Origin of the sequence: Accumulibacter sp. (assembly GCF_036625275.1) — a bacterium.
Taxonomy (GTDB): domain Bacteria; phylum Pseudomonadota; class Gammaproteobacteria; order Burkholderiales; family Rhodocyclaceae; genus Accumulibacter.
In genome coordinates this window covers 1-56,623 of sequence record NZ_JAZKUD010000008.1, presented here as the reverse complement: position 1 = coordinate 56,623, position 56,623 = coordinate 1, and the positions used below count along the sequence as shown (strand labels likewise).

55 protein-coding genes and 1 pseudogene (1 of these 56 cut by a window edge) are annotated in these 56,623 nt (G+C 60.4%); 35 read left to right on the top strand and 21 right to left on the bottom strand.

Going from position 1 to position 56,623, the window contains the following annotated elements:
- The 4 genes in view from V5B39_RS05755 to V5B39_RS05740 are tightly spaced (at most 39 nt apart) and all read left to right on the top strand, a layout consistent with a single transcriptional unit that may run on beyond the window.
- Positions 1-168 carry the 3' end of a hypothetical protein gene (locus tag V5B39_RS05755; protein ID WP_332341964.1) on the top strand. It extends 999 nt beyond the left edge of the window, so the window shows 168 of its 1,167 coding nt (coding positions 1,000-1,167); its start codon lies beyond the left edge, outside the window; its stop codon occupies positions 166-168.
- On the top strand, positions 165-1,826 hold the full coding sequence (locus V5B39_RS05750) for a vWA domain-containing protein (RefSeq protein WP_332341963.1): 1,662 nt from the start codon (positions 165-167) through the stop codon (positions 1,824-1,826). The genes V5B39_RS05755 and V5B39_RS05750 overlap by 4 nt, the downstream gene beginning before the upstream one ends.
- Complete coding sequence (locus tag V5B39_RS05745; RefSeq protein ID WP_332341962.1) at positions 1,823-2,518, top strand: hypothetical protein; 696 nt, start codon at positions 1,823-1,825, stop codon at positions 2,516-2,518. Before V5B39_RS05750 ends, V5B39_RS05745 begins: the two co-directional genes overlap by 4 nt.
- A gap of 39 nt (positions 2,519-2,557) precedes the next feature.
- The gene (locus V5B39_RS05740; RefSeq protein ID WP_332341961.1) at positions 2,558-3,754 is read left to right on the top strand and encodes a toxic anion resistance protein; all 1,197 of its coding nucleotides are present in this window, start codon (positions 2,558-2,560) and stop codon (positions 3,752-3,754) included.
- A gap of 133 nt (positions 3,755-3,887) precedes the next feature.
- Here the strand turns inward: V5B39_RS05740 and V5B39_RS05735 are convergent, their stop codons facing one another.
- Positions 3,888-4,361, bottom strand: a complete 474-nt coding sequence (locus V5B39_RS05735) for an Lrp/AsnC family transcriptional regulator (protein WP_034949055.1) — start codon at positions 4,359-4,361, stop codon at positions 3,888-3,890.
- Between the two features lie 165 nt (positions 4,362-4,526).
- Here V5B39_RS05735 and leuA point away from each other — a divergent pair, with 165 nt between their 5' ends.
- On the top strand, positions 4,527-6,218 hold the full coding sequence (gene leuA / locus V5B39_RS05730; protein ID WP_332341960.1) for a 2-isopropylmalate synthase: 1,692 nt from the start codon (positions 4,527-4,529) through the stop codon (positions 6,216-6,218).
- A gap of 137 nt (positions 6,219-6,355) precedes the next feature.
- On the opposite strand, the gene V5B39_RS05725 is transcribed toward leuA, so the two are convergent.
- A complete protein-coding gene (locus tag V5B39_RS05725; protein WP_332341959.1) occupies positions 6,356-8,596 on the bottom strand; it encodes a GGDEF/EAL domain-containing response regulator in 2,241 nt (746 codons plus the stop codon).
- Between the two features lie 268 nt (positions 8,597-8,864).
- Here V5B39_RS05725 and cls point away from each other — a divergent pair, with 268 nt between their 5' ends.
- The 9 genes from cls to V5B39_RS05675 all read left to right on the top strand — a co-directional run bounded on the left by cls (position 8,865) and on the right by V5B39_RS05675 (position 22,283).
- The gene (cls, locus tag V5B39_RS05715) at positions 8,865-10,295 is read left to right on the top strand and encodes a cardiolipin synthase (RefSeq protein ID WP_332341958.1); all 1,431 of its coding nucleotides are present in this window, start codon (positions 8,865-8,867) and stop codon (positions 10,293-10,295) included.
- A gap of 144 nt (positions 10,296-10,439) precedes the next feature.
- Positions 10,440-11,051, top strand: a complete 612-nt coding sequence (gene lexA / locus V5B39_RS05710) for a transcriptional repressor LexA (RefSeq protein WP_332341957.1) — start codon at positions 10,440-10,442, stop codon at positions 11,049-11,051.
- 120 nt (positions 11,052-11,171) lie between these two features.
- Entirely contained in the window at positions 11,172-11,612 is a 441-nt protein-coding gene (locus V5B39_RS05705; protein WP_332341956.1) for a bacteriohemerythrin, read from the top strand.
- A gap of 282 nt (positions 11,613-11,894) precedes the next feature.
- Positions 11,895-13,529 (top strand): glucose-6-phosphate isomerase, encoded by a 1,635-nt coding sequence (gene pgi / locus V5B39_RS05700; protein WP_332341955.1) that lies wholly within the window; start codon positions 11,895-11,897, stop codon positions 13,527-13,529.
- 68 nt (positions 13,530-13,597) lie between these two features.
- Entirely contained in the window at positions 13,598-15,235 is a 1,638-nt protein-coding gene (locus V5B39_RS05695; protein WP_332341999.1) for an alpha-D-glucose phosphate-specific phosphoglucomutase, read from the top strand.
- 199 nt (positions 15,236-15,434) lie between these two features.
- On the top strand, positions 15,435-16,703 hold the full coding sequence (gene glgC, locus V5B39_RS05690) for a glucose-1-phosphate adenylyltransferase (RefSeq protein WP_332341954.1): 1,269 nt from the start codon (positions 15,435-15,437) through the stop codon (positions 16,701-16,703).
- A gap of 19 nt (positions 16,704-16,722) precedes the next feature.
- Complete coding sequence (gene glgA, locus V5B39_RS05685; protein WP_332341953.1) at positions 16,723-18,168, top strand: glycogen synthase GlgA; 1,446 nt, start codon at positions 16,723-16,725, stop codon at positions 18,166-18,168.
- 98 nt (positions 18,169-18,266) lie between these two features.
- A complete protein-coding gene (locus V5B39_RS05680; RefSeq protein WP_332341952.1) occupies positions 18,267-19,517 on the top strand; it encodes a DUF1015 domain-containing protein in 1,251 nt (416 codons plus the stop codon).
- A 72-nt stretch (positions 19,518-19,589) separates the two neighbouring features.
- Positions 19,590-22,283 (top strand): bifunctional acetate--CoA ligase family protein/GNAT family N-acetyltransferase, encoded by a 2,694-nt coding sequence (locus V5B39_RS05675; protein ID WP_332341951.1) that lies wholly within the window; start codon positions 19,590-19,592, stop codon positions 22,281-22,283.
- 465 nt (positions 22,284-22,748) lie between these two features.
- On the opposite strand, the gene V5B39_RS05670 is transcribed toward V5B39_RS05675, so the two are convergent.
- A complete protein-coding gene (locus tag V5B39_RS05670; protein ID WP_332341950.1) occupies positions 22,749-22,928 on the bottom strand; it encodes a hypothetical protein in 180 nt (59 codons plus the stop codon).
- 114 nt (positions 22,929-23,042) lie between these two features.
- On the opposite strand from V5B39_RS05670, the gene gcvA reads away from it, so the two are divergent.
- On the top strand, positions 23,043-23,999 hold the full coding sequence (gcvA, locus tag V5B39_RS05665; RefSeq protein WP_332341949.1) for a transcriptional regulator GcvA: 957 nt from the start codon (positions 23,043-23,045) through the stop codon (positions 23,997-23,999).
- 186 nt (positions 24,000-24,185) lie between these two features.
- Here gcvA and V5B39_RS05660 read toward each other — a convergent pair whose 3' ends face one another.
- On the bottom strand, positions 24,186-24,629 hold the full coding sequence (locus V5B39_RS05660) for a phasin family protein (protein WP_332341948.1): 444 nt from the start codon (positions 24,627-24,629) through the stop codon (positions 24,186-24,188).
- A 300-nt stretch (positions 24,630-24,929) separates the two neighbouring features.
- Here V5B39_RS05660 and V5B39_RS05655 point away from each other — a divergent pair.
- Positions 24,930-25,756, top strand: a pseudogene (locus V5B39_RS05655) (IS5 family transposase).
- A 65-nt stretch (positions 25,757-25,821) separates the two neighbouring features.
- On the opposite strand, the gene V5B39_RS05650 reads toward V5B39_RS05655, so the two are convergent.
- Genes V5B39_RS05650 through V5B39_RS05635 form a run of 4 tightly spaced genes read right to left on the bottom strand, consistent with a single transcriptional unit; the run spans position 25,822 to position 32,477 of the window.
- On the bottom strand, positions 25,822-27,849 hold the full coding sequence (locus V5B39_RS05650; protein ID WP_434735655.1) for an ABC transporter ATP-binding protein: 2,028 nt from the start codon (positions 27,847-27,849) through the stop codon (positions 25,822-25,824).
- Positions 27,846-29,288 (bottom strand): ABC transporter permease, encoded by a 1,443-nt coding sequence (locus tag V5B39_RS05645; protein ID WP_332341947.1) that lies wholly within the window; start codon positions 29,286-29,288, stop codon positions 27,846-27,848. The genes V5B39_RS05650 and V5B39_RS05645 overlap by 4 nt, the downstream gene beginning before the upstream one ends.
- Positions 29,288-30,265, bottom strand: a complete 978-nt coding sequence (locus V5B39_RS05640) for an ABC transporter permease (RefSeq protein WP_332341946.1) — start codon at positions 30,263-30,265, stop codon at positions 29,288-29,290. Before V5B39_RS05640 ends, V5B39_RS05645 begins: the two co-directional genes overlap by 1 nt.
- Positions 30,266-30,308: 43 nt before the next feature.
- Positions 30,309-32,477, bottom strand: a complete 2,169-nt coding sequence (locus tag V5B39_RS05635; RefSeq protein WP_332341945.1) for an ABC transporter substrate-binding protein — start codon at positions 32,475-32,477, stop codon at positions 30,309-30,311.
- A gap of 44 nt (positions 32,478-32,521) precedes the next feature.
- Between V5B39_RS05635 and V5B39_RS05630 the strand changes: the two genes are divergently transcribed.
- From V5B39_RS05630 to nudB, 7 genes are read left to right on the top strand one after another with little or no spacing between them, the layout of a single operon-like run.
- On the top strand, positions 32,522-32,812 hold the full coding sequence (locus V5B39_RS05630; RefSeq protein ID WP_332341944.1) for a hypothetical protein: 291 nt from the start codon (positions 32,522-32,524) through the stop codon (positions 32,810-32,812).
- A complete protein-coding gene (locus tag V5B39_RS05625; protein ID WP_332341943.1) occupies positions 32,749-33,054 on the top strand; it encodes an FmdB family zinc ribbon protein in 306 nt (101 codons plus the stop codon). Before V5B39_RS05630 ends, V5B39_RS05625 begins: the two co-directional genes overlap by 64 nt.
- Complete coding sequence (locus V5B39_RS05620) at positions 33,039-33,677, top strand: DUF502 domain-containing protein (RefSeq protein ID WP_332341942.1); 639 nt, start codon at positions 33,039-33,041, stop codon at positions 33,675-33,677. The genes V5B39_RS05625 and V5B39_RS05620 overlap by 16 nt, the downstream gene beginning before the upstream one ends.
- 27 nt (positions 33,678-33,704) lie before the next feature.
- Complete coding sequence (gene aspS, locus V5B39_RS05615; protein ID WP_332341941.1) at positions 33,705-35,507, top strand: aspartate--tRNA ligase; 1,803 nt, start codon at positions 33,705-33,707, stop codon at positions 35,505-35,507.
- Between the two features lie 6 nt (positions 35,508-35,513).
- Positions 35,514-35,909, top strand: coding sequence for a ribonuclease domain-containing protein (locus tag V5B39_RS05610; RefSeq protein WP_434735654.1), 396 nt, complete (start codon positions 35,514-35,516; stop codon positions 35,907-35,909).
- Between the two features lie 2 nt (positions 35,910-35,911).
- Entirely contained in the window at positions 35,912-36,355 is a 444-nt protein-coding gene (locus tag V5B39_RS05605; RefSeq protein WP_332341940.1) for a barstar family protein, read from the top strand.
- The gene (gene nudB / locus V5B39_RS05600; protein WP_332341939.1) at positions 36,352-36,801 is read left to right on the top strand and encodes a dihydroneopterin triphosphate diphosphatase; all 450 of its coding nucleotides are present in this window, start codon (positions 36,352-36,354) and stop codon (positions 36,799-36,801) included. Before V5B39_RS05605 ends, nudB begins: the two co-directional genes overlap by 4 nt.
- Here nudB and V5B39_RS05595 read toward each other — a convergent pair.
- The 4 genes from V5B39_RS05595 to bufA2 form a co-directional block, all read right to left on the bottom strand.
- Positions 36,770-36,955: a cysteine-rich CWC family protein gene (locus tag V5B39_RS05595; RefSeq protein WP_332341938.1), complete on the bottom strand. Its 186-nt coding sequence runs from the start codon at positions 36,953-36,955 to the stop codon at positions 36,770-36,772. The genes nudB and V5B39_RS05595 overlap by 32 nt on opposite strands.
- Before the next feature lie 31 nt (positions 36,956-36,986).
- Positions 36,987-37,751 (bottom strand): DNA-binding domain-containing protein, encoded by a 765-nt coding sequence (locus V5B39_RS05590; protein ID WP_332341937.1) that lies wholly within the window; start codon positions 37,749-37,751, stop codon positions 36,987-36,989.
- A complete protein-coding gene (bufB, locus tag V5B39_RS05585; protein ID WP_332341936.1) occupies positions 37,748-38,581 on the bottom strand; it encodes an MNIO family bufferin maturase in 834 nt (277 codons plus the stop codon). Before bufB ends, V5B39_RS05590 begins: the two co-directional genes overlap by 4 nt.
- A gap of 75 nt (positions 38,582-38,656) precedes the next feature.
- Positions 38,657-38,917 (bottom strand): BufA2 family periplasmic bufferin-type metallophore, encoded by a 261-nt coding sequence (gene bufA2, locus V5B39_RS05580; RefSeq protein WP_332341935.1) that lies wholly within the window; start codon positions 38,915-38,917, stop codon positions 38,657-38,659.
- Positions 38,918-39,150: 233 nt separating this feature from the next.
- Here bufA2 and rpoH point away from each other — a divergent pair, with 233 nt between their 5' ends.
- A complete protein-coding gene (gene rpoH / locus V5B39_RS05575) occupies positions 39,151-40,011 on the top strand; it encodes an RNA polymerase sigma factor RpoH (RefSeq protein WP_332341934.1) in 861 nt (286 codons plus the stop codon).
- A gap of 3 nt (positions 40,012-40,014) precedes the next feature.
- Here the strand turns inward: rpoH and V5B39_RS05570 are convergent, their stop codons facing one another.
- Positions 40,015-40,632 (bottom strand): hypothetical protein, encoded by a 618-nt coding sequence (locus V5B39_RS05570; protein WP_332341933.1) that lies wholly within the window; start codon positions 40,630-40,632, stop codon positions 40,015-40,017.
- Positions 40,629-41,327, bottom strand: a complete 699-nt coding sequence (locus V5B39_RS05565) for an SURF1 family protein (protein ID WP_332341932.1) — start codon at positions 41,325-41,327, stop codon at positions 40,629-40,631. The genes V5B39_RS05570 and V5B39_RS05565 overlap by 4 nt, the downstream gene beginning before the upstream one ends.
- 89 nt (positions 41,328-41,416) lie before the next feature.
- Between V5B39_RS05565 and V5B39_RS05560 the strand changes: the two genes are divergently transcribed.
- Positions 41,417-41,614, top strand: a complete 198-nt coding sequence (locus V5B39_RS05560; RefSeq protein ID WP_332341931.1) for a twin transmembrane helix small protein — start codon at positions 41,417-41,419, stop codon at positions 41,612-41,614.
- A 74-nt stretch (positions 41,615-41,688) separates the two neighbouring features.
- On the opposite strand, the gene V5B39_RS05555 is transcribed toward V5B39_RS05560, so the two are convergent.
- The 5 genes from V5B39_RS05555 to coxB form a co-directional block, all read right to left on the bottom strand.
- Positions 41,689-42,543: a cytochrome c oxidase subunit 3 gene (locus V5B39_RS05555; protein ID WP_332341930.1), complete on the bottom strand. Its 855-nt coding sequence runs from the start codon at positions 42,541-42,543 to the stop codon at positions 41,689-41,691.
- A gap of 60 nt (positions 42,544-42,603) precedes the next feature.
- Complete coding sequence (locus V5B39_RS05550) at positions 42,604-42,822, bottom strand: DUF2970 domain-containing protein (protein WP_332341929.1); 219 nt, start codon at positions 42,820-42,822, stop codon at positions 42,604-42,606.
- Positions 42,819-43,442 carry a cytochrome c oxidase assembly protein gene (locus V5B39_RS05545; RefSeq protein WP_332341928.1) on the bottom strand — a complete coding sequence of 208 codons (624 nt, stop codon included), beginning with the start codon at positions 43,440-43,442 and terminating at the stop codon, positions 42,819-42,821. The genes V5B39_RS05550 and V5B39_RS05545 overlap by 4 nt, the downstream gene beginning before the upstream one ends.
- A gap of 97 nt (positions 43,443-43,539) precedes the next feature.
- Positions 43,540-45,153: a cytochrome c oxidase subunit I gene (gene ctaD / locus V5B39_RS05540; RefSeq protein ID WP_332341927.1), complete on the bottom strand. Its 1,614-nt coding sequence runs from the start codon at positions 45,151-45,153 to the stop codon at positions 43,540-43,542.
- Between the two features lie 31 nt (positions 45,154-45,184).
- Positions 45,185-46,351, bottom strand: coding sequence for a cytochrome c oxidase subunit II (gene coxB / locus V5B39_RS05535; protein WP_332341926.1), 1,167 nt, complete (start codon positions 46,349-46,351; stop codon positions 45,185-45,187).
- Positions 46,352-46,681: 330 nt separating this feature from the next.
- On the opposite strand from coxB, the gene V5B39_RS05530 reads away from it, so the two are divergent.
- Together V5B39_RS05530 and cyoE are read left to right on the top strand one after the other, a co-directional pair.
- The gene (locus V5B39_RS05530) at positions 46,682-47,185 is read left to right on the top strand and encodes a DUF2244 domain-containing protein (RefSeq protein ID WP_332341925.1); all 504 of its coding nucleotides are present in this window, start codon (positions 46,682-46,684) and stop codon (positions 47,183-47,185) included.
- Between the two features lie 152 nt (positions 47,186-47,337).
- Complete coding sequence (gene cyoE / locus V5B39_RS05525) at positions 47,338-48,234, top strand: heme o synthase (protein WP_332341924.1); 897 nt, start codon at positions 47,338-47,340, stop codon at positions 48,232-48,234.
- On the opposite strand, the gene mpl is transcribed toward cyoE, so the two are convergent.
- A complete protein-coding gene (gene mpl, locus V5B39_RS05520) occupies positions 48,179-49,597 on the bottom strand; it encodes a UDP-N-acetylmuramate:L-alanyl-gamma-D-glutamyl-meso-diaminopimelate ligase (RefSeq protein ID WP_332341923.1) in 1,419 nt (472 codons plus the stop codon). The genes cyoE and mpl overlap by 56 nt on opposite strands.
- Positions 49,598-49,708: 111 nt before the next feature.
- Here mpl and V5B39_RS05515 point away from each other — a divergent pair, with 111 nt between their 5' ends.
- The 8 genes from V5B39_RS05515 to V5B39_RS05480 all read left to right on the top strand — a co-directional run bounded on the left by V5B39_RS05515 (position 49,709) and on the right by V5B39_RS05480 (position 56,344).
- On the top strand, positions 49,709-50,332 hold the full coding sequence (locus V5B39_RS05515) for a hypothetical protein (RefSeq protein ID WP_332341922.1): 624 nt from the start codon (positions 49,709-49,711) through the stop codon (positions 50,330-50,332).
- A complete protein-coding gene (locus V5B39_RS05510) occupies positions 50,329-50,868 on the top strand; it encodes a TlpA family protein disulfide reductase (RefSeq protein WP_332341921.1) in 540 nt (179 codons plus the stop codon). The genes V5B39_RS05515 and V5B39_RS05510 overlap by 4 nt, the downstream gene beginning before the upstream one ends.
- Positions 50,869-50,916: 48 nt before the next feature.
- On the top strand, positions 50,917-51,411 hold the full coding sequence (gene aroQ, locus V5B39_RS05505; RefSeq protein WP_332341920.1) for a type II 3-dehydroquinate dehydratase: 495 nt from the start codon (positions 50,917-50,919) through the stop codon (positions 51,409-51,411).
- Between the two features lie 72 nt (positions 51,412-51,483).
- The gene (accB, locus tag V5B39_RS05500; protein WP_332341919.1) at positions 51,484-51,927 is read left to right on the top strand and encodes an acetyl-CoA carboxylase biotin carboxyl carrier protein; all 444 of its coding nucleotides are present in this window, start codon (positions 51,484-51,486) and stop codon (positions 51,925-51,927) included.
- A 136-nt stretch (positions 51,928-52,063) separates the two neighbouring features.
- Entirely contained in the window at positions 52,064-53,428 is a 1,365-nt protein-coding gene (accC, locus tag V5B39_RS05495) for an acetyl-CoA carboxylase biotin carboxylase subunit (RefSeq protein ID WP_332341918.1), read from the top strand.
- A 16-nt stretch (positions 53,429-53,444) separates the two neighbouring features.
- On the top strand, positions 53,445-54,335 hold the full coding sequence (gene prmA, locus V5B39_RS05490) for a 50S ribosomal protein L11 methyltransferase (RefSeq protein WP_332341917.1): 891 nt from the start codon (positions 53,445-53,447) through the stop codon (positions 54,333-54,335).
- Position 54,336: 1 nt separating this feature from the next.
- Complete coding sequence (locus V5B39_RS05485) at positions 54,337-55,305, top strand: DUF3426 domain-containing protein (protein WP_332341916.1); 969 nt, start codon at positions 54,337-54,339, stop codon at positions 55,303-55,305.
- Positions 55,306-55,408: 103 nt separating this feature from the next.
- Positions 55,409-56,344, top strand: a complete 936-nt coding sequence (locus V5B39_RS05480; protein WP_332341915.1) for a carbohydrate kinase family protein — start codon at positions 55,409-55,411, stop codon at positions 56,342-56,344.
- A 7-nt stretch (positions 56,345-56,351) separates the two neighbouring features.
- Here the strand turns inward: V5B39_RS05480 and V5B39_RS05475 are convergent.
- The coding region (locus V5B39_RS05475; protein ID WP_332341914.1) for a transcriptional repressor at positions 56,352-56,623 on the bottom strand (272 nt) is incomplete at its 5' end.

The window sequence follows — 56,623 nt, the reverse complement described above, 5'->3', positions numbered from 1 at the left end:
ATTGCGGTCGAATACGGCTTGCGCGTCGCCGACCTCGGGCTGTTCACGGCCGCCGTCAAACCCTCGGGACTGGCGGTGCAGGAGCGCCTCAACCAGGTCATCGACCCGCCGGCCTACGAGTTGATGTCGGAGATGGTGGAGGTACTGACCAGGGAGATGGCGAAATGAAGATCTGCTTGAAGATGACTTTACTGGCCGGCTTGCTCGCCATTCTGACCGCTTGCGGTCGGCAGGAACCGTCCGCTCCGGCCTCGACGTCCACCAGCCACGCGGCGCCGGTGTTCGAGGTGCTCGCCACCAGTGACCTCAAGGATGCCCAGGCGCTGGAGAAAATGGCCCTGCAGGCTACCGGCGTGAATCTGAAATTCCGCTACGGTGGCACGATGGAGAGTACCGAAGCGGTACTGACCGGGCGTGCCGATGCCGCCGCTGCCTGGTTTGCCAATGCCAAATACCTGCTCAGCGACAGCCAGGGTCAGAGCCGCGTCAAGCTGCAGGAAAAAATCATGCTTTCACCGATTGCGGTGGGAGTCAGTGAATCGGCTGCCCGGGCGCTCGGCTGGGACCGGCCCGAGGTCGCCGCCAAGGTGAGCTGGAAGACCATCACCGAGGCCGCTGGCGCGGGCAAGCTGTTCTATGCCCTCTCCAACCCTGCCACCTCGAACCAGGGGTTCATGGCCCTGATGGGCGTCGTGGCGGCGGCGGCCGGCAAGGCCGAAGCGCTGGCGCCGGAGGATGTGAATCGCCAGGCCATCGCCACCTTCCTGAAGGGTTACAAACTGATCGGCGACAACTCCAGCTATTTGTCGGAGAAGTTCATCGAAGGCCAGGGGCCGCGCCTGAACGCTTTCATCAACTACGAGAACTGGCTCCTGAGTCTCAACGCCAGCGGCAGGCTGCGCGAAAAGCTGCTCTTGGTCTATCCGCGCGAGGGCGTGGCCACGGCCGATTATCCCTTGATGCTGCTCGACGAGGCGCGGCGCGAGGACTATCTCAAGCTGGTCGATTGGCTGAAGGGCAAGGAAGCCCAGACCTGGCTGGCGCAGCAGACCCTGCGCCGGCCGGTCAACAGTGAAGTGGCGGCGTCATTGGCGGGCCGCTTCACCCACCCCGGCCTGCTCGTGGAACTGCCCTTCTCACCCGACCGGCAATTGGCCGACGGGCTGATCTCGGCCTATCTGAACGAGTTTCGCAAGCCGGTGGCGTCGACCTTCGTGCTCGACGTGAGCGGCAGCATGGGCAAGGAGAAGCGGCTGGAGCGCCTGGTCGAGGTGATTCACTATGTGGCCGGCGATGACGCTTCGCTGACCGGGCGCATTGCCCGCCTGAACGAGCGCGAAAAGGTCTGGCTGCTGCCGTTCTCGACCAGGCCAGGCCAGCCCGAGCTGTTCGAAATTCCAGCCGGCAAGCGTACCGGCAAGGGTCTTGCCGCCAGCCCCGATTCAGCCGCCAAGCTCAAGGTCATGGCCGCAGTGCGTGCCTATGCCGACACCTTGCGGGCTGCCGGCGGCACCGCGCTGTACGACAGCGTGTTGCAAGCCCTCCAGATGATGGCCGAACAGAAGAAGCTGCACCCCGATTACCAGTACTCGGTGATCGGTTTCACCGATGGCGAGAACTCGCATGGCCGCGGTTTCGAGGCTTTCCAACAGGACTATGCGCAATTGCCCGAAGACGCCAGGGCGATTCCGGTGTTCATGATCCTGTTCGGTGATGCCAGGGAATCCGAATTGAAAGCTCTGGTCAAGGTCACCGGCGGACTCGTTTTTGATGCCCGCCATACGCCGCTCTACCGTGTTTTCAAGGACATTCGGGCCTACCAGTGAGCAGCCGATGGCCAGACTGGACCAGCCGCGCCCTGCGTGGCCTGAGCAGTGTGCCCAACGGTTGCGGGCTGGTCCTGGCTGCGCTACCGCTGTTGTTGAAGGGCGCGGGCATGCTCGGCCCCGAGGCCTACCTGATTGCGCCTGGCGGCTATCTGGCCGGTTTTATCGCGGGCGGACTGCTTTTCGGCTTTCCCGTGCTGGGCAAAAAGCCCTGGGAGGCCGAACTGAGCGAACTGGGTTTTGACGACAATGGCGATGCCCGGCAGGTGATAGACACCGCTTTGCGTGGCATTCGCAGCCTGGTGATGCACAATCCCGATCAGCGCCTCTCGAATATCCTGCAGCAGCGAGTGCTGGGCCTTTGTGATCAACTGGAGGGTCTGCTGATCCAGTGGGAGGGCAGCAAGGGGACGCTGTCGCTGGAAGAAGAATTTCATGCGCGCCATCTGGCCGGCGCCTATCTGCCGCAGGCCCTGAAAACCTATCTGTCGATCCCGAAGAACTTCGCCAGCGAGCGTCTGCTCGAAAATGGCCGTACCGCCCACGACACCCTGGTGCTGGCGCTGGATGACTTGTCCGCCAAGGTCGGGCAGTTGGCCGACGATCTGGCTGGCCAGGACGCGCAGGCTTTTCTGACACATTCGCGCTTTCTGGATGAAAAGTTCGGTACGCGCAAACAGGCGCTGCGTTGAAGTGCCGGGATTTTCTGCAACCTACAGGAGGATTGGGCCATGAGCATTGACCGGCAATCCGGCACTGCCGCTGAACCTGCGTTTCAACTGACCCCGCCCGAGGTGATGGCACCGGTGCATCAGGACCAGGCCGTGGAGTTGGTCACCGTCAAACCCGAGCGCCTGAGCGAAATCGAACTCCAGGTGGAGAGCTTTCTTGGTGTGCTGATGTCGGCAGACCTGCATTCGCAGGACTTCAAGGACAAGCTCGATCAGACGTTTGCGCTGGGCCGACAGGAAGTGTCGGTATCGGCCGCGCTGCTGCAAAGCCGCCTGCTCGAAAAGAACTTCGTCAGCGCCAAGGACACGCCCGCCTTTCAGGCCATCTCCGAGTTGCGCGGCGAACTCGACAAGCTCAACCCCGGCAACCAGGGCAATCTGCTGGAACCCAGGCGGCTCCTGGGTCTGATTCCCTGGGGCAATAAACTGCAGTCCTATTTCCGCCGCTACCAGACGGCGGCGACGCAGATCAAGGTGATCATGGGCCAGCTCTATGCTGCGCGCGACGAAGTGCAGAAAGACCTGCTTGCGCTGGAGTCACAGCGCAGCCGGATCTGGGATGGCATGCAGAAAATGGCCGAGGCAATCCGTTTCGCCGAAATGCTGGATACCCGCCTGGCACAGCAGGTCGAGGTGCTCAGGACCACCGATCCGCTGCGCGCCAAGGCGCTCGAGCAGGAAGTGCAGTTCTACGCCCGCCAGAATCTGCAGGACATGTTGACCCAGCAGGCGGTCAGCATCAATGGCTATCTGGCGCTGGACGTGATCAAGAAAACCGGCCGCGAACTGATCAATGGCTGCACCCGTGTGGCCACCACCGGCATGAGCGCCCTGGCCGTGGCGCAAACGGTGGCACGCGCCACCGGCAACCAGGTCGAGGTGATGGACATGCTGCAAGGCGTCAGCGGCACCATCGGTCGCCTGATTCAGCAAACGGGCGAGCAACTCAACGCGCATGTGTCGGAGACCACCCGGTTCGCCGAAAACCCGCTATTGGGCATTGAACAGATCAAGCAGATGTTTACCCAGACCTATCAGGCGATGGACGCGATCGACAACTTCCGCAGCCAGGCGATCACGGTGATGGGCCGCAACAACGAGATCCTGCAAAGCGAACTCGCGCGCAGCCGCGAATACCTCGACCGCGTGCGGCGTGAACGCGCCGGGCAGGCGATCGGGGAGGCAGCAGCGAGCTGAGCCGTACAGGGAAGAGGGTGCCCCGTCAATGACCGTGTCGACGGTTGCGCAGCCATGGCCAGAAGCTTCGACCGATGCGTCTGAGGCGATCCCCTGACACAGTGCCAACCGCGTTTCCAGGCAATGCTTGGCCTCACGGTTTGCCGCCAACCGGCAAGGCGGTCTTGTCCACCACCCGGCGCAACACGAAGCTCGAATGCACGCCGGTCACCCCCTGAATGCCGGTAATGCGATTGAGCAGCAGGTCCTGGTAGGCATCCATGTCCTTGACCACCACCTTGAGCTGATAATCGGCGGCCTGGCCGGTAATCAGCAGGCATTCCATGACCTCGGGAATTTCGCGGATGGCCGCTTCGAGGTGACTGAAACGCTCGGGCGTGTGTTGGTCCATCGAAATGTGGATCAGCGCCATCAGTGACAACCCGAGAGCCCTGGCATCGAGCAGCGCACGGTAGCCGGTGATCAGGCCGGCTTCTTCGAGGGCACGGACGCGACGCAGACAGGGTGATGGCGAAAGGCCGATCCGGTCGGCGAGTTCCTGATTGCTGATGCGCCCCTCCTGCTGCAGGACCTGCAGAATCTGCCGGTCAAAGCGATCAAGGACCATGAAGTCTCCTGTGCGGACGATTGACCACAGAACCTGCTTCTATAACTAGATTTTAAGCAATAATCTGCCATATGTGCAGGGAAATGCGCACAAAAACGCAAACACCTGCCGGGCAATCCTGCGTAGCATCTTGTCCTGTCAGCCAACACTCAGGAGCCCACGATCATGTTGAACAATCCTTCACTCAAGTACAGTCCTTTCCCGGCGGTCAAACTCACTGATCGTCAATGGCCGGGTCGGACCCTCAGCGCGGCACCGATCTGGATGAGCACCGATCTGCGCGACGGCAACCAGGCCCTTTTCGAGCCGATGAACGCGGAACGCAAGATGCGCCTGTTCCGCACCCTCTGCAAGATCGGTTTCAAGGAAATCGAGGTGGCCTTCCCTTCCGCCTCACAGACCGATTTCGACTTCGTTCGCGAGTTGATCGAAGGCGGCCATGTGCCCGACGATGTCAGCATCGAAGTGCTCACGCAGGCTCGCGAGCACCTGATCCGTCGCAGCATTGAATCGCTCAGAGGAGCGCGGCGGGCCATCGTGCATGTCTATAATGCCACCTCGAAACCGTTCCGGGAGAATGTCTTTGCGCTGAGCAAGAGCGAGGTCGTGGAGATGGCGGTCGCCGCCGTACGCCTGATCAGGGAACTCACCGACGCACAGCCGGAGACTGAATGGGTGCTCGAATACAGCCCGGAAACCTTCACCGCCACCGAGCTCGATTTTGCCCTCGAAATCTGCGACGCGGTGACCGCCGCCTGGGGCGCGACTCCAAAGGACCAGGTGATCCTCAATCTGCCGACCACGGTCGAGGTGACGACGCCCAACGTCTACGCCGATCAGATCGAGTGGATGCACCGCCACCTCGCGCGCCGTGACAGCATCATCCTCAGCGTGCATCCGCACAACGACCGCGGTACGGCGGTGGCGGCTGCCGAGTTGGCGATGATGGCCGGCGCCGAGCGCGTCGAGGGTTGCCTTTTCGGCAATGGCGAACGTACCGGCAACGTCGACCTCGTCACCCTGGCGCTCAATCTGTACACCCAAGGCGTGCCGCCGGGTCTCGATTTCTCGGACATCAACGCCGTCGCGCGTACCGTCGAGCACTGCAACCGCCTGCCGATCCACCCGCGCCATCCCTACGTCGGCGACCTGGTGTTCACGGCTTTTTCCGGATCGCACCAGGATGCGATCCGGAAAGGTTTTGCCGTGCAGCAGCCCGATGCCGCGTGGAGCATTCCCTATCTGCCGATCGACCCGGCCGACGTCGGCCGCAGCTACGATTCAGTGATCCGGGTCAATAGCCAGTCCGGAAAAGGCGGCATCGCCTATCTGCTCGAGGCCGAATACGGTGTGGTTCTGCCGCGTCGCCTGCAGGTCGAGTTTTCGCGGGTGGTGCAGGCGCATACCGATAGCCATGGTGGAGAAATGAGCGCCGCCGACATCTGGAAATTGTTCTCCGGGACCTATCTCGGCGTCGATCATCCCGTGCGCTACCTCGAACACCACCTTTTCGAGCATGGCAGCGCCCAGGGCATCCGCCTCAGCGTCGAGATCGACGGGCGGGCGCACCTGCTGGCCGGCGAAGGCAATGGTCCGATCGATGCAGCGGTGCAGGCACTGCGCGGCGCCGGTCTGGTCGTGCAGGTGCGCAGCTATGAAGAACGCTCGATGAGCAGCGGCGGCAGCGATGCCAGTGCCTGTGCATTCATGGAACTGACGCGCGCCGGCAGCGCTGGCGAATGTTACGGTGTGGGCATCGATGCGAACATCGTGACCGCGTCGATCCGGGCCCTGGTGAATGGCGTCAATCGACTGACCGCAAGCGCTGGCGTTGGCTGCAAGACACGGGCTGCCTGAATGGCTCCGGGCAGGGGTAATCAGGCGGCAGCCGGCATGGCCGGTGCGACGAGTGGCAGGCTGATCGTAAAGGGGGTACTGGCACCGGCTACGCTGTCGACCTGGAGCCTCGAGCCATCAGTCGAGAGCCGAGCGTTTCAAGCATGTTCTCCTTTATACCGGGCATGCCAGGCAATGAATTCGCTTTCCTGCATCGGGTAGCCATAATGGTAGCCTTGGGTCTCGTTGCAACCCAGTGCCATGACCAGTTCCTCCAGTTTCTGGTTCTCGACGCCTTCGGCAATGACCTGCAAACCCAGTTCCCGGCCGAGAACGATGATCATGCGGGCGATGCGCGTACCGTTGTCGTCGCGTTCAAGGGCGCGGACGAAGCTGCGGTCGAGCTTGAGACGGTCGGCCGGCAGCTTGTCGAGGTAGGACAGGGACGAGTAGCCGGTACCGAAATCGTCGATGGCCACCGTGACTCCCATGGCACGCAGGCGTTTGAGCAGGGCAATGACGGGTTCGAGGCCGCCGACGGCAACCGATTCGGTGATTTCCAGTTCCAGATCGGCGGGTCTGCTCCGGGTCAGGAGCAGAGACTCGCTGACCGATTCGACGAAACCCGGTTGGCGAAGCTGTACCGGCGAGATGTTCACTGCCATCCGCAAGTCCGTACAGCCAGCGACGCGAAAACGCTGCAGGGCCTGGAGGGCCGTCTGCAGCAGCCAATGACCCATATCAACGATCAGACCCGATTGCTCGGCAATGGGAATGAAGCTTTCCGGTGGCACCAGAGCACCATCTTCGCGGCGCCAGCGCATCAGGGCCTCGACGCCGATGATGCGGCCGGAACTCAGTTCGATCTGGGGCTGATAGGTGAGGAACAATTGCTTCTGCTCGAAGGACAGGCGAAGGTCGCGCAGCAGATGCGCGCGCTCCCGAACTGCGCTGCCGAGTTCCTGGGAGAAGAGCACCGTCTGCCCCAGGCCAGCGGTTTTTGCCTGTTTCAGAGCCAGGTAGCTGTCTCTGATGTACTCGATCCCGGAACGGCCACCGCCCTCCAACAGCGTGATGCCGACACAGACGGATACTGGCTGGTGCACTCCCTCGATCACGAACGGAGTCTGAAAACAGGCCTGGAGAATTTCCCCGTTGACCGCGATTTTCGGACCCATGACCGCGAAGGCATCGCCGGCGAGGCGGGCGATGAAGACGTTGGCTGGGAGGTGTTCCCCCAGGCGCTGGGCGGTCGCCTTGAGCAGGGCGTCGCCGTAGTCGTGACCAAGCAAATCGTTGGCCAAAGCAAACTGGTCGATGTCGACGATGGCCAGGGCGCAGCCGCTCTCCTGTTGCATCATCATGCACTGGTCGAGTTCGCAAATCAGTGCCGTGCGGTTGGGCAGGCCCAACTGCCGGTCGAAGAGGGCATCACGGCGCAATTTCGTCACCAGCTCGATGTTTTTCGCACAGAGTGCGATGTTCGTGCAGAAGACCTTGAGCAGTTCCTGATCCACGTCACTGATGGGCCGGGCCGAATCGATAAAGGCCGCGAAACCCTCTGCAGAGGTCTTGGCGAAATAGAGCGTGATGTTGTCAGGCTCGATGAGGCTGCGGCGTTCCTTCAGCGCCATCATCAGTTGACCGAGAATGCGTGGGTCGTCGATCTCGCACAGGCGCCGCTGGATGAGCGTGCGGAAATGGCCGGCAGCGGCAATGATGTAAAACTCGCGGCGACCATTGACCGCGGAGTGGTCCTGGGCGGCAGCGCAGCAGACCAGACCCTCCGGCTCGATGCCGAGCAGGCCAGCAATCTGGGTAATGACGCCGTCGGCAAAGCTTTGCAATCCCTGCGCGGCGATGAACTGGTTACTGGCAGCGACGATCTTTTCCAGACCCCGGCGGGTGGCATCCAGGCGCAGCAACTGGTCGTAGGAACGGATCGCCGTGGTGAGGGTGATGAACAGCCTGTTCTGGGTCAGTTCGCTCTTGGTCTTGTAGTCGTTGATGTCGTAGCGGGTGATCGTCTCGGCCTCGGGCGCCTGGCCCGGCTGGCCGGTGCGCAGGATGATGCGACAGTTGGCAAGTTTGAGCTCGTTGCGAATGGTGTCGACCATGCGCAGGCCGGCATCGTCAGTTTCCATGACCACGTCGAGGAGAACCACCGCGATTTTCTCCGTCACCCGCAGCAGGGCCACGGCCTCGGCTCCCGAACTGGCATGAAACAGCGCCAGAGGACGATCAAGAATGATGATGTTGGCAAGAGCAAAGCGGGTCGCCTCATGCACGCCCGGATCGTCGTCCACCACCAGAATTCGCCACGGACAGGCCGCTCCGTCGTTATCGCGCCCAGGCCCGTCGTCTTCGACGAAGACCAGGTCATCATTCAAATCGGGCATTGCTCTCTCCTCACTGTGGCAAAGGGTCTGGTGACCGATGGCCAGGTACGCTCAACAGGTCGGGTGAGCGCAGCATCATTTGCTATTGTCACCAAATCCCAGGTCCGGCTCAAGTCAAGAGTTCCGTCTTTTGGGCAGCGAACTCCTCGGCGCTGAGGATGCCCTTGGCGTGCGAGCCGGCAAGTCGCCCGATCAGAGCGAAAACGTCGCGAACTGCCGTGCTGCATCACGTTGACCCATGCGGTGCAACAGTCTCATACTGCCCTACATGGTTTTCAGTCTTCTTTCTTTCGTCTATCTGGCACTGGCACTGGCGGTTTCGCTGCGCATCTTTTCGCGGCGAAGTTCACACGGCACGGCGCTGGCGTGGCTGCTACTGGTCATTCTTCTGCCGGCCATCGGCGCACTGGCGTATCTGCTGATCGGCGAACGCCGTCTCGGCAGGACCTGGATGCAGCGGGCCATTACCCTGCAACCACAGATCCTGCGCTGGGCCGGGAATATGCCGGTAAAAGACGTGGTTGCGCCCGCCACCCTCGCCAGCGGAGCGGAGAGTATCAGCCGGCTCGCAACCGGTCTTGCCGGCCTGCCGCTGATGGGTGGCCATCGACTGCAACTGCTCGTCGACAGTGAGTCGATCATGCGCACGCTGATTGCCGACATCGACGCCGCCTGCAGTACGGTGCACCTGGAGTTCTACATCTGGAGTGCCGGCGGCTTCGTCGATGATCTGGTCACCGCGCTGGTCAATGCCGCAGGCCGCGGCGTCTTCTGCCGCGCACTGATGGATTCGCTTGGCAGTCGCTCCTTTTTTCGCAGTACAGCGATCGAACGGCTGCGGACCGCCGGCGTCGAGATCGTCGAAGTCCTGCCGGTCAATCCCCTGCGCGTTCTGTTCGTCCGCCTCGACCTGCGTGATCATCGCAAAATCGCCGTCATCGACCGCCGCCTTGCCTATACTGGCAGCATGAATATCGCCGACCCACGCTTCTTCAAGCAGAGCGCCGGTGTCGGCGAATGGGTCGATGCGATGGTCCGGATCGAAGGTCCGGCGGCCTGGGCTCTCGAAGCAGTGTCGCTATCGCTGACCGTCCTGCAGTCCGGTGGTGATTTCGCACCGCCGCAGGCACCCGCACTGTCGCTCGCCGGTAACAGCCAGGTGCAGATCTTCCCGTCTGGCCCGCAGGCCTCGACCCGCCACATCGAGGCGCTGCTGCTCACGGCAATCTACGCGGCCAGGCGCGAGATCGTTCTGACCACACCCTATTTCGTTCCCAGTGAAATGCTGCTGGTTGCGCTTCGCTCGGCGGCTGCACGTGGCGTACGTGTCATTCTGATCGTTCCCCAGAAAATCGATTCCTGGCTCGTCCGCTACGCCAGCGACGCCTACAACGATGACCTGCTGGCCGTCGGCATCATCATCCTGCATTTCACAGACGGTCTGCTGCATACCAAAAGCATGGTCATTGATGAGCAGGTGACGATCTTTGGCACCGTCAATCTTGATCTGCGCAGCTTCGAACTCAACTTCGAAGTTTCGCTGATCGTCTACGACCAGCAATTCTCGGCCGAAGTCCGCGAACTGCAACGCCATTACGAATCGCGCTCACGACCCCTGCTGCTGGGACAATGGCGTGCGCGCCCACACTGGCGTCGCGTGCTCGAAAATGCCGTGCAAGTGATGAGTCCGCTGCTCTGACCGGAACAGCAATCCCCGGCAGGAATGACGATCGCTCGAAGAGAAGAAATTTACCCTGTCCGGACCCCCAAGCCTACTGTCACCACTTGCCTTTACGTGATAATCTGTATGGAGATACAGCCTTGACGATGGAAGGCCACGGCCATGCTCAAAGTGATACCGCTTACCCCGCGACAGAGGGAAATACTCGACTTTATCCGCGACACCCTGGAGAACCTTGGCGCGCCACCGACGCGGGCCGAGATTGCCCATGCCTTTGGCTTTGCCTCGCATAATGCGGCTGAAGAACACCTCAGAGCGCTCGCCAGGAAAGGCACCATCATCCTTGAACCGGGCTCGGCGCGGGGAATTCGGCTGGTCGAACAACTTGGACTGCCATTGATCGGCAACGTGGCTGCCGGCAGTCCAATACTGGCCGTGGAAAACATTCAACGTCGTTATACCCTTGATCCCGGCCTGTTCAGCCCGCGTGCCGATTTCCTGTTGCGCGTGCACGGCATGTCGATGCATGACGCCGGAATTCTGGAGGGTGACCTGCTCGCCGTGCACCGCAGCAGCGAAGCGCACCATGGCCAGATTGTCGTGGCCAGGCTGGATGACGAGGTGACGGTCAAGCGTTTTCACCAGCAGGGCGACATGATCCAACTGATCGCCGAGCATCCCGATTTTGCGCCGATCACCGTCAACACGGGCACCCGTACACTGGCCATCGAAGGCGTGGTGGTCGGCCTGATCCGCGGTCGTGAGTCGATGTGAGTGCGCTCTCGACTGACTGCCGTCTGCTTAAGAAAATGCTGATTTTTGTGGAATTGTTCACGCTCTTTTTTTATACTGTATCAAGAGAATGGTTGAACCTTTCCTGGAGAGCCTATTGTGATGGAGATCAATTCTACCGGTTTGCTGCCGGAGGCCTTAGTGATCGATCTCCCGGAAATTGATGCGCAGCACGAAGAGATCTTTCAGCGAATTGAGTCGCTCAAGGGGGCGTGCTTTGGAAGCGAACCGATCTCTTTTTCTGCGTTCGACCGCCTGCTCGATTATCTGGAGCACCATTTCAACACCGAAAAGCGCATTGCCCGGGAAGTCGGCATCGACTTCCTTGATCACGATGCCGTGCACCGAGAAAATCTGCAGTCGCTGCGCAAGGCGTTCGACGAAGTGCGCAATGGTGCGCGCGATGTCCATTCCTTTCTGCGTTATGCCGAGTACTGGTTTGAACGCCATATCTCCGAGGAAGACAAGCCCTTCGCAGCCAGCGTGCGTGGCCGCAAGGCGAGACCTGCCAACAGCATGCCTGCCGCAGCGTCGATCATCTGATTCCATCTTGGCCGTTCCCCCTCTTGGCCGTTCCCAGTGCACGCCGATGACCCGGCCAGCATCCCGTCAACAGCGCCCATCGTGACCCGCGAGGATCGGATTTCGCCGGGAAAAATTTCGCCAGGTGCTTTGCAATGTCCTGCCATCATTCTTTTTTGCGTTCTTCCGAGCATTCTGGCAAGCTGATAACCGGAACGGCATATCCTGTCATATTTCGTCACACCCCCCTCCACAGGCCGTCTGCAACCGGCCTGATCACTCATCCATGAGCTTCCATCGACCATGAACATCACCGCCTCAGCCTCCTGGAAGGCTATCGAAGCGCACCGGCTATCGCTCGCGCCGGTGCATCTCAGACAATTTTTTGCCAACGATCCTGGGCGTGTAGCATCGCTCTCGCTAAGCTACGACGGCATCTATTACGACTTCTCGAAGCAACGCATCGATTCGACAACACTTGCCCTGCTGGCCGCATTGGCCCGTGAGGCCCGACTGGACGAGTTGACCTCCCGCATGTTCAGCGGGGAGAAAATCAATGCCAGCGAAGATCGGTCGGTTCTGCATGTTGCCCTGCGGCGATCGAGCAGTCCCTTCCCCAGTGCCGATCTGGACGTGATGCCCGAAGTTATCACCACGCGTCAGCGGATGGCGGCCTTTGCCGACAGGATTCGCTCCGGGCAAGCGCTGGGTTTCACCGGCATGCCGATTCGTCATGTCGTCAATATCGGCATCGGCGGTTCTGACCTGGGGCCAAAAATGCTTGATTACGCCTTGCGTTCAATCTCGCATCCGGCACTTGGCGTACATTACGTCTCCAACCTCGATGGCGCTCAACTGGCGCCACTCCTGCAAACGCTCGACCCACGCACGACCTTGTTCCTGGTTGCCAGCAAGACTTTCACCACGCAGGAAACCATGCTCAATGCACAAACGGCACGCGACTGGCTGGTGGCCAACCTCGGCGACACCGCTGCCGTGTCCCGCCACTTTGCAGCACTAACGGCCAAACCCGAGCGTGCGGTCAAGTTCGGCATCAGGGCAGAGGCCGTCTTTCCCCTCTGGGACTGGGTAGGCGGACGTTTCTCGTTGTGGTCGGCGGTTGGACTGGCACTGATGATCGCCATTGGTCCGCACGCTTTCGCTGATCTTCTGGCCGGTGCCGAACGTATGGATGAACATTTTTTCAGCACACCTTACGAGCGCAACCTGCCGGTGGTGATGGCCCTGATCGGCATCTGGAACACCAATTTCCTGGGTGCAACGAACAATGCGGTGTTGCCCTACAACGAGTCGCTGAAATATTTCCCGTCGTTCCTGCAGCAGCTCGAAATGGAAAGCAATGGCAAGTCGGTCGGCAGCGACGGGCAGCCACTGGCCTGTGCATCCAATCCCATCGTCTGGGGCGAACTTGGCAATAATGGCCAGCATGCCTTCTTTCAGCTGCTTCACCAGGGCGGGCGACTGGTACCCTGTGATTTCATCGCTGCCGTACGCTCTGACTATCCTCTCCCCGGTCATCAGGAGGCTTTGCTCGCCAACTGTTTTGCACAAAGCGCGGCCCTGGCGTTCGGCAAGACAGCCGAAGAGGCACGTCGCGAATTGCACGGCACGATGCCGGCTACGGCGCTTGAATCCCTCTTGCCGCACAAGGTGTTTGCCGGCAATCAGCCATCATCGACACTGCTGCTTTCCCGCCTTGATCCGCAAACACTCGGTGCGCTGATTGCACTGTACGAGCACAAGGTATTTGTGCAGGGCGCCATCTGGGGGCTCAACTCTTTCGACCAGTGGGGCGTCGAGCTTGGCAAGGCCGTTGCCAGCAGCATCCTGCCGGCAATTGCCAATCCGCCCCTGGCAGAAAAATTCGACGCATCGACACAGGGACTGCTGGCGTTCAGCCGGCAGCATCTGGCATGAATCCGAGTCTCTCCAGCAGTGATTCAGGGTTCTCATCTTAGTGACTAGTGACGAGGCATGACATGACTATGCAGGTGATCAGCGTTCCCAGTACGCCTTTCTCCGGTCAGAAGCCGGGGACATCCGGGTTGCGGAAGAAAGTGACCGTATTTCGGCAGGCGCGGTATCTTGAGAATTTCGTACAAGCCATCTTCGATACCTTGTCTGGTCAGCAGGGCCAGACGCTGGTCCTGGGTGGCGATGGCCGCTATTACAACGATGTCGCCATTCAAACCATCCTGCGCATGGCGGCGGCGACCGGTTTTGGTCGCGTACTGGTTGGTCGCAACGGCATTCTGTCCACCCCGGCGGCCAGCGCCGTCATCCGCAAATGGCAGGCTTTTGGCGGTATCATCCTGTCGGCCAGCCACAACTCGGGCGGTCCGGACGGGGATTTCGGCATCAAGTACAACCTTGGCAATGGCGGACCAGCCAACGAAAGCTTTACCGATGCCGTTTATTTGCGCACCCAGGAAATCAGTTCCTATGATACCGTCGAGTCCCCGGATATCGACCTGAGCAAGGAGGGCGAGACGCGCATCGGTGACATGGTGGTCAGCATCATCGATCCGGTTGCCGACTACGCCGAACTCCTCGAATCCCTGTTCGACTTCGACCGCATTGCCCGTCTGCTGGCTCGCCCGGACTTTCGCATGCGTTTCGATGCGATGCACGCAGTCACTGGCCCCTATGCGCTGGAAATTCTCGAGAATCGTCTCGGTGCCCCCCCCGGTACGGTCGTCAACGGTATCCCGCTGCCCGATTTCGCAGGTGGCCACCCCGATCCCAACCCGGTATACGCGGCTGATCTGGTGGCGGCACTGGCTGACAGCCGTTCGGGCCTCTCCTTTGGTGCCGCCTCTGATGGGGACGGCGACCGCAATATGATCGTCGGCCGTAATTTCGTGGTGAGTCCGAGCGATAGTCTGGCCGTTCTCGCCGCCAACCATGCGCTGATTCCGGCTTACGCGAGCGGCCTGGCGGGTGTCGCACGTTCAATGCCGACGAGTTGTGCAGTCGACCGCGTCGCTGCTGCACTCGGCATTCCTTGCTATGAAACACCGACCGGCTGGAAGTATTTTGGGTCGCTGCTGGATGCCGGCCGGTGCACCCTGTGTGGCGAAGAAAGCGCGGGTACCGGTTCCAATCATGTGCGCGAGAAGGATGGCCTGTGGGCAGTACTCTACTGGCTCAACATTCTGGCCGTGCGCGACCTGCCTGCCGACGTGATCGTTCGTGAACACTGGCGGCGCTTCGGGCGCAATGTCTACTCCCGCCACGATTACGAAGGCATCGAGATTGCGCAAGGTGATCGCCTGATGAATGAATTGCGGGCTCGTCTTGCGCAGCTGCCGGGCTCGGAGTACGAGGGCCTGCGCATTGCGGCCGCCGATGATTTCGCCTATGTTGATCCGGTTGATGGCTCACGTTCGGAGCGTCAGGGGATCCGCATCCTGCTCGACGATGGTTCGCGGGCGGTATTTCGCTTGTCGGGTACAGGCACCGAGGGAGCCACCTTGCGCGTCTATCTCGAACGTTTTATCGCCGACCCCGGCGAACACGAAATTCCTACTCAAGAGGCATTGGCGCCACTGGTCGGCCTGGCCGACGCGGTGGCACGGATTGCCGCGATCACGGGCAGAAAAGAGCCGGATGTGATCAGTTAGTTGATGTGAAAGTCGCGTCAGCGACTCACGAATCTCCCCTCCCCTTGCAGTGGAGAGGTCGGGAAGAAGGAAATGGTCATGACTTTCATGATTGGGGTGTACCCGGAGAAGTCATGGCCGTCAGAACCGGCTACGCAGCAAAGAATGGGTGACGAGCGCCACCTGATGCGATGAATCAATTTCAGAAGGGGATAGCAAAATGGTTGACAGAAAGACATTCCAGTTGCCACGCAAGGCGATTGCCCTGGTCCTTGCTGGTGGACGCGGCAGCCGGTTGCACGAACTGACGGATCGCCGTGCCAAGCCGGCGGTCCATTTCGGCGGCAAGTTCCGGATCATCGACTTCGCCTTGTCCAACTGCGTCAACTCGCAGATCAGGCGAATTGGCGTGGTCACCCAATACAAGTCACACAGCCTCTTGCGCCACCTGCAGCGCGGCTGGAACTTCCTGCATGGTGAGGTTAACGAGTTCGTCGACCTGCTTCCGGCACAGCAGCGTATCGACGAAGAATCCTGGTATCGGGGTACCGCCGACGCGGTGTACCAGAACATCGACATCCTCGAGACCTATCGGCCCAAACCCGAGTTCGTCGTGATCCTGGCGGGCGACCATGTTTACAAAATGAACTACGCCGTGATGCTGGTTGACCATGTCGAGAGCGGTGCCGAGTGTACGGTGGCCTGTATCGAAGTCCCGCGTCACGAAGCCAGTGGCTTCGGGGTCATGGACGTCGATGAAAACGGCATGATCACCGACTTTGTCGAGAAACCTGCCAACCCACCGGCGATGCCGGGCAAGCCCGATATGTCGTTGTGCAGCATGGGGGTTTACGTATTCAATGCTCAATACCTGTATGCCGAACTGGCGCGCGACATCAACGACCCAGCCTCTGACCATGATTTCGGCAAGAACATCATTCCGCATGCCGTGAAGAACCGCGTGGCCGCAGCGCACTCCTTCTCACGCAGTTGCATCGTCGCCCCGGACGAGCAGTTCAGAGAGTATTATTGGCGTGACGCAGGGACGATCGATTCCTACTGGGATGCGAACATCGATCTCACTGCGACGGTGCCGGCGCTGAATCTCTACGACCGCAACTGGCCAGTGTGGACTTATCAACAACAATTCCCCCCCGCCAAGTTCGTGCACAACCATCTCGACCGGCGCGGTAATGCCATCGAGTCTTCGGTCTCCAGCGGCTGTATCGTTTCCGGAGAAGTCAACCGATCGCTGCTGTTCTCCGGTTGCCGTGTTCATTCCTATTCACGGGTCAATCTATCGGTTATCCTTCCCGATTCGACGATCGGCAGCCGGGCCCGCCTCAGCCACTGCGTCGTGGACAGCGATTGCAATATCCCGGCGAACATGGTGATCGGAGAAGACCCGGTTGAAGATGCGCGTCGCTTCCGCCGTACCGAGAACGGCATCACGCTGATTACCCGGAAAATGCTCGAACAGCTCACCTGATCAGGAAATCAAGTCTCTCTTGCGCATCCTGCACGTTGCCGCCGAAATCTATCCGCTGGTCAAGACCGGCGGCCTTGCTGACGTCGTCGCTGCCTTGCCCGTCGCGCTTGCAGCACGCGGTCTGGATGTCCGCGTGCTGTTGCCCGGAATGCCGGCGATTCTCAACGGCGTCAGCGACCAGAAGCCGCTGATCCGCCTCGGACCAGCGTTCGGGGCGGCGGTCATCACGCTGCGACTGGGTCGTCTTCCGGACAGTGGCTTGCTGGCATACGTCATCGACGCCCCCTTCCTTTACCGGCGTGATGGCGATCCGTATCTCGGACCAGACGGTCGCGACTGGAATGACAATCATCGGCGCTATGCTCTCCTCGGCTGGATTGCAGCGCATCTGGCTGCCGGCGAGCTGGACGAATCCTGGCAGCCGGAGGTGGTTCATGCGCACGACTGGCACGCGGGTCTGGCGCCGGCCTATATTGCGCAGAACCCGGCGCTGAATACCGCAACGGTGTTCACGATTCACAACCTTGCATTCCGTGGGCTATTTCCTCTCGACCACCATACGGACCTCGGCTTGCTGATTACCGGTGCTGATCAAAGCGCACTCGAATTTTATGGACACCTGTCGTTCATGAAATCGGCACTCGTGCACGCCAAGCGAGTGAACACGGTCAGCCCGACCTATGCCCATGAGATCTGTACGCCAAAGCACGGTTGGGGTCTGGATGGGCTACTACGTGATCGTGGCGGGCATCTGTCGGGTATTCTCAACGGGGTGGATTATTCGGTATGGGATCCGACCAAAGACCCGGCGCTACCCAAGGGCTACAGTGCCGACAAGCTGCGAGGCAAAAAGGTTTGCAAACTCAAGCTGCAAGCTGAAATGGGCTTTGCGGTTCGGGGGAAAACGCCTTTATTCGCCGTAGTCAGTCGACTGACATCGCAGAAAGGCATGGATCTGGTCCTCGCGTGCCTGCACGAACTGCGAACCGAGGGCGGACAACTGGTCGTGATCGGCAGTGGCGAAGCGGAAATTGAAGCAGGTTTCAGGACCGCAGCGGCGGCACATCCCCATACCGTATCGGTACATCTCGGCTATGATGAAGCGCTGGCGCATCGCATCATCGCCGCGGCCGACGTTCTCCTGGTTCCATCGCGTTTCGAGCCGTGCGGCCTGACCCAGTTGTATGCCCTGCGCTATGGCACCCTGCCGCTGGTGCGGCGAGTTGGCGGCCTGGCCGATACCGTCACGGATGCCACGCCGGGCAACCTCAAGGACGGCACAGCCAACGGTTTCGTCTTTGACGATCCCAGCAGTCGCGCCTTGGCCAATTGCCTGAGCGAGGCCTGTGCGCTCTACCGCGACCACCCGTCGACGTGGCACCAGTTGCAACGGCGCGGCATGGCGCAGGATTTCTCCTGGGCCGATTCGGCTGCACGCTATGAGGCGCTGTACCGGAGTATCTGAACAACCGGGTATCCGAGCGTCTTCAACTGACCGGCGCCATGCCCTGCGTGATGGGCATGCCGGTCGCTTCCGGAAACAAGCTCCCACAGGAGAATCTCGTGTCCCTTGATCATTGCCTGATTCGACCCTTCGCCGGCCTGCGTCCGCGCCGCGCAGACGCTGCCGCAGTCGCTGCACCACCTTACGATGTTCTCTCCAGCACCGAGGCCCGGCAAGCGGTAATCGGCAAGCCGCTGTCCTTTCTGCATGTCTCCAGAGCGGAAATCGATCTGCCACCGGAGGTCGATCACTATTCACCGGAGGTGTATGCCAGGTCGGCCGAGAATTTTCAGCGGATGATCGATGATGGGGTGCTTTGCCGTGATCCACGCACCTGTTATTACGCCTATCGGCTGATCATGGGCGAGCACGTCCAGACCGGGCTGGTCGCCACCGCGTCGGTCGCCGCCTACGACAGCCACCGTATCCGCAGACACGAGTTTACGAGGCCGGACAAGGAAGATGACCGGGTACGCCAGATCGAGGCGCTGAATGCGCAGACCGGACCAGTGCTGCTCGCTCACCCGGACAGCGTCAAGGCAGAGCAACTGCTCGCGCTCGCGACCGACAGCCCACCGATTGCCGATTTGACCGCTGACGATGGCATCAGGCATACGCTGTGGGCGATTGACGACCTTGCCAGCATTGCACGCATCGGCGCGGTGTTTGGCGCCATGCCCAATCTCTACATCGCCGATGGTCACCATCGCTCGGCGGCGGCCGCGCGGGTTGCGGCAATTCGGCGTCACCAGAACCATGCATCCGACAGTGCCGAGTTCTTTCTCTCGGTGATCTTTCCGGCTTCACAGATGCTGATCATGGATTACAACCGGGTGGTACGGGACCTCAACGGTTTGACTGAGGAAGCCTTTCTGGTAGCGGTCAGCAAATGCTACGCTGTCAGCGCGTCCAGAACGCCGGTCAAACCCGAACGTCGCGGCGTTTGCGGCATGTACCTCGGTGGCCGGTGGTATCGGCTGGAGATTCGATCCGGGCTGATTCCCGTCTCGGACCCGGTGCGCCAGCTCGACGTCTCGGTACTTGCCGAGCAAATTCTCGATCCCTTGCTCGGGATCACCGATCTGCGCCGAGACACCCGTATCGACTTTGTCGGCGGCATGCGTGGCCTGTCCGAACTCGAACGGCGGGTGAACAGCGGCGAAATGGCCGTCGCCTTTGCCATGTATCCGACGCAGATGGCCGATCTGATGGCCGTTGCCGACGCCGGCCAGGTCATGCCACCCAAGTCGACCTGGTTTGAACCGAAGCTTGCTGACGGACTGGTATCGTATCTACTCGATCCGGATTAGGCCAACCGGCAATGCCTTAATCTTGCGTCCGAAGAATGTATCGCTCCTGCTGAAATCCGGGAAGGCTCCACCATGTTGATGCAGCACTATCTGACCTCACTGTTCGAACCCAAATCGGTCGCCGTGATCGGCGCGTCAGATCGGGAGAAATCGGTCGGCAACATCATTTTCAAGAATATCCTGCATTCGCGCTACCGGGGACAGGTCTACGCGGTCAATCCCCAGCACGAAACGATTCAGGGCCAACCCGCGTACAAATCGGTCGAACGGATCGGCGGCCGCATCGATCTGGCGATCATCGCCACCCGACCACAGACCGTCCCCCGCATCATGGAGCAATGTGGGCGTTGTGGCGTGCGTAATACGATCGTCATCGCTTCCGGCTTTTCCGAGGCCGGCAGCAGCGGTGCGGCATTGGAGCGCAAGGTGGTGGAAATCGCACGTAGCTACAACGTGCGGATTCTGGGACCGAACTGCCTGGGAGTCATTCGCCCTGACATCGGTCTGAACGCAACCTTTACCAGGGTGAGCGCCGAGCCTGGTGATCTGGCTCTGGTTGCACAGTCCGGCGCCATGTGTTCAGCAGTCCTGGATTGGGCCGAGACGAGTCGGATCGGATTCTCTTCGGTGATTTCCCTGGGCGTGACCGTGGACGTCGATTTCGGCGAGATTCTCGATTATCTGATCTATGACGACAAAACGCGTTACATCCTGATGTACGTCGAAGGTATCCGCAACGCCCGACGTTTCATGAGCGCTCTACGCTCGGCGGCCCGGATCAAGCCGATCATCCTCCTGAAAGCGGGGCGGCACGAACTGGGAGCGCAGGCTGCGGTCGCGCATTCCGGCATGGCCGCGGTTCCTGACGCCGTATTCGACGCTGCGCTGCGCCGTACCGGGGCGGTGCGCGTACAGAATATCGGACAGTTGTTCTATGCGGCCAAGGCCCTGTCGTCGAAGTTCCATCCTCGCGGCGACCGTCTGGCGATCGTCACCAACGGCGGCGGTCCGGGCGCTGTCGCGGCCGACCGTGCCGGCGATCTGGGCATTCCGCTCGCCAGCCTGTCGCCTGAAACCTGCAACAAGCTGAAACAGATCCTGCCTGCTGATTGCTCTTATCTCAACCCGATCGACATCGGTGGCGACGCCACACCCGAGCGCTATCGTGAAACAATTCTGGCGGTGGCCGTCGACGAGAATGTGGACAGCACGCTGGTGATGCTCTCGCCACAGGCGATGACCGAGCCGATGGAAGTCGCCCAGGCGATCATCGATGTTGCCGAGGAGGTCAGCCTGACCATCTCCTGCTGCTGGATGGGTGGTCGGCAGGTTGCCGAGGCCCGCCGACTGCTGGAAGAGGCAGGGATTCCAGTGTTCCGTACGCCCGAAACGGTGATTGAACTGTTCCACACGATTTCCAAGTACTTCCGTAACCAGAAACTGCTCTTGCAGACGCCTGGCCCGACCCGCCAGTCCGGGCTGACCGGCGAGCGCGGCGGCCGCATGCTGATCGAGACCCTGTTGGGCGAGCGCCGCAAGGTCTTGTCGGAGATGGAATCGAAGGCCATTCTGCGCACTTTCAACGTCCCCGTCGCACAAACGATGATGGCACGCAGCGCCAGTGAAGCGCTCTTTGTCGCCGAGCAAATCGGCTTTCCGGTCGCCATGAAGGTCGATTCTCCGGATCTGACGCGCAAGTCGGAAGCCGGCGGTGTGCGCCTGAACATTGCCAATACCCAAGCCGTGTGGAACGCGTACCACGACATCATCAACACGGTGCAACTGCGTTACCCGGAGGCAGTGGTGAATGGGGTCTCGATCGAACCTTACCTTTCGCGGCCGCATGGTCGCGAATTGATGATCGGGGTATTTCGTGATCCGCTTTTCGGTCCGCTGATCTGTTTTGGCGCGGGTGGCTTCGACGCCGAGATCTTCAACGAGCGTTCGCTGGCGATTCCACCCTTGAACCGCTTCCTCGCCAGGGATCTGATCGAGTCGAATGGCGCATCGAGGATGCTCGGAAAGTTCCACAGCCATCCGGCGGTCAAGTACGATGCGCTGGAGGAGGTACTGGTGTGCATTTCCGAGTTGGTCTGCGACCTGCCATGGATCAAGGAGCTTGATCTGAATCCACTGATCGTCGATGAACACGGGGCCATCGTGGTCGATGCCCGGATCGTCATCGACCACGCCCTCGGTACCGGTGGCGAGCGCTATGCGCACATGGCGATTCATCCTTACCCGGTGCACCTGATACAGAAGTGGCAGATGCCCAACGGCAGCACCGTCACCATTCGTCCGGTTCGCCCCGAAGATGCCGACCTGGAACGTGAATTCGTCAGGAACCTGTCCGAAGAATCACGATACTTCCGCTTCATGGAATCGATCCTCGAACTGCCGCTGCCGGTAATCGTACGCTTTACGCAGATCGACTACGATCGTGAGCTCGCGATGATCGCCACGACCATCGACGACACGGGTCGCGAGACGCAGATCGGCAGTGCCCGCTACGTCCTGACTCCGGACGGGGAGTCGGTGGAGTTTGCCGTCGCCATCGACGACCAATGGCAGCAGTTCGGGCTGGGCCGCCGCCTGATCGCGGTATTGATCGACTGTGCCCGAAGCAAGGGCTATCGAGCCCTGGTCGGCGATCTGCTGGGGACCAACCACAAGATGTTGCGCATGATGCGAAAACTTGGCTTCACGATCCATCCACATCCGGAACTTCCGGGAGTGAAGCGCGCCATCAAGCCCTTGCACGGCTGAGACGACCCGCCCGGCCAGCGCTTTGCGGACTGGCATCAAATCTCTCGGTGATCAGCTTCCTCGCTGGCCGTCCCGAGTTCAAACACTTCGCTTTTGCTGGCCTGCGCATCCACCACCCAGTGCAGCAAGGTATAGCCGGCCCCGCCATTTCTGACCTCCGAAGGCCAGAGTCACCGTCTTGTCGTTGAGCCGAATGGCCTTGCCACTGCGTTGTTGCGGATCAGTGAGGTGGGTGTTTGCACCCCCCGAGCAAGCGCCACACGTGACTTTCACATTAACGGTCATGACTTTTCCAGGTACCTCGATTATAAAAGTCATGACCGTTTTCCTCTCCCTCAACCCCTCCCACGGCCCGCGCTGCATCGTGGGCCGGCTACGGCGGCGCGGAGCAGTGCTCCGCGAAACCCCGCCTTCGCCCTCGCGAGGGGGAGGGGAGGTTCGTGAGTCGCATACGCGACTTTCACATTAACGGTGCGCCATCGGCGACATCAGCAGGAGATGCAGGAATCTGTCGATCCCTCTGGCCAGCCAGACAAGCGATTGGTGGGTGATGGCGGCGTAGAGCTTGCCGGTGGCGATGCTGCGCTGAGCGCGTGCGCGCTCGACAATCATCATGATCTGTTCGCGGTTGAGGTCGGTTGTCATGGGTTTCTTCCTTGAGTTTTCTCGGTCCCCGAGAGTGCGACGCTACTGTAATTGTTTGCCGATATGCCGGCAAACGATCAATAATCAGCCAATGAATGAGAATATCTCTTCCATATGACTTACCGATTACCCCCTCTGAACTCGCTGCGTGCCTTCGAAGCGGCGGCTCGCCATCTCAGTTTCAAGGATGCCAGCGAGGAATTGGCGGTGACGCCCACCGCCATCAGCCACCAGATCAGGGGTCTTGAGGAATACCTCGGTTTTCCGCTCTTTCACCGCTTGACGCGCGCACTGGATCTGACGAGCCAAGGTCGGGCGATGCTGCCGAAGGTGCGTGAAGGCCTGGAATGCTTTGCCGCCGCGATCGAAAGCACGCGGCCGCATGAAGCCGCCGGGCGCCTGCTGATCACGACTCCGCCGGCTTTCGCCAGTCGATGGCTGATTCGCCATTTGCCCGCTTTCACTGCCGAGCACCCGGAGATCCAGTTGCACATGGCCGCGTCGGTCGAGACGATCGATGCCCATGACGCCTTGGGCGTTTCGGGACTGGCCGGAGTCGATGTACGCGATGACGAAACCGAATTATTCATCCGTTTCGGGCGCGGTCATTACGACGGTTGCCGCGTCGACCGACTGTTCGTTCCAGCCTATGCGCTGGTATGCAGTCCGCGCTTGCTGTTCGGAATGCGGCCCTTGGGCGTGCCCTCCGATCTGCGGCGCCACAATCTTCTCCATGACGAGTCGATCATGGAACTGATGGACCGCCCGACCTGGGCCGAATGGCTGCAGGTTGCCGGAGTCAGTGGTGTCGATCCGAATGCCGGCACCCATTTCAGCGACTCGGGACTGGTTCATGCGGCGGTGATCGATGGCGTTGGTGTGGCCATCGCCTCTATTCCGTTGGTCGAAGCCGAGGTCGCTGCCGGGCGTCTGGTGATGCCCTTCGACATCATCATTCGCCGCACCCAGGCCTATTATCTGGTAGTGCCGGAAGCTGTTGCCGATCGCCCGATCGTTGATGTTTTTCGCAAGTGGTTGCTCAGCGAAGCCGCACAGGTTGCCCAGAAATAGCCGGACGGCCGTTCGAGCGGTACTCGAACGGCCGTCTGCCGGCAATGCTGGCGCGACAATTGCCGGCCGCCTGAATGTGAAAGTCGTGTCGGTGACTCAAGAATCTCTCCTTGCGGGAGAGAGAGACGGTCATGATCGCCATGATCGGGACTGGAAAGACATGACCGTTAGCTGTCGCCGGCGGCCCTACGCAGTGCCGGTCATCATCGGCGAATCGTCACTCTGGGCAAGCCTGGCTGCGGACATCGCTTGGCCGGTTGCCAATTGGTGTACCTCGGCGCTCAACTCGATGACTCGTAGCGAGAGCTGCTCGATGTCGCGCCGGGTTGCCAGGAGAACGAAATCGAGAGGCCGGAGAAAGCGTTCCCTGACGACCTGTTCGCTGCGCTGAATGGCGGTATTGGCAGTGCTCATCAGTTCGGCCGATTTTTCCTCGATCTGTTGGCAGGCCTTCGGGGGCATGGCCTTGCTTTCACGAAGAAGCGTCTCGACGGCCCGGACACTGCTCCTGGCGGCCAGCGAATAAGCGCCCAGGCCGCCAAGCCATAGCTTGCGTGTCGCCTCCAGGGCCTTCAGCAGGACTTGCTGATTGCTGACCCGATCGGCCCATGCGCTAACTGTCTTGCTCATTTATTTCTCCTTTGTCTGACTGCATTTGAAAGTTCCTGCAGTTGCCTTTGCAACCACTGCCGGTAAGTCTATCGGGAAGGTCTAGAGGAAACACACTAAAGGTTTGGGCATGCTGGGTGCGAACGAAAGTGTTGGGCGAGTCCCGCTCTGATCATTGTCAGCGACGTGAGCAAACGTAAGAAATTAGCGGAGAGTTGCGATAGAGTAGGGAACCCATCCCCGGAGAGAAGCCATGCCTAAGAACCTATCCCGGTAGGCCGACTGTCTAAGTATCCAGAATATTAGACGGAGGACCAGGAGATGGGACTGCTATGCAAGGATGATGGCTGGCGGATGCCGGACGAGTTATGGGAAAAGATGGAAAAGTGGCTGCCGCCGCGCAAGGCGCCCCCTCGGATGTCATTGTTCCCGGGTTCCGGATCGGGTGGCGATGAATGCCATCCTGCTGGTGCTGCGCACGGGGATGCCATGGAACGCGCTCAATGTTACCGGGATTGGTTCAAGCAGTTCGGCGCACCGGCGTTTTTCGGAGTGGCGGGATGCCGGGGTCTTCGAAGCCTTCTGGCGTGAGGCGCTGCCTGAATACGATCGGCTCAAGGGGATCGACGGGGATTGGCTGTCCCGGGATGGCGCGATGACCAAGGCCCCGCTGGGTGGGGAAAAGACGGGGCCCCAACCCGACGGATCGCAGCAAAAGCGGTGTCAAGCGTCGCTTGCTGACCAAAGCGAGTGGCGTTCCGTTGGCCATTGCGATGGATGGCGCCAACTGGAACGACATGAAGCGGGTGGCAGCTACCCTGGACAAACTGATGGTCAAATGGCCCCAGCCCACTGAGGAAAAGCCGCAGGGCCTGTGCAGGGACAAAGCCGATGACTTTGACGAGGTGCGGGAACGGGTGGAGGGATTGGGATTTACCGCTCCTCTCCGTGCCCACGGAGAGGAGCAGCGCGACATCCGTGAACTCGGTTATCGCGCCCGCCGTTGGGTGGTCGAGCGGACACACGGCTGGATCAATCGCTTTCGCGGATTGCTCGTGCGTTGGGAAAAGAAAGGCGAGTCCTATTGGGCAATATTGCACTTTGCCTGCGGCATTATCACCTGGCGAGCCGCAGACCTATTGGGATAAATTCTTAGTTTAGCCGTTCTCCGACCAGGCGCCGCCGCGAGGCGGCGTCTGGCTGTGCACCCTGGCTATCGATACAGGTGACAGCGCACCGTATGCGTGGCCGACAGCGTGCTCGTCCCAGGATAGCGTTCGCGACAGGTAGCACTGGCCTGCCGGCAACGTGGATGGAAATGGCAACCCTCTGGTGGATGGGCCGGCGAGGGGATTTCTCCCGGCAAGCGGATGAACTGCGGCTGCGCATCCAGGTGCGGACTCGGCACGGCGGACAACAGGGCGCGCGTGTAAGGGTGCTGCGGCGATCGCAGCACTTCATCGACCGTTCCCTGCTCGACGATACGGCCCAGGTACATCACCGCCACGGCGTGCGCCAGATGATCGACGACGGCGAAGTTGTGGGTGATGAACAGGTAGGCGAGCCCGAGATCGGCCTGCAAGTCGGCGAGCAGATTGAGAATCTGCGCCTGCACCGAAACGTCGAGCGCCGAGGTCGGCTCGTCGCAGATCACCAGGTCGGGCTGCACGGCCAGCGCGCGGGCAATCGCGATACGCTGCCGCTGCCCGCCCGAGAACTCGTGCGGGTAACGTCCGGCGGCGGCTGGATCGAGGCCCACCTGTTGCAGGACGGCAGCGATCGCCGCCGCGCGCTCCGGCCGCTGCGGGTGGGTTCCCGGCATCGCCAGTGCGCGCATGCCCTCGCCGATGATCTCGCCGACGGCCAGGCGCGGATTCAGCGAAGCGAAGGGGTCCTGGAAAATCATCTGCAGGCGCCGGCGCAGTGGCCGCAGCTCGCGGCGCGACTGGCCGACGAGTTCCTGTCCCAGCAAGCGCACGCTGCCGCCGCTGGCCGGCAGCAGTTGCAGGATCGCCTTGCCGACCGTCGTCTTGCCACAACCGGATTCGCCGACCAGCGCCAGCGTGCGGCCGCGCGCCAGTTCGAGTGAGACCCCGTCGACGGCGCGAACGTAGCCGACGGGACGCTGCAGAATGCCGCGCCGGATCGGGAAATGCACGCACAGATCGGCGACCACGAGCAGTGCGGGTGCGGCCAGAGGACCGGTCGCGCGGGTGCTCACCGCCTCGCTGCCGGGGCTGCGCGCGCGATCGGGTTCGTCATCGAGGTGGCAGCGGACGCGGTGATCCGGGCCCACCTCCCGCCACCGCGGGGCTTCCTGGCGGCACCGATCCCAGGCATGCGCACAGCGCGCGGCGAAGCGGCAGCCGCCGGGCATCGCCGACAGGGGCGGCACCTGCCCGGGAATCGTTTCCAGGCGGCGGCCGCGCCGCGCCAGGTCGGGCAGGGCGGCGAACAGCTTTTGCGTATAGGGATGGCGTGGCGAGGCAAAGAAGGCCGCGCGTGGTGCCTCTTCGACGATCTCGCCGGCGTACATGACGCCGACACGGGTCGCCATCTGCGCGACGACGCCGAGGTCGTGGGTGATCAGCAGCATCCCCATCGCCCGTTCGGTCTGCAAACGTTGCAGCAGCTCGAGGATCTGCGCCTGAATGGTGACGTCGAGCGCCGTCGTCGGCTCGTCGGCGATCAACAGGCGCGGCTGGCCGGCCAGCGCAACCGCGATCATCACCCGCTGTTTCATGCCGCCCGAGAGCTGGAAGGGATATTCTCCAAGGCGGCGCTCGGGGTCGGCAATGCCGACCGCGGTCAGCAGTTCGAGCGAACGCGCGCGTATCGCCTGCCCGGCCAGCCCGAGGTGACGTTCGAGCACCTCGGCCAACTGGCGACCGACGGTCAACACCGGGTTGAGGCTGGTTGCCGGCTCCTGGAAGATCATCGCCATGCCGCCACCGCGAACGCCGCGCATCTCGGCTTCCGGCAGCCGCAGCAGGTCACGGCCGGCGAATGAGACTTCGCCGCCGAGGATTCGCCCGGCAGTCGGCAGCAGCCGCAGCAATGCCAGCGCCGTTGCCGACTTGCCGCAACCGGACTCGCCGAGCAGCGCCAGCGTCTCGCCGGCGGCGACCGCGAAGCCGATGTCATCGACCGCCGCCAGCAGTGATCGCCCGTTGGCAAAAGCGATCGAGAGATCGCGCACTTCGAGCAAGCGTTCTTGGTTCACGGTGGTTTCCTGGCTCATGCCGACCCCGTCAGGCGGGGGTCGAAAGCGTCGCGCACGGCGTCGGCCAGCAGGTTGGCTGCGAGCACCAGCGTGAACATGAAAACGAAGGCGGCCGCCAGCGACCACCACACCATCGGTTCGCGGGCCAGCTCCAGGCGGGCATTGTTGATCATCGTTCCGAAGCTGATCATCGTCGGATCGACGCCGATGCCGACGTAGGAAAGCACCGCTTCGGCGAGTACCAGGCTCGAAAAATCCATCACCAGTGCGATGATCACGATGTGCATCAGGTTGGGGAGGATGTGACGCGCGATGATGCGCAGGTCGGAAACACCAAAGGCCTGCGCCGCCTGGATGTACTCGAGTTCGCGCAGCTTCAGCGTTTCGCCGCGCAGCAGCCGGCACAGGCCGGTCCAACTGGTCACCCCGAGAATGAAGCAGAGTGCCAGCAGACGCAGGTCGGCGCGCTCGGCGGCGGTGGCGAACCATTGCGGATGCGTGTCGATCAGCACCTGCATCATCAGCACCGCGGCGGCGATCAGCAGCACGCCGGGAATCGAACTCAAGGTCGTGTACAGGTACTGGATCAGGTCATCGACCCAGCCGCGGAAGTAGCCGGCGACGACGCCGAGGAAGATTGCCACCGGCAGCATCACCAGTGTCGTCACCAGGCCGATGACCAGCGCCGTGCGAACGCTCTTGAGTACCTGATAGAGCACGTCCTGGCCAACCTTGTCGGTGCCGAAGACATGGTAATCGGTGGCCAGCATCGCCAGCGGCAGGCCGCACAGCAGCAATACGGCGATCGTGGCGAGCACCGCATTGCAGGCCAGATCGCTCTCCTTGTGCCAGATGCGCCGCCACGCTTGCCGATGCGAGCAGTTCTGGCGGCGCGCCAGGAGAGCCGCGGTCGCGGCCGCGAGAGCCGACCAGACGAGCATCGCGAGGCCGAGCGCGCGCAGGAGGCGTGCAGCGACGTCGGCATCGCGGCCAGCCTCGTCGGCGCCCAGATGCGCGCCGCCATGCTTCAGCCGCGGGTATTCGCGACTCTGCCGAAGCTGGCCGTCGGCATCGCGGACCTTGATCGACTCCTTGGCGTGCGCACGCGTCGCCAGAGGTTCCGAATAGGTTTTCTCGGTACGCGTGCGCAGCGGTGTCAGGAGGAAGTCGAGCAGCGACAGCACTTCGACCGAATAAACCGCAGTCTTCTCGTTGCTGCTGCCGGCACCGCGGCCGGCACCCTCTTCGAGGCGCGGCCGATAGTGCAGCGAATCGAGCAGACCGATGCAGACGAAGACCAGCAACACCGTTGCCGACGCCATTCCTGCCCGGTTCCGGCCGACTCGCTGCCAGGCGGCGCGCAACAGCGGATTGCGCCGGGACAGCCAGCCGAGCACGCTCGCCGCCAGCACCAGCAGCCAGATCAGCGCATCCGACCAGAGTACGACAGGGGCCATCAATGGAAGCGAATCCGTGGGTCGACGAGAGTGTAGGAGAGATCGGTGAGGATCAGTCCGACGATGTATAACACTGAGCCGATGAACACCATCGCGCGCACGACGGCGAAGTCCTGCGCGTTGATCGCGTCGATGGTGTAGCTGCCGAGGCCGGGGATGCCGAAGAACGATTCGGTGAGCAGCGAGCCCATGAACAACAGTGGAATCACCACCACCACGCCGGTCAGGATCGGAATCAGGGCGTTCTGCAGGACATGCCGGAAGAGCACGGCCGCTTCGGCAAGCCCCTTGGCACGCGCGGTGCGGACGTAGTCCTTGGCGATTTCCTCGAGGAAGATCGTGCGGTACCAGCGCGTCGAGGAACCGATACCGGAGAGGACGCCGATCAGCACCGGCAGGATCAGGAACTTCCAGGCGTCGAGGCCGCCACCATAACCCGAGATCGGCACCAGTCGCCAGATCTTGCTGACCAGATACTGGCCGCCGATGATGTAGAAGAGGCCCGAGATCGACATCATTGCGACGCACAGGACGACGCCCCAGAAATCGAGATAACTGGCACGGAAAAAGGTCAGCAGCAGGGCAAACGAGACCGTCACCAGCAGTCCGAGAATGAAGGTCGGCAGGGCGATGGCCAGCGATGGACCCATTCGCGAGACGATTTCCCTGGCAATGTCGCGACCGTCCTCGGCGCGCCCGAAATCGGCGGCGAACATGCGCGCCGACTTGGCGAAGAAGATGGTATCGGTGAACACCGCACTGCCGGTCGCCGCCGGGTTGATGAATAGCGGCTTGTCGTAGCCGCGTTCGGCTTTCCAGCGCTCGATGGCTTCCGGCGTCACGCGCTTGACGCCAAGCTGCATGCGTGCCATGTCGTCGGGCGTGTTGACCACGAAGAACAGCGCGAAGGTGATCAGGTTGACGCCGATCAGGATCGGCACCGCGTAGAGCAGACGGCGAATGAGATAGGCAAGCATGGTGATCGTGAAAGGGGCGGTAGCGGGTCGGTCATCAAGGGATTCATCCGCGCGCCGTACTGCGCTCGCGGCGGCGATAGCCGAGCGCCGCCGGCAGAAGCATGGCCAGGAGCAGAACGGCGATTGCCGCCAGCGGCCAGAGTACCGGCCGATTCCATTCCTGCCGCAGGCGCTGCCGCTCAGCGACGTCGATGCGCTGGTATTTCAGCGTATTGTGGCCGACTTCGGTCGGCTTGCGATTCTTGAGCCAGACATGGCTCAGCGTATAGCTCGTCGGGTGAAAACCATAGATCCACGGTGCATCGTGCTGCAGCAGCGCCACCGCCTGGCGGATGATCGCCAGCCGCTCGACGCCGCGCGGTCCCTCGCTCTCCAGGTTCTTCATCCGTTCGAAGAGCTGGTCGAACGCCGGGTTGGCGTAGTTGGAAGCGTTCTCGCCGCCCTTGGCGACCTTGCCTTCGCGGCTGGCGAGCAGGAACAGGAAGTTCTCGGGGTCGGGATAATCGGCGTTCCAGCCCAGGTAGTAGAGCTGCACCGCCCCCTTGCGAACCTTCTCCTGAAAGCGGTTGAAGTCGGTCGAGCGAACCACGAGCTGAATGTCGAGCTTGGCGAACTGGCGCGTCAGCCAGTCGAGTCGCGACTTGTCGCCCATGCCCCCGCCCGTGGTGTCGAGATTCAACACCAGCGGCTCGCCGGTGCTGGCCTGGCGACCATTCGGCCAGCCAGCCTCGGTGAGCAGTTTCTTCGCCACTTCGAGCGGTTTGCGCCGCACTTGCCCATCTACCCAGTCGTAGACCACCGGGTTGATGCCCGCTTCACCTTCGACATAGCCGAAAATTCCCGGCGGCAGCGGGCCATGCGCGGCAATCCCCCGGCCGTTCATGAAGATCGAGATGAATTCCTCCTGGTCGATGGCGATCGACAGCGCCTGGCGCAGCTTCGTCTGCGCTTCTGCAAGGCTACCGACGACCGGGTCGAGCATGTTGAAACCCATGTAGAAGATCGAAGCGCGCACGCTGGTCAGCAAGCGAATCCCCTTGCCGCGCATCTCGTCACTCAATTGCACGTCGCCGCCGACACCGAGCCGAACCGCCTGATCAAAGCTGTCGGACGAAATCCCCGAAGCGTCGTAATAGCCCTGCAGAAACTTGTTCCAGTAGGGAATGCTCTCCTTTTCGCGCGAGAAGACCGCCTGGTCGATGAACGGCAGCGTCTTGCCGCAATCGGCCAGCAGCCCGTCGGCCTGGTCTTCGGGGTCGCCCAGGCAGGGATAGGTCTCGCCGTGGAAGTTCGGGTTGCGTTCGAGGACCATGCGGCTGTTCGGATTGTTCTGCGTCAGCATGAACGGGCCGGTGCCGACCGGATACCAGTCGAGCGTCAGATTCTTCGCGGCCATGCCGGGCTGGTGGTAGAAACGGTCGACCTCACGCGGCACCGGCGCGAAGAAGGGCATCGCCAGCCAGTACACGAACTGTGGGTACTTGCCGCGCAGGGTGATGCGATAGGTATGGCGGTCGACCCGCGTGACGCCGCTGAGCGCAAAGCGGTCGAGATCGATCCAGGCGTCGGCTGGCAGCCTCTTGGCCTCCGTCTGCAGCGCGGCGCCGAGTTCGCGCAGGCCGACGATGCGCTCGGCCATCATCCCGAAGATTGGCGAATGCAGGCGCGGATGCGCCAGGCGTTTGATCTCGTAGATGTAATCGTCGGCGACCAGCTCGCGGCTGGCCGTGGCGCGGAAATCGGCAATCTTCTCGATGCCGCGCAGTTGTTCGCGGTCGAGGTTCCGATACAAGGGCTGGCCGGCGGCATCGCTGGCAAAGGCCGGATGCGGTTGATAGCGGATGCCGGGGCGAAGGCGAATCTCGTAAACACTGTGCGCAATGGCTTCTGCCGGCGCCGTGGCCGGCAGTTCGCGACCGCGATCGTCGTAATAACGTGGTGTCGGCACGGCATCGCTGGTCAGGGGAATCAGCGTGTACGGTCGCTTCAGGTAATGGTATTGCAGCGGCGGCTCGTAGATCTGTGCGGTGAAGGTGATTTCGTCCTCGGTGTAGGACTGTACCGGGTCGAGATGCTTGGGCCGCTCGGTGAATGCCGAGTAGAGGATATTCTGGCCGCGCTCGGCGCGCGGATAGGGGTCGTTCTGCTCACTCCCGCAGGCCGTGAGCAGAAGCAGCAGCGACACAAGAAAGGTGAAGCGAAAAAAAGGCATGGGCCGAAGTGTAGCGCGAAGTGGGCGGCTCTGCTGCCGAACCGATGGCTGCTGGCCGTCTGGTCGACCTCGTGATGCGCCACCCCAAGGTGATCATCGCGGTTTTTTCCGTCGGCATGGCCAACCATGACCGTGGCGACAAGTTTCTTGCCTACTGCAAGCTGCCTGGCCTGGCGGAATACGCGCTGAGCGACTCCGCGTCACGCAGCAGCCTGACCTTCCGCAGTTCGCGTATAATCACAGGTTTTCAAGCGTTTTCTGAGGGTTATTCATGCCGATCTACGCCTATCGTTGCGGTTCCTGTGGCTTCGAGAAAGATCATTTACAAAAACTGAGCGACGCGGCATTGCACATCTGTCCCCAATGTGGTCAGGCCACCTATACCAAGCAACTGACCGCTGCCGGTTTCCAGTTGAAAGGCAGTGGCTGGTACGTAACTGACTTCAAGGGCGGCAAAGCGCCCACACCGGCCGAAAAGCCGGAAAGCAACGAAAAATCCAGCGAAACAAGCACCCAGACATCCCACGAAAAAGCGCCTACCTGCGCGACCGGAGCGAAGGCGTGCGCCGACCACTGATCAAGCGTTATTTCATCACCGGTTTGCTGATCTGGGTCCCCCTGGCAATCACCGCCTGGGTGCTGGTACTGATTGTTGGGACCATGGATCAGTCCTTGCGCCTGTTGCCGGAAGCGATACATCCGCGCACGGTGCTGGGTTTCGACATCCCAGGCGTCGGGGCAATCCTGACCTTGCTAATCATCTTTCTCACCGGGCTCCTCGCTGCCAATTTCATCGGGCAGCGGCTGGTCGCCTGGTGGGAGTTGTTGCTGGCACGCATTCCGGTCGTCAATTCGATCTATCACAGCGTCAAGCAGGTTTCAGACACGCTGTTTTCATCATCCGGAAACGCTTTTCGCAAAGCTTTGCTGATCGAATATCCACGGCGCGGCTCCTGGACAATTGCTTTTCTCACCGGTCAGCCGGGCGGTGAAGTGCTTCGGCATCTTGATGGCGAGCATGTCAGCGTCTACGTGCCGACGACGCCGAATCCGACTTCGGGCTTCTTTCTGATGCTGCCAAGAACGGAAGTCATCGAACTCGACATGAGCGTGGACACCGCACTCAAGTACGTGATCTCGATGGGCGTTGTGGCTCCGCCGTTACGGCCGCAGACCGCAAGAGCTTCCAGCCGACCATAACCTCCAACAAGTCACCCGGAAAACAGCATGCGTACTCATTATTGTGGGCAAGTCGATTCACAGCTTATTGGCCAGGAGGTCACGCTCTGTGGCTGGGCGCATCGGCGCCGCGACCATGGTGGTGTGATCTTCGTCGATCTTCGCGACCGTGAGGGTCTGGCGCAGATCGTATGCGACCCCGATCGTCCGCTGATGTTCAAGACCGCCGAGTCGGTTCGCAACGAGTTCTGCCTGCGGATTACCGGAAAAGTCCGCGCCCGACCCGAGGGCACGGTCAACCCCAACATCGCCAGCGGCGCGATCGAGATTCTTTGTCACGAGATGGAAGTCCTTAATCCGTCGGTGACGCCGCCGTTTCAGCTCGACGAAGAAAATCTGTCGGAGAACATTCGTCTGCTGCACCGGGTGCTTGACCTGCGGCGTCCGCAGATGCAGAACAACATGCAACTTCGTTACCGTACGGCGCGGGCCTTCCGCCGCTTCCTGGACGATGCCGGTTTCATCGACATCGAAACTCCGATGCTCACCAAGAGCACTCCCGAGGGCGCGCGCGACTATCTGGTTCCTTCACGGGTGCATCCCGGCCAGTTCTTCGCCCTTCCCCAGTCACCGCAACTTTTCAAGCAGTTACTGATGATTGCCGGGTTTGACCGTTACTATCAGATCACCAAGTGCTTCCGCGATGAGGATCTTCGCGCCGACCGTCAACCGGAATTCACTCAGATCGATATCGAGACTTCGTTCATGAGCGAGGGCGAAATCATCGATCTGATGGAAGAACTGATCCGGGTGGTGTTCAAGGAAGCGATCGCTGCCGATCTGCCCAATCCCTTCCCGCGTCTGAGCCATGCTGAAGCGATACATCGCTATGGCTCAGACAAGCCCGATCTGCGTGTGACTCTCGAACTCGTCGAAGTCGCCGACGCGCTGAAGGATGTCCCCTTCAAGGTCTTTGCCAGTGTCGCCAACAGCGAGGGAGGGCGTATCGCTGCCTTGCGCATTCCCGGTGGGGCCAGCCTGACTCGTGGCGAGATCGATGCCTACACCCAGTTTGTCGGCATCTATGGCGCCAGAGGGCTGGCCTACATCAAGGTCAACGATGTCACGCAACTCAACGAGGCGGGTCTGCAATCACCGATCGTCAAGAACCTGCACGCGCGCGCGCTGCAGACGATCGTCGAGCGAACCGGCGCACAGTCGGGAGATCTGATTTTTTTTGGCGCCGACAGATGCAAGGTGGTCAACGACGCGCTCGGTGCCCTGCGCACCAGAATCGGGCACGAAAAAGGCTTCGTCAATGGCCATGCCTGGGAGCCGGTATGGGTTGTCGACTTTCCGATGTTCGACTATGACCCAGAAGAGAAGCGCTGGACGGCTTGCCACCATCCCTTCACCAGTCCGAAGGACGAGCATCTGTCGCTGCTCGAGAGCGATCCGGGACGCTGCCTGGCCAAAGCCTACGACCTGGCACTCAACGGTTCCGAGCTCGGTGGTGGATCGGTGCGGATTCACCGTGCGGCAATCCAGGAAAAGGTTTTCAGGGCGCTCGGCATCGGCAGGGAAGAGGCGCAGCTCAAATTCGGCTTTCTGCTCGATGCCCTCAAGTACGGTGCACCTCCCCACGGCGGTCTGGCTTTTGGTCTGGATCGGATCGTGACGATGATGGCTGGAGCCGAGTCGATCCGTGACGTGATCGCTTTCCCGAAAACCCAGCGTGCGCAGTGCTTGCTCACCGACGCACCGAGCGGCGTGGACGAAAAACAACTCAGGGAACTGCACATCCGCCTGCGCCAGAGAGTCGAAACGCAGGTCGAGATTGGCAAAGGGTAATTACCGGTGCTGAAAATCGTGACCCTTCTGCGGCTGTTGCTGCTGGCTGCGCTGTTCAGTAGTCTGCTTGGCGTGGTCCAGGCACGTGAACACAGGTCACTGGCGAGCGTCGCGTTGGCCGATTTGCCACCCGAGGCATTGCAGACCCTGCGTCTGATTCGGCAGGGCGGACCCTTTCCCTACCCGCGCAAGGATGGCAGCATCTTTGGCAATTTCGAGAAACACTTGCCCTGGCAGCCACGCGGCTATTATCGAGAGTACACGGTGCCGACGCCGGGTAGTCGTGACCGTGGAGCGCGACGAATCATCGCTGGAGAGGGGCGCGACGGTGATGTCGCCAACTCCGGCGAGTATTATTACTCTCATGACCATTACCGTAGCTTCCGTCGCATACGCGAATAGCCATGAGCCAGAACGACTTGCAGAACCTGCTTGAGGATGCCACACAGGCCGGTATTTACCATCTGCCTTTGACTGCTCACGGGGTCGTCAAAGCGGCTGCGGAAGCGGCCGGCCTTGCCTGTTTTGACGTCAGTTTTGACGACTCTGACCGCATCGACATCGTACTTTCGACACTCGGACGGGATCTCGATCTGCCCGAGTGGTACGGATACAACCTTGATGCCCTCAAGGATTGTCTGACCGATTTTTCGTGGTTTGAAGCCGCTGGTTATGTCCTGATCATTACCCGGGCTGAAATTCTGCAAGCCCAGGATCCGGTGTCTTTTCACGCGGTAAACGAGGTGTTTGCCGCGGCCATTGCCGAATGGCGCTTGCAGGACTTACCGATGTGGGTTTTTTACGATCTTCGTGCTGACGGACTGGCGGCTCTCCCGACTCTGGCATGAAGCAATACAAGCGGCCGGTGTCGGTGCTGGTCGTGATCCATACTCGGGACTTGCAGGTGCTGCTGCTCGAACGCGCTGCCCATGCAGGTTACTGGCAGTCCGTGACTGGCAGCCAGGAAGAGGGCGAGCCATTGCTGACAACTGCCGTCCGTGAAGTCGGGGAGGAAACCGGGATCAAGGTGCTCGCCGAGGGCCTTGTGGATTGGCAGCTCAGCAATCGCTACGAGATTTTTGCCGAATGGCGACATCGTTACGCTCCGGGTATCCTGCACAATACCGAGCATGTCTTCTCTTTGCTGCTTCCGGCAGCACAGCCGGTCACCATTGCTGCCGAAGAGCACTTGCGTTACTGCTGGCTGCCGTGGCGCGAAGCGGCTGCGAAGTGTTTTTCGTGGAGCAACCGCGACGCGATTCTCATGCTTCCGGAGCGGATGTCTGAGCGCTGAGCCGTTGTTCCAGACAGGCCGGGCAGTAACAACCGGTGGCCGCCGCGCTCGCTTCGAGGGAGAGCGTCGGTTTTCTCATGCACCAGCAACTGGGGAGACCGGCCACCGCACCGCAGACAAAGGCCGTGCCGCAGTCCGTACACCTCGTCGTCATGGGGTTTCCGGGGAGTATTGGCATGTTCCTCTCAATCCTTAGCGAGAAGGCCTTCGGCGACCCAACGCTGAAGGAAACCGGCCGCCGTCCGTGCTGGTTCCGGTACCCCGGATTCGGCAATCACCGTGCAACAGTCGGCGAAACTGGCCCCCAGGGTCAAGGCTCGCAGGGCCGCTGCTTCGCAGGGATCGGCAGACCGCCAGCAGCAATCGAGTGTCGGCCGCCAGATCAGCAGTACATGTGCCAATAGTTGTGGTTCCTCGCTAGTGGCTGCGGCGTCCGCATCGAGTGCTTTCCAGATCGGCTCGACACACCATGCCAGATCGATCATCTGTAAGGAGGGACGGGGGGTGAATCGCCGTTGGGGCCAGTCCTGAAGGGGCAACGCAGCGAGATCGTCGGCGGTGAGGGCGGCGGCATCTGCAGCATCGAAGGCCGTACGCATTGCCCAGTCCATCCGTGCCAGGTCGAGCAGCGCCGGATGTGGCAAGCGCTCTGGGGCAGCAGCAAGAAACTCCACCAGCCTGTGGCCGAACCAGCGAATCGAACGGAAATGCGATGGATGCGCGTCGATATACGCATGCGCCAGAACAGCAAAGGCGTCATCACCGAGCGCCCGCTGCAGAACCAGGAAATTGTCTGCCAGAGCCGCCGTCAGGCGGGCACGATAAGCCTGCAGGTAAACGCTCATTCCCCCTGCCAGCAGCGCTCCCTCCGCAGCAAATAAACCCGGAGTGGGATGGTCAAGCAGAATGCTCTGCTGGAAGCGCTGCTGCAAATCGGCCAGGGTGCTCATGCTGCCTGTTTGGTCTGGATGCGCTGTGCCAGCGCACGAACGCAGTCGAGTTCGGCGATGAGGTCCGCGAGCGGGGGAATGTTGTCGTCGCGTTCGATCATCGTTGGTATCGAACCAAGTCGTCCAACGGTATAGGCGTATAGATCCCAGACGGCTGCACAAATTGGTTGATCGTGGGTATCGATGAGGTAACTGCCATGCTTCTCGTGTCCGGCGAGATGGATCTGGCGAACTGCAGTCAGCGGCATGGCATCAATGAAGGTGTGCGGATTGAAATGGTGATTGACGCTGCTCACGTAAACATTATTCACGTCGAGCAGCAACTCACAGCCGGTACGCTTGACCAATTCGCCGATGAACTCCCATTCGCTCATCTCGTCGGCGCGGTAGCGCACATAGCTGGAAACGTTTTCCAGCAATAGCGGTTGGCCGAGAGCCTCCTGTACCTGTGCCACGCGGGCCTCGAGTTGCCGCAGGGCCGCCTCGGTGTAAGGCAGTGGCAGCAGATCGTGGAGGTTCAACGATCCGGTTCCGGTCCAGCACAGATGGTCCGAAACCCAGGCCGGCTCAACGCGGTCGACCAGTGCTCGCAACTGCCGCAAGTACGCAGAATCAGGGGCATCGCAGCTGCCAATCGAGAGCGAAACACCATGCATCACCATCGGATAGTCACGGCGGATGCGATCAAGATAGTAAAGGGGCTTGCCCCCTGCGACGAGATAGTTTTCGGAAATGATCTCAAGCCAGTCCACGTGCCATGGAGACTCGATAAAATCCCGGTAATGTTCAGTACGAAGGCCCAGGCCGAAGCCGTTAAGGGTGTTGCGCATCGCCCCTCCTTCAGGTTGGCTTCGGGCGTGACCGTTGGCTGGTCGGCAGCCCGGTCACGCCGCATGGCAGCAAGCTTACTTGGCGACCTTGCCACCCGCATCGGTGCATTCCTTGGCGCTGGCTTTGGTTACCCAGCCCTGGCCCTTGCAGGCGTTCGTTCCTTTGCACTCGCTCTTGGCCGTCTTGCATTCGGAATCGCCCTTGCACGAATTGATGCCGGCACAGTGTACCGAGCCTCCTTCCGCGGCGTGAACGCTGGGGACCATGATGCTACCAGTAGCAAAAAGGGCAGCCGCAGCAGCGGCAATAGCGACACCAGACAGTTGATTTGACATTTGATTCTCCTCTCATTGGATGGGTTGAGTCAAAGCTGGCCGTTCTATAACCAGTTCTCCGACATCCCTTAGACGCTGGCACTGCAGAATTACTTACAGCAAAGGAAAAAATTTCTTTGCTGGGGGTCTGGTGTGGAATTTGGGCCGGACGAACTTTTCTGTTGATTAGCACTCTCATGCGGCGAGTGCTAAAATAGGGTTCATAATCGGTAACGTGAAGGAGGAATGATTCCATGACGCAAGCCTTGGCTTTTCCCACGGTTTCTGCGGTCGGCAGCATTGACGCTTATATCCAGGCGGTCAGGCAATTTCCGCTGCTCAGCGAGGAAGAAGAGTTTTGTCTGGCTACCCGTTTTCGCGAGGAGGACGATCTCGATGCGGCACGGCAATTGATACTGTCGCATCTTCGTTTGGTGATCGCCATCGCACGCGGGTATCTCGGGTACGGTCTGTCCCACGCCGACCTGATTCAGGAGGGTAATATCGGCCTGATGAAAGCGGTGAAGCGTTTCGACCCGAAGCGCGGAGTGCGCCTGGTTTCGTTCGCCATCCAGTGGATCAAGGCGGAGATTCATGAGTACGTCCTGAAGAACTGGCGGATGGTCAAAGTGGCAACGACCAAGGCGCAGCGCAAGCTGTTCTTCAATCTGCGCGGCATGAAAGCGAATAGCGAGGGCCTCAGTTCGTTGCAGGTGGCGGATATTGCGCATCGCTTGTCCGTCAAACCGGAGGAGGTGATCGAGATGGACACTCGATTATCGGGTCATGATCTGGCGCTGGAAGGCGACAATGACGATGAGGACGCGTTTGCTCCGATTGCCTATCTCTCCGACCATTCGAGTGAACCGCTCCGTGTGCTTGAATCCCGTGCGCGTACGTACTTGCAGAATGATGGACTGCAAAGTGCGCTGGCCGCTCTCGATCAGCGCAGTCGTCGTATTGTCGAGGCGCGTTGGCTGACTGATGACCACTCGGCAACCTTGCACGAACTTGCGGCGGAATTCGGTGTTTCCGCTGAGCGAATTCGCCAGATCGAAGTCAAGGCGATGCAGAAGATGCGGGCGAATCTGACTTTCCTGGCGGAACAAAGCTAACGGTCATAACTTGACCAGCTTGCCGAGTTCGCGGATGAAGGCCGTTGGATCAGGGTTGTCCGGGTAGCGAAAGACCACCAGGCCACGTCGGTCTACCAGATTGATATGGCGGCTTTCAGCTCCCCCGAGAAGGTCCATCAGCTTGGCGTCTGTCGCGTGAACCAGAACCAGGTCAGGGTGAGCCGCCAGCAGCGTCGCGGCTGGTGGTGTGGCATCAGTGATCAGCCAAAGGCGGTCGATCCGTTCCATATTGCGTCCCTGTGCAGTGCGTGCCTGCCGCGTCAGATACAGTGTGTGCTGGCACCGTTCATCGCAACTGCCGGGGGCCGCAAAAATCACCAGCCACTTGCCGCTGACTTCCCGATGCTCCAGGCGGCTTCCATCGGTGCTTTGCAGGAATTCAAACGGAAGCGCCACAGGCTCAAGTGGCAGACCAACCGTTGCCTTGACCTCCGGCGGTGAGACGTAGCGAAAATACAGCGCGGCAAGAAGCGGCAATGCGCTGATCGCAACGATCGCCAGCAGTATCAGCCGACCCTTGGTCGGGTTCGAAGCTGTGGCAACGGAAGCCGGTGATTGGCCCAAGGGGACATTCTGTCCCGCCTGTTTCTCTAAGGTCATGGTGTGGTCCTTGCAAGGAAGCCGTACACTGCAGCCATGAGCGCGAAAACCAGCCACATTGCCGCGTAGCCATAGTGTTTCATCGCCGGATTGTCAGGCGAGGCCCAATCACGGATCAGGCCATCGCCGTTGGCGGACGTTTGCATCAGAATCACCGGTAACGCGTCCAGGCCACTGATCTGGCGATAATCCGCTTCCCGTACATGTTGCCAGATGGGTCCTTCCGGCAAGGTGTTCTGCAGTTCGAATATCCTGGTTTCAAAGTGCCGAGCCACTCCGACAATCTCGATTTCACCTGTCGGTGAAGCAATGGATGGAACCTCCGAGCGTAGTCGCGGTGCCGGGATCCAGCCGCGGTTGACCAGGACGACGGAGCTGCTGCCCGACAATTGTAAAGGCGTGAGCACATGATAGCCGGGGCGGCTGCGATAGATCTTGTTATCGAGAAAGATGGTTTTCTCGGTAAGCCAGTGACCGCGTGCGGTCGCCGCCCTGTCGATCAGACTCTTGAGGTCGCGCTGCTGCGCCGACAAAATGATGGGTGTCGAGACCAAGGCGGTCTGCTCGCGTGCAAAGCGTTCGCCCCGAGTTTCCGCACGCCAGATCTGCAGGCGGGACATGGCGAGGCACGTCAGAACGACCAGAATGACCAACAGCAGGCGCAGAGGTACGCGCTTGAAGGGGAAGATCGACATCGGCAGAACGGCTGTGCCCAGGTTGTTGTCGTATGCGAACCGCGCGCCTTAGATAGGGTATAGACTGCGGTATTTCAGAAGGAGAATGCATGCGCATCTTTGTCGTGCTGATGCTGATCGGGATCATCGCCAGTCTCGGCAGCGCTCTGGTCTATATCTATCGCGATCACGGTCCAGACAAGAACAGAGCGGTCAAGGCACTGTCCTTGCGAGTCGGCCTTTCGTTCGGGCTATTTCTACTCCTGATGGCTGCGCACTGGTTTGGCTGGATTGTTGACCGCCTGTAATGACGGCGAGAAGTCATGGGTGGCATGGGTGGCGCACCGCTTCGCTTGGTGCGCCACGTGCCGGAGGGAAGAAGTTACAGCCAATAAACGACGACGAACAAGCCGAGCCAGACGACGTCCACAAAGTGCCAGTACCAGGCAACGGCTTCAAAGGCAAAGTGTCGCTCGGGAGTGAAATGCCCCTTCATTGCCCGCAAAAGAATCACGATCAACATCGTCGCACCGAGCGTCACATGAAAACCGTGGAAACCGGTCAACATGTAAAAGGTTGAACCGTACACACCTGTGGTCATCTTGAGGTTGAAGTGGCTATAGGCTTCACGGTATTCGTACACCTGCAGGCCAAGAAAGAGCAGGCCAAGCAGCACGGTCAGGAACAGACCGATGATCAACTGCTGCCGCTTGTTGGCGACCAATCCCCAGTGCGCCCAGGTCACCGTTGCTCCCGAACTCAGCAGCAGCAGGGTATTGATCGCCGGGATGCCCCATGCATGCATCGGCGTGAACGCGTCCTTGGCCGCAGGACCGGCTGTTGGCCATTGATTTTTGAAGCCTTCCCAAAGCGCTGCCTGATCTGCACTGGCCAGGTCAGGAATCGACAGAACGCGAACATAGAAGAGGGCGCCAAAGAAGGCAGCGAAGAACATCACCTCCGAAAAGATAAACCAGGCCATCGACCAACGGAAGGAACGATCCACCTGCAGGTTATAGCGTTGGCCTTCGGATTCACCAATCACGCGTCCAAACCAGCCAAACAGCATGACCGTCAGAACGGCAAACCCACCGAACAGAAAATAAGCGCCGTAAGCAATCGAGTTAAACGTCAGAATGGCGCCGGTTGCCAGCAAGAGCAAGGCAAGCGACCCAACCACCGGCCAGTGCGAAGGCTCGGGAACGAAATAGCGGCTAGCTGATGCGGGGTGACTCATTTTGATTCCCTCCAAATCATTTGTCGTTATGGTTCTGTTACTTTTTTCTCATGCGTCCGATCAATGACGACTGATGTAAATGGCCACGCTGACCAGTGAAAGCACAAAAACCAGCATGAAAGCGAGCGCTGTGATCAGCAACTTCACCGGCGATAACGGTGGCGCATCGTGCGTGTACGGTTTGTGTCCGCGTATCCCCAACAGCGCCCAGGCAACCGTACGAATGGTACGAAACAACCCGTCCTTCGGCGGTTGTGGATTCACGACCACATCATTCACGTCCGGTTTTCCTCGCGTGCCGGCGATGAATTCGCACTGCCGCCCGTTGGTACGGGTACTTCGAAGAAAGTATATGAAAGTGTGACCGTACCCACGTCATCTGGCAATTTTGAATCAAGCAGGAACACGACGTTCATTTCGCGGACCTCGTGCGGAGCAAACGTTTGCTGCTTGAAGCAAAAGCATTCAAGTTTCTTCACGTAGCTGCCTGCATGCTGCGGGCCATAGCTGGGAACCGCTTGTCCGACCACTGTGCTGTTGCGCGTATTCTCGACTCGATAGACCACGTGCACGATCTCGCCAGTCTTGGTCGTGAGGCTGTTCGTTTGTGGGCGAAAGAGCAGCCCGTTCTCATGACTGTTGGCATCAAACTCCAGGGTCACGGGCCGCCCCGGGAGTGATGGCCGCGCAAGCTGTTCTGCACGGTCGATGTCGTACAGGCCGGTCCATTCGCAAAAGGCCCGGTATAGCCGCGGCTGTGCGGCAACAAACAGCAGGCTGCCGGCCACGACAGTCAGCATGACCGCAGCGGTGTGGGCATGACTGACTGCCCGCCGCTGGGTGTCGGCAGCAGTTGCTGCCAGTGGGCCGGATTCAGGATTCAACTGCTGGCGATCCATTGACGGATGATGAAGCTAAGAAAGACAGCGGTTGCAAACAGGGCGAGGCCGACCGCGATGCGGCGGCTGCCCTGTTCGCGTGACGATAAGTTGCGGGTCATGTATGCGCCTCAGCCGCATTAAATGCTGGCGGATCTTCAAACGTATGGTACGGGGCAGGCGAAGGCACTGTCCACTCCAGTCCATGCGCGCCATCCCAGGGCCGGCTTTCTGCCTTGGCGCCCCCTTTCAAGGCCTGGAAGACGATGATCAGGACCAGCAACTGACTTACACCGAAGCCGAAGGCGCCAACGCTGGAGATCACGTTGAAATCTGCGAACTGCTGCGAATAGTCGGGAATCCGACGCGGCATGCCCGCCAGACCAAGGAAGTGTTGCGGGAAAAAGGCGATGTTGAAGAAAATGATCGACAGCCAGAAGTGCAGTTTCCCCAAACCTTCGTTGTACATGTGACCGGTCCACTTCGGTAACCAGAAATAGAGGCCGGCATAGGCAGAGAAAAGCGCTCCAGCCACCATGACGTAGTGAAAGTGGGCTACGACATAATAGGTATCCTGCAACTGGATGTCTACCGCCGTGATCGCCAGTACCAGCCCGGTCAGGCCGCCAATGGTGAACAGCACAAGAAAACCAAGGGCAAACAACATCGGGGTTTCAAAGGTCAGCGACCCTCGCCACATGGTGGTGACCCAATTGAAGACCTTCACTCCTGTCGGCACGGCGATGAGCATCGTTGCATACATGAAGTAGAGCTGTCCCGTGAGCGGAATGCCCGTTACATACATGTGGTGCGCCCAGACGAAGAAGGAGATCAGGCCAATTGCGGCAATTGCATAGACCATTGAAGCATAGCCGAACAGATGCTTGCGCGAGAAAGCCGGGATTACATGGGAAACGACGCCGAAGGCGGGCAAAGCGATGATATAGACTTCGGGATGGCCGAAAAACCAGAAAATGTGCTGAAAAAGTACCGGATCGCCCCCGCCGGCCGCATTGAAAAAAGTGGTCCCGAAGTGACGATCGGTCAGGAGCATGGTCACCGCACCCGCCAGGATCGGCATTGACGCGATCAGCAGGAAGCCCGTAACCAGCCAGGTCCAACAGAACAACGGCATTTTCATCAGGGTCATGCCGGGCGCGCGCAGGTTGAGAATGGTGGTGACGATGTTGATCGAACCCATGATCGACGACATGCCAAGGATGTGGACCGCAAAGATGGTCATGTCCATTCCTATCCCCATTTGTACCGACAGTGGGGGGTAGAGGGTCCAACCGGTTCCGGCGGCGCCTCCTGGCACGAATATTGACACCGATAGCAGAATGGCGGCTGGCGGCAGCAACCAGAAACTCCAGTTGTTCATCCGCGCGAATGCCATGTCGGATGCCCCGATCATCATTGGGATCATCCAGTTGGCGAAGCCGACGAAAGCCGGCATGATCGCCCCGAAGACCATGATCAGGGCGTGCAGGGTCAGCATCTGGTTGTAGAACTCCGGGGACACGTACTGGAGTCCAGGGGAGAACAGTTCAGCGCGAATGATGAGTGACATCGCGCCGCCAACGAGGAACATCACGAAGCTGAACCACAGGTACATCGAACCGATATCCTTATGGTTGGTGGTCGTCACCCAGCGTTTCCAGCCGCTTGGATAGTGGGCATGGTCGTCATGATGATGGTCGCCGGCATGTCCGGCAGTGTGCGTGGCTTGCATAATCAGTTTCTCCTGAGGGCCGGTAGCGCGATCACTTGCCGCGACGTGCCTTGACTTCGGCGGGTTGAATGACTTCGCCGAGTTGATTGTTCCATGCGTTCCGCTCGTAGGCTACAACGGCTGCGATATCCGTATCACCCAACTGTGGGCCGTAGGCTGCCATGGCAGTACCCGCTTTACCGTTGATGACGATGTCGAGATGACCCTCTTTCGGGCCCTTGACAATCTTCGATCCGTCCAGGGCGGGAAACACGGGGGGCAATCCCTGCCCATTCGCCTGGTGGCAGGAAGCACAGTTGGCCGTATAAACCTTCTCGCCGCGGGCAACCAGTTCATCGAGCTTCCAGATCTTGTTCGGATCATCCGCAGCCGCAGCCATCTGTTGCTTCTGATCGGCAACCCAGGCAGCATACTTTTCCTCGGAGACGACCTCGACCACCACCGGCATGAAGCCGTGGTCCTTGCCGCAGAGCTCCGAGCATTGGCCGCGGTAAGTGCCTTCCTTGTCCGCACGAAACCAGGTATCGCGCAGGAAACCAGGGACCGCGTCGGTCTTTACGGCGAAGGCCGGAACCGACCAGTTGTGGATCACATCGGTCGCCGTCGTGAGAATGCGCACCTTTTTTCCGACCGGTACCACCAGTGGGCGATCGACTTCCAGCAAATAGTGCTCGCCCTTGGGTGCCTTGTTTTCGATCTGCTCGCGCGGGGTGGAAAGCACACTCATGAACTTGACTCCGGCGGCGTCACCAGTGAGGTATTCGTAGCCCCACTTCCACTGGTAGCCCGTAACCTTGACGGTCAGATCGGGTTGCGAGGTGTCACGCATGTTGACCAGGGCCGACGTGGCCGGGAAGGCGATTGCGATCAGAATCAGCGCCGGAACGATGGTCCAGGCCAGTTCCACCGTGGTATTGTCATGAAAGTCAGCCGCCTTGTGGCCCCTGGATCTGCGGTGAAAGACCAGCGAATAGGCAACTACCGCAAAGACCCCGACAAAAATGGCGAAGATCACCCAGGTGAGCAGGGTGTGGAGGTCATAGACGCGCTTGGCTGCGGCGGTCACGGGTTCTTGCAGATTGAGTTGCCAGGCAGCGTTCGCGGCGCCGCTGAGGATGCCGAGCAACCCGGCAAACAGCCCGGCCTTGGCCAGTCGCAAACGATTCAGGTAGCGGTTCTTGTTTGAGTATCGTGACATCTTCTCCCTCTCCCCATCAAGTGCATTTGCCGCGCGGAACTGCATCGGCGGATAGACTTGATGCATTCGAAAAATCTACCAAAAAGGGCTCGTGCGAGCCCCTGTTCCAGTTTTTCACCAACCGCGAAGGCTATCACAATAAATTGATATGGATCAATTGGCCACTAAAAAAAACAGGAAAGACAACGAATGACGATACGAATAACACAATGTGGGGGAGCCCGTTGCCAACAAAGTGTGGCCCCGTGCTAGAATTTCGCGACCGATACCTTGATTTGTATCAAGTCCAGCCAGACTGTTCGGGGAAGCTGGCCATTGAGGAGGGGATTGATGAGCCTGGTGGCAACCCGGACAGTGGCAGGACGAACGTGGGTGGCACGCCCGAACCGGTCTCTTTCGGTGATTGATCGCAAGCGGGTGTTTGGTGCCATGGTGGTGGTTTCGGGCACGATCGCGTTGGTTTTTTCGTATTTCGGTGCTTGGCCGATTCTGCCGTTTACCGGCTTCGAGCTTGCGCTGCTGTGGTGGGCGTTGCGATGTTGCGAGAAAACGGCAGAAGATTTCGAGAGAATTGCGCTGGCATCGGGGCAACTGACGATTGAAACCCGACGGGGCGGGCTGGCAGAGCGCCACGAGTTTCGGCCGTACTGGGTGCAACTGCAGTATGTCAGGTATCCGGGACAAGGGAGTCATCGCTTGCTGATTCGCTCGCATGGCCGAGAGGTCGAAGTCGGTCGCATGTTGACCGAAGAGCAGAAAAGGGTGCTTGCCGCAGAGCTGAAACAAATTCTCGGTGCTGCCTGGCCCGACAAGAACTATAAGGAGACAAATTGAAGGCACTTCATCGTTTCTGCTGTCTACGGGCGGGTGCTTCGCTACCCGTTCCAGTGGAATCACAACGCGCTAGCCGGGCAGACCGGACATGCAAGGGGGGACCTGCCAAGGAACCCCGCCGAAAGACCACGGGTCGGAGAAAACAGTAAGATATGGCCGCTATCAGCACAAGCTCCCGTCGTTCGGCCGGACAACGCCTGGGTGCTTTCTTCGAGTTGTGCAAGCCGCGGGTCAACAGCCTGATCGTGTTTACAGCCATGATCGGGATGTTTCTTGCCACGCCATCATTTCCGCCATTCGGGCTTTTTGTCTCGGCATCCGTGGGGATTGCGCTGGTCGCTGGTGCTGCGGCAGCAATCAACTGCCTGATCGAAAAGCATATCGATTCGTTGATGGCGCGCACGCGCGCGCGCCCGACGGTGCGTGGAGAAGTCTCGTCCACGGAAACCCTGACCTTGGCGACTCTCGTCGGCAGTCTCGGATTGTGGATCCTGCACAGCTTTGTCAATCCCCTGACGATGTGGCTGACGCTGGCCACCTTTCTCGGCTACGCCTTGGTTTATACGGTGCTGCTGAAACCGGCGACACCGATGAACATCGTCATCGGGGGAGCCTCCGGTGCCATGCCGCCGCTCCTGGGCTGGACGGCGATCACCGGTCAGGTGGGTCCCGAGGCGCTGGTCCTCTTCCTGATCATTTTCATTTGGACGCCGCCCCATTTCTGGGCGCTCGCGTGTTACCGTTGTGCCGACTACGCCAAGTCGGGCCTGCCGATGCTGCCGGTAACCCATGGCATTCGCTTCACCTGCCTGCACAGCCTGCTGTACGTGGTCATGCTCACTGCCGCAACGGTGTTGCCCTACACCCTGGGAATGAGCGGCCCTTGGTATCTGGTCAGCGCACTGGTCCTCGATGTGATTTTCCTGGTCTACAGCGTCACCTTGTGGCGTGATTACAGCGACAAGCTGGCGAGACTGACTTTTCGCTATTCGATCATCTACTTGACGCTGCTGTTCGCGGCCCTTCTGGCTGACCATTTTCTGTACTGAAAGGCCCGCCAGCGAGTGCTGCCAGCAGTTTGTCGTGGATGCCGCCAAAGTCGCCGTTGCTCATCACCAGCACCTGGTCGCCGGCGCATGCGGTGTCTGCGATGCGTGCCACCAGGCGTCCGAGATCATCGTCGATGATCACCCTGTCGCCCAGCGGAGCGAGTGCTTCGGCAGCGCTCCATCCGAGATTCGCGGCGTAGCAGAAGACCAGGTCGGCGTCGCCAAGGCTGGCCGGCAGCAAGGCCTTCATCACCCCGAGCTTCATGGTGTTCGAGCGTGGCTCCAGGACCGCCAGAATGCGGTCGCTGCCAATCTTGCTGCGCAGGCCCGCCAGCGTCGTCGCAATGGCCGTCGGGTGATGGGCAAAATCGTCGTACACGTGGACACCTCCAGCCGCCCCCCGCAGTTCCAGACGACGCTTGACATTCCTGAAGCGTGACAGTGCTGCCAGGCTTCTGGCAAAGGGTACCCCGGCATGCCTGGCTGCAAGCAGGACGGCGACTGCGTTGCTGCGGTTGTGCGTTCCAGTCAGGCTCCAGTTCGTACTGCCCACCAGTTCGTCGCCGTGCAACAGATGCAGCGATCCGTCGGTATCGCTCCCTTCCGCGCGCCAGCCACTGGCATCGTTGAAGCACTCGACCGGCGTCCAGCAGCCTTTGGCCAGGACACGAGCCAGGTTGCCGTCGGCGGCGTTCGACACCAGCAGCCCATGGCGTGGCAGAGTACGAACGAAATGGTGAAATTGCGTCTCGATCGCCGCCAGATTGGCAAAGATGTCGGCATGGTCGAATTCGAGATTGTTCAGGATGGCCGTCCGTGGGCGGTAGTGAACGAACTTGGAGCGCTTGTCGCAGAAAGCGGTATCGTACTCGTCGGCTTCAATCACGAAAAACGGCGCGTCCGTGTTGTTGCCGGACAGACGCGCTGAAACCCCGAAATTCACCGGCACGCCCCCGACCAGGAAGCCTGGACTCAGCCCCGCGTCCTCTAGGACCCACGCCAGCATCGCGGAAGCCGTCGTCTTGCCGTGCGTTCCGGCCACCGCCATCACCCAGCGCCCCTTGAGAACATTCTCGGCCAGCCACTGCGGACCTGAAAGGTAAGGCAGGCCGCGGTCAAGGATTTCCTCGAGCAGGGCGTTGCCGCGCGTAATGGCATTACCGACCACGTAGCAGTCGGGTTCGAAAGCCGTTTGCGCGCTATCATAGCCTTCAATGACTTCGATTTCTGCAGCCTCAAGCTGTGTGCTCATCGGCGGGTAAACCCCGCTGTCACAGCCCGTGACGTGATGCCCTGCGGCACGCGCCAACTGTGCAAGGCCTGCCATGAAAGTGCCACCAATGCCGAGGATATGAATATGCATGTCCAGAATCCAAGTTAAAATCAGGCTGAGGAGACGCGATTGTACCCTTGCCCGAGGTTTCGCGCGCCTGACCACTCCCTTGCCATTGCCAGACCCCTTCGGGATCCATCCATGAGCGGCCGACAGGATCGCCAGCACAATTCCCAGCAACGCAGTTCCCAGCAACGCAGCCGTGTGGCCGCACTCGCCGCCCGTCTGATGGCCCAGGACGGAATCAGCGATCTCACTCTGGCGAAACGCAAGGCAGCACGTGGCCTTGGCTTGCCGGAGAGCGTGGGCATGCCGGACGACAGCGAAGTCGAGGCCGAACTGCGGGTCTACCAACGCTTGTTCCAGAACCAGGAACAGCAGGCCAGAAGCCTGCATTTGCTGCGCACTGCGGCGAGGCTGATGACGACCTTGCAACGCTTCAATCCCTATCTGACCGGATCGGTGCTCGATGGCAGCGCCGGCCGTTATGCCGAGATCGACATTCAATTGTTCCCGGACAGTGCCAAGGACGTCGAAATTTTCCTGCTCAACGAGGGTATGGCCTTCCGCCATAGTTTGCCACGCACCGATCGTGCCGAAGCCGTGCTGACGATTCTCGGTGATGACGAAGTGGCCAATCTTGTCATCTACCGACGTGACGAGGAACGCGTCAACTTCAGGACGCGTGATGGCAGAATCCGGGAACGCGCCCGACTGGACGCCGTCAAGAGGCTGCTGGCGGCCAACTGCATGCCCGATAGATGAGAAACGCGGTCCTGATCGGCCTGTTTGCCGCTGCCTTGCTGGCTGGAATCTTCGCCGCATCGCAACGTTCCGGTTCGCCGCCGCAGGTCTGGCCAGCAGTACCGGCCGAGGTGCTGGCACGCCTGTTTGCCAGCAGTCTCGAAGACGTGCACGGGAAGTCTCATCCGTTTTCGCGCTGGCAAGGAAAAACACTGGTCATCAATTTCTGGGCCACCTGGTGCCCGCCTTGCCGGGACGAAATGCCGGCGTTTTCACGACTGCAGGGCCGCTATCTGCCACAAGGTGTGCAGTTTGTCGGCATTGCGCTCGACAGCAAAGACAACATACGCACTTTTGCCGAAACCCATCCGGTTGGCTACCCGCTGCTGATCGGTGACGCAGCCGGCGTCGACCTTGCCGGGCAACTCGGGAACGCCGCTCTGGGTCTGCCCTATACCCTGGTGATCAGTGCGCAGCGCGAGGTTCTGCTGCGTCGACTGGGTCCCTTGTCCGAGAGCGAGCTGGATCGGATACTGCAGCAGGTGGGGACGCGCTGAAGACGTGTTGCTGGACAAAATGCGGCCATTTACGGCAAACTGACGGTCATGAAGAAGCAAACTGCGTCGAAAACCGACACCATGTCAGATCTCCCCAGGCTGCTTGTCCTGCATGGACCCAATCTCAATCTGCTGGGTACTCGCGAACCCGCGTACTACGGTTCAAGCACACTTGCCGAGATCAATCTCGCACTTGCCCACCGTGCCGAGGCCGCCGGAGTTCATCTCGAAACCTTCCAGAGCAATCACGAGGGGGCGTTGATTGAGCGCGTCCATGCGGCGAGCGCCCAGGAAGTCCGTTTCCTGATCATCAACCCGGCGGCTTACACGCATACCAGCATCGCGCTGCGCGATGCACTCGCCGGCACCGGCATTCCCTTCGTCGAAGTCCACCTGTCCAACGTGCATGCCCGTGAACCGTTCCGCCAGCACTCGTATTTTTCCGATCTGGCGATTGGCGTGATCAGTGGCCTGGGCAGCGAGGGCTATCTGCTGGCACTGGAATATCTCCTGGGCAGGATCTCCGCCGAGCGAAACCTTTGATCGCCTGCGGGCTGCTCTCAACGCCCGTCCCGAGCTTGACCGCAAACAATAACAATCATCCGGAGTGAATCCATGGATCTGCGAAAACTGAAGAAACTTATCGACCTTGTCGAGGAATCGAGCATTACCGAACTTGAGATCAACGATGCCGAGGAACGGGTCCGCATCGTCAAGCACGGCGGCGGCATGATGCAGCATGCTTACGCGCCGCCGGCCCCCTTGTCGGTAGCGGGACCGGCAACCGTCACAGTGGCCGAGTCGGCGGAACCCGAGCTTCCGGAAGGCGATCCGATCAAGGCGCCGATGGTCGGCACTTTCTATCGTGCATCGAGTCCCGGAGCTGAACCTTTCGTCGAGGTGGGCAGCGTGGTCAAGGTTGGCGATACGCTCTGCATCATCGAGGCGATGAAACTGCTCAACGAGATCGAAGCCGAGCGGGGTGGAACGATCAAGGCGATTCTGATCGAGAACGGTCAACCGGTCGAATATGGTGAACCCTTGTTCATTATCGGCTAACGGTCATGACTTTTCCAGGCACCCCTGATCATGAAAGTCATGACCGTTTCCCTCTCCCCCGACCCCTCCCCCGCGAGGGGGAGGGGAGATTCGTGAGTCGCTGACGCGACTTTCACATTAAGGAGATTCGTCCGCCATGTTCGGGAAAGTCCTTATCGCCAACCGCGGAGAAATCGCCCTTCGCATCCAGCGCGCCTGCCGTGAACTCGGGATCAAGACCGTGGTTGTGCATTCGGAGGCTGATCGTGAAGCCAAGTACGTCAGGTTGGCCGACGAGTCGGTCTGCATTGGTCCGGCGTCTTCTGCCCACAGCTACCTCAATGTGCCGGCAATCATCTCGGCGGCCGAGGTCACTGACGCGCAGGCCATCCACCCAGGCTATGGTTTCCTGTCCGAGAACGCAGACTTTGCCGAACGTGTGGAATCCTCCGGTTTCGTTTTCATCGGACCCCGTCCGGAAACGATCCGGTTGATGGGCGACAAGGTTTCCGCGAAGGAGGCCATGCGCATCACAGGAGTTCCCTGCGTACCCGGTTCGGAAGGTGCGCTGCCCGATGATCCCAGGGAGATCGCACTGATTGCCAAAGCCGTCGGCTACCCGGTGATCATCAAGGCTGCGGGAGGTGGGGGTGGGCGCGGGATGCGTGTCGTCCGGACCGAAGCCGCGCTGATCAACGCCGTGAACATGACTCGTGCGGAGGCACAAAGCTTTTTTGGAAATCCCAACGTCTATCTGGAGAAATACCTGGAAAACCCGCGCCATGTCGAGATTCAGGTTCTGGCCGACAGCTTCAGGAACGCGGTCTACCTCGGCGAACGTGATTGCTCGATGCAGCGCCGTCACCAGAAGATCATCGAGGAAGCGCCGGCCCCCGGTATTCCCAGCCGGCATATCGTGCGCATCGGCGAGCGTTGTGCCGAAGCGTGCCGGCGCATCAACTATCGTGGTGCAGGTACCTTCGAATTCCTTTTCGAGAATAACGAGTTTTACTTCATCGAGATGAATACCCGCATTCAGGTCGAGCATCCGGTGACCGAACAGATCACCGGTGTCGATCTTGTTGCCGAGCAGATCCGCATTGCTGCAGGCGAGAAGCTGCATTTCAGACAGCGCGATCTGACCTTCCGCGGTCACGCCATCGAATGCCGGATCAACGCCGAAGACCCCTTCACTTTCGTTCCCTCACCGGGCAAGATCAGTTTCTATCATCCACCGGGCGGGCCGGGCATTCGCGTGGACTCGCATATCTATCAGGGCTATACCATTCCTTCGCACTATGACTCGATGGTTGCCAAGGTGATCGCTTATGGCGACAGCCGCGACCAGGCGATTCGCCGCATGCGTATTGCCCTGTCGGAAATGAGTATCGAAGGCATTACGACGAACATCGCGCTGCATCAGGAACTGATGCAGGACGCTCGCTTCATGGAGGGGGGCAGCAGCATCCACTATCTCGAGCAAAGGCTCGCCGCCAAGGACGAGGTCAACAAGGGTGGCTGATCGTCGCTGAATCACGATGGCCTGGTTATCTCTGAGCATCCAGACCGACTGCCAACATGCCGAGGCGCTGGCTGACGCGCTTCTCGATGCAGGCGCGCTGGCCGCCAGTATCGAAGATGCGGATGCCGGCACCCCCGACGAACAACCGCAGTTCGGCGAACCCGGTTCGCCCAGCCGCCCAGGCTGGGCGCATTCACGGGTCATTGCACTGCTCAAACCGGATAGCGACACCAGGCAACTGCTGACGACCTGTGCGGCACTGGCCGGTCTCGACGATTTTCCGTCCTTCACGCAGGAAGAGGTGGCCGATCAGGACTGGGTGCGACTGACCCAGTCCCAGTTCGAACCGATTCGTGTCTCGGAGCGCTTGTGGATTGTCCCTTCATGGCACCAGGCTCCTGATCCGCAGGCAATTGTCCTGGTGCTCGATCCCGGCATGGCGTTCGGAACGGGTTCGCATCCGACCACCCGGCTGTGCCTGGAATGGCTTGAGTGCCAGGTGTTGCCGGGGATGTCGATGCTCGATTATGGCTGTGGCTCCGGGATTCTCGCCATCGCCGCGGCCAGACTGGGTGCTGGCGACGTGATCGGGGTCGATATCGATCCGCAGGCGGTGATCGCAGCCAGGAACAATGCCGAGGAGAACGGGGTCAGCGCCCGCTTCCAGGATTCAGCAAACGAGCTACATGGCCAGTTCGACCTCGTGGTCGCCAACATCCTTGCCAATCCGCTCAAGGTCCTGGCGCCGTTGATCAGTGCGCACGTTCGCCGAGGTGGCAGCCTTGCCCTATCAGGCATTCTCTTCGAGCAGGCGGACGAGCTGATTGCCGCCTACACGCCTTACCTTGAGCTGAGAATTGTCGACACGCGCGACGGCTGGATATGTCTGGCAGGTATCAAGGCTTAACGTGAAGACCTGCTGCCCGAGCTGCCAGACCATCTTCCGGGTCACTTCCGAGCAGATCCGGGCGCGCGCCGGCAAAGTCCGCTGTGGGCAATGCCGAACGGTATTCAATGCCATCGACGGACTGGTCGACGACGACGCGCCGCCGACCCCGATCGCCCCGGAGCCGGCGGCGGGAGCGACTTCTGCGGAGCAGGCGACGGATGCCGCAGCGGTCGCCGCGGTCGCTATCCAACCTTGGCAGGCGCCCACCCATCACCCCGGCTTCGAAATCGATCTGGCCCTGCCGCCCGAGCTGGCTTTGCCACCGGTTTCCGAGCCGGTCGATGTGCAGCCAGACGACAGGTTGCCCGAGCCTGCGCCAAGCGCTCCCGAACTCGGCCTGACTCATGCCGAGGAGCCGGCAAGGGAAAGTCTGGTGCGGCCTCGCGAAACGCTGGCCTACGGCAAGTGGCTCGAAGGCGTGATGGGCCGGCCGGCGTTGCCGGCAGATCGGGCGATGACCAAGCCATACGCGATCATCGCCCTGTTGCTTGCCGTGATGCTTGCCTGCCAGGGGGTGTTTCATTTCCGTGTGGCCATCGCGCTGGGTCTACCCGGCTTGCGGCCAGCACTGGCGGCGCTGAGTGATGCCCTGGGGGCCGACATGCCGCTGCCGCGTCATTCAGAGTGGATGAGCATCGAGACATCGGAATTGCAGATCGATCCGGGACACCATAAACTGCTCGCCCTGCAAGCCACGCTGCGTAACCGGGCGGCGTATGTGCAGGCCTACCCGGCGCTTGAACTGACGCTCACCGACACCCATGACAAGGTGGTCGCACGCCGCGTTTTGCAACCCGATGAGTATCTGCCACCTTCGGGGCTGCTGGATGAGGCGTTCGCGGCCAATGCCGACCTCGAACTCAGATTATGGCTCGAGGCTAGCGGGATCAATGCTGCCGGTTATCGGCTTTACGTTTTCTACCCCTGATTGCGCCCATTCCCGGAGGCTGCCGAGGCCGAGCAGGCCTGTGGCTGCCGTTCCTTCCTGTCATTCCTTTCTTTTGCAACCCACTCATCACTCCGGAAAGTCCATGCCTACGCTCATTTGCGGCTCCATTGCCTTCGACAACATCATGGTTTTCCATGATCGTTTCAAGAATCACATCCTGCCCGAGCAGATTCACATTCTCAATGTCGCTTTTCTGGTGCCCGAGATGCGACGGGAGTTTGGCGGTTGCGCGGGCAACATTGCTTACAATCTCAAACTGCTCGGTGGTGACCCCTTGATCATGGCCACGGTGGGCGACGATGCCGACCCCTATCTGGTGCGACTCGATGACCAGGGCCTGACGCGCGCGCATGTGCGCCGGATTGCCGGCAGCTTCACCGCGCAGGCCTTCATCACCACCGACCTCGACGACAACCAGATCACCGCTTTCCACCCCGGCGCGATGATGTACTCGCACCTCAATCGGGTTGTCGATGTCGAGGGGGCGACGCTCGGCATCGTCGCTCCCGATGGGCGTGACGGCATGCTGCAGCACGCACAGGACTTTGCGGCGGCGGCGGTGCCCTTTGTCTTTGACCCCGGTCAGGGCTTGCCGATGTTCTCCGGTGACGATCTGATGAACTTCATGCGTCTGGCCAATTACGCCTGTTTCAATGATTACGAAGCGAAACTGCTATGTGACCGAACGGGTCGGTCGATTGAGCAACTCGCTGCTGAAGTCGAAGCGCTGGTCATTACCCTGGGCGGTGCCGGTTCGCGAATTTATGTCGGCGGCCGCTGCCATGAAATTCCCTGTGTCCAGGCTGACGCCGTTGTTGACCCCACCGGCTGCGGTGACGCTTACCGCGCGGGCCTGCTCTACGGAATTGCCGCCGGCTGGGACTGGGAGAAGATTGGTCAGCTTGCAGCGGTGATGGGCGCCCTCAAGGTCGCCCATCGGGGTGGCCAGAACCATCGTCCGAGCCGGGATCAAATCGCCAGTCTGTTCGCCAGGGCTTTCGGCACTGCTCTCTGGTAAGCGCTGCTCAGGAGGGCGTCTTGTTGCGCTCGCCGGAATGCCTGAGCGAAGTGCCACGATACGGGCATTCCGTCTTGGTGCATTCGGCGTAGAGATAAAGCGCGTGTTCGCGAATGACGAAACCACGTTCCTTGGCAATCTTCATTTGCCGGCGTTCGATCTCGGCATCGTAGAATTCCTCGACGCGGCCGCAGTCTACACAGACCAGGTGATCATGGTGCTGTCCGGGGCTCAACTCGAAGACCGCCTTGCCTGATTCGAAATAGTGGCGCTCAAGCA

Coding starts and splice junctions, on each gene's coding strand:
- V5B39_RS05750 (WP_332341963.1), top strand. CDS start 165: ATGAAGATCTGCTTGAAGATGACTTTACTGGCCGGCTTGCTCGCCATT.
- V5B39_RS05740 (WP_332341961.1), top strand. CDS start 2,558: ATGAGCATTGACCGGCAATCCGGCACTGCCGCTGAACCTGCGTTTCAA.
- V5B39_RS05735 (WP_034949055.1), bottom strand. CDS start 4,361: ATGGTCCTTGATCGCTTTGACCGGCAGATTCTGCAGGTCCTGCAGCAG.
- leuA (WP_332341960.1), top strand. CDS start 4,527: ATGTTGAACAATCCTTCACTCAAGTACAGTCCTTTCCCGGCGGTCAAA.
- V5B39_RS05725 (WP_332341959.1), bottom strand. CDS start 8,596: ATGCCCGATTTGAATGATGACCTGGTCTTCGTCGAAGACGACGGGCCT.
- cls (WP_332341958.1), top strand. CDS start 8,865: ATGGTTTTCAGTCTTCTTTCTTTCGTCTATCTGGCACTGGCACTGGCG.
- lexA (WP_332341957.1), top strand. CDS start 10,440: ATGCTCAAAGTGATACCGCTTACCCCGCGACAGAGGGAAATACTCGAC.
- V5B39_RS05705 (WP_332341956.1), top strand. CDS start 11,172: ATGGAGATCAATTCTACCGGTTTGCTGCCGGAGGCCTTAGTGATCGAT.
- pgi (WP_332341955.1), top strand. CDS start 11,895: ATGAACATCACCGCCTCAGCCTCCTGGAAGGCTATCGAAGCGCACCGG.
- V5B39_RS05695 (WP_332341999.1), top strand. CDS start 13,598: ATGCAGGTGATCAGCGTTCCCAGTACGCCTTTCTCCGGTCAGAAGCCG.
- glgC (WP_332341954.1), top strand. CDS start 15,435: ATGGTTGACAGAAAGACATTCCAGTTGCCACGCAAGGCGATTGCCCTG.
- V5B39_RS05675 (WP_332341951.1), top strand. CDS start 19,590: ATGTTGATGCAGCACTATCTGACCTCACTGTTCGAACCCAAATCGGTC.
- V5B39_RS05670 (WP_332341950.1), bottom strand. CDS start 22,928: ATGACAACCGACCTCAACCGCGAACAGATCATGATGATTGTCGAGCGC.
- gcvA (WP_332341949.1), top strand. CDS start 23,043: ATGACTTACCGATTACCCCCTCTGAACTCGCTGCGTGCCTTCGAAGCG.
- V5B39_RS05660 (WP_332341948.1), bottom strand. CDS start 24,629: ATGAGCAAGACAGTTAGCGCATGGGCCGATCGGGTCAGCAATCAGCAA.
- V5B39_RS05650 (WP_434735655.1), bottom strand. CDS start 27,849: ATGAGCCAGGAAACCACCGTGAACCAAGAACGCTTGCTCGAAGTGCGC.
- V5B39_RS05645 (WP_332341947.1), bottom strand. CDS start 29,288: ATGGCCCCTGTCGTACTCTGGTCGGATGCGCTGATCTGGCTGCTGGTG.
- V5B39_RS05640 (WP_332341946.1), bottom strand. CDS start 30,265: ATGCTTGCCTATCTCATTCGCCGTCTGCTCTACGCGGTGCCGATCCTG.
- V5B39_RS05635 (WP_332341945.1), bottom strand. CDS start 32,477: ATGCCTTTTTTTCGCTTCACCTTTCTTGTGTCGCTGCTGCTTCTGCTC.
- V5B39_RS05630 (WP_332341944.1), top strand. CDS start 32,522: ATGGCTGCTGGCCGTCTGGTCGACCTCGTGATGCGCCACCCCAAGGTG.
- V5B39_RS05625 (WP_332341943.1), top strand. CDS start 32,749: ATGCCGATCTACGCCTATCGTTGCGGTTCCTGTGGCTTCGAGAAAGAT.
- aspS (WP_332341941.1), top strand. CDS start 33,705: ATGCGTACTCATTATTGTGGGCAAGTCGATTCACAGCTTATTGGCCAG.
- V5B39_RS05605 (WP_332341940.1), top strand. CDS start 35,912: ATGAGCCAGAACGACTTGCAGAACCTGCTTGAGGATGCCACACAGGCC.
- nudB (WP_332341939.1), top strand. CDS start 36,352: ATGAAGCAATACAAGCGGCCGGTGTCGGTGCTGGTCGTGATCCATACT.
- V5B39_RS05595 (WP_332341938.1), bottom strand. CDS start 36,955: ATGACGACGAGGTGTACGGACTGCGGCACGGCCTTTGTCTGCGGTGCG.
- V5B39_RS05590 (WP_332341937.1), bottom strand. CDS start 37,751: ATGAGCACCCTGGCCGATTTGCAGCAGCGCTTCCAGCAGAGCATTCTG.
- bufB (WP_332341936.1), bottom strand. CDS start 38,581: ATGCGCAACACCCTTAACGGCTTCGGCCTGGGCCTTCGTACTGAACAT.
- bufA2 (WP_332341935.1), bottom strand. CDS start 38,917: ATGTCAAATCAACTGTCTGGTGTCGCTATTGCCGCTGCTGCGGCTGCC.
- rpoH (WP_332341934.1), top strand. CDS start 39,151: ATGACGCAAGCCTTGGCTTTTCCCACGGTTTCTGCGGTCGGCAGCATT.
- V5B39_RS05570 (WP_332341933.1), bottom strand. CDS start 40,632: ATGACCTTAGAGAAACAGGCGGGACAGAATGTCCCCTTGGGCCAATCA.
- V5B39_RS05565 (WP_332341932.1), bottom strand. CDS start 41,327: ATGTCGATCTTCCCCTTCAAGCGCGTACCTCTGCGCCTGCTGTTGGTC.
- V5B39_RS05560 (WP_332341931.1), top strand. CDS start 41,417: ATGCGCATCTTTGTCGTGCTGATGCTGATCGGGATCATCGCCAGTCTC.
- V5B39_RS05555 (WP_332341930.1), bottom strand. CDS start 42,543: ATGAGTCACCCCGCATCAGCTAGCCGCTATTTCGTTCCCGAGCCTTCG.
- V5B39_RS05545 (WP_332341928.1), bottom strand. CDS start 43,442: ATGGATCGCCAGCAGTTGAATCCTGAATCCGGCCCACTGGCAGCAACT.
- ctaD (WP_332341927.1), bottom strand. CDS start 45,153: ATGCAAGCCACGCACACTGCCGGACATGCCGGCGACCATCATCATGAC.
- coxB (WP_332341926.1), bottom strand. CDS start 46,351: ATGTCACGATACTCAAACAAGAACCGCTACCTGAATCGTTTGCGACTG.
- V5B39_RS05530 (WP_332341925.1), top strand. CDS start 46,682: ATGAGCCTGGTGGCAACCCGGACAGTGGCAGGACGAACGTGGGTGGCA.
- cyoE (WP_332341924.1), top strand. CDS start 47,338: ATGGCCGCTATCAGCACAAGCTCCCGTCGTTCGGCCGGACAACGCCTG.
- mpl (WP_332341923.1), bottom strand. CDS start 49,597: ATGCATATTCATATCCTCGGCATTGGTGGCACTTTCATGGCAGGCCTT.
- V5B39_RS05515 (WP_332341922.1), top strand. CDS start 49,709: ATGAGCGGCCGACAGGATCGCCAGCACAATTCCCAGCAACGCAGTTCC.
- V5B39_RS05510 (WP_332341921.1), top strand. CDS start 50,329: ATGAGAAACGCGGTCCTGATCGGCCTGTTTGCCGCTGCCTTGCTGGCT.
- aroQ (WP_332341920.1), top strand. CDS start 50,917: ATGAAGAAGCAAACTGCGTCGAAAACCGACACCATGTCAGATCTCCCC.
- accB (WP_332341919.1), top strand. CDS start 51,484: ATGGATCTGCGAAAACTGAAGAAACTTATCGACCTTGTCGAGGAATCG.
- accC (WP_332341918.1), top strand. CDS start 52,064: ATGTTCGGGAAAGTCCTTATCGCCAACCGCGGAGAAATCGCCCTTCGC.
- prmA (WP_332341917.1), top strand. CDS start 53,445: ATGGCCTGGTTATCTCTGAGCATCCAGACCGACTGCCAACATGCCGAG.
- V5B39_RS05480 (WP_332341915.1), top strand. CDS start 55,409: ATGCCTACGCTCATTTGCGGCTCCATTGCCTTCGACAACATCATGGTT.